Below are 57,671 nucleotides of genomic sequence, written 5' to 3' on the forward strand. Positions count from 1 at the left end.
CGCTTGTCGAGTTTTCCGTTGACCGTCAACGGGAGTGCGTCCAGCACCACCACCGCCGAGGGCACCATGTAGGCCGGCAAGCGCTCGGTAAGCGCACCTCGGGCCCACGCCGGATCCACGTTTCCGGTGACGTAACCGACGAGCCGCTTGTCTCCGGGCCGGTCCTCGCGCGCGACCACCACGGCTTGCCGAACCCCCTCGAGTTCGGCGAGCAGCGATTGCACCTCACCGAGTTCGATGCGATAGCCGCGGATCTTGATCTGTTCGTCGGCGCGCCCGGCATATCGCAACTGACCATCAGTGCCCCACGACACCAGGTCTCCGGTGCGATACATCCGAGCACCGGGCGACCCGTACGGGCATGGCACGAAACGGGATGCGGTCAGACCGGACCGCCGCACATAACCGACTCCGACACCCCGGCCGGCCACGTACAGCTCCCCCACCACTCCGGCCGGCACCTCACGCAGCCACCGGTCGAGGACGAACAACGCGGCGCCGGGCACCGGGTGCCCGATCGGCACGACATTCGGCCCATTGGCCGCCGCCTTCTGCAACGGAGCGCTGATCGTGGCATACACCGTCGTCTCCGTGGGACCGTAGCCGTTGATCATCACCCGGCCAGGTGCCCAGCGATCGACCACCTCGGGCGGGCACGGCTCCGCGGCGACCATCAGGCCGGTCACCGACTCCAGGGCCGCCAGTTGCAACATCCCTACCGCAGAAGGGGTTTGACTCAACACGCTGACCTGCTGGCCGACGAGCAGAGCATGCAGATCATCGGGCGACCTCGTCACCTCATCGGGCACCACGACGAGTCGACCACCGTGTAGCAATGCTCCCCAGATCTCCCACACCGAGTAATCGAAAGCCAGTGACGCACACTGTGCCCACACCTGCTCCGGGCCCATGGCCACGCCGACATCCAGGCCGTCGAAGAGCCGCGTCACGTTCTGGTGGGTGACCGCGACCCCCTTCGGAACTCCCGTCGTCCCCGACGTGTAGATGATGTGGGCGATATCGTCAGGAGCCGGCCCCGACAACGGTTCGGTGCACTGCTGCCTGATCCGCGGATCAGCCAAATCCAGGACGGGTACCTCTGTTTCGCCCAGACGATCGGCCAACCCATCGGAGGTCAGCACCAGGATCGGTGTGGCATCGGACAGCAGAAAGTCGATCCGTGCGTCGGGCACAGCCGGATCGATCGGCAAGTATGCTGCTCCGGATTTCAAGACTCCCAGTACGGCCACGATCGCGGCGGCTGAGCGGTTCACCAACAGCGCCACACATCGACCCGGGCCGGCGCCTTCGGCGGCGAGCGTACGTGCCAGTCGATTCGACGCCTCGTCGAGATCCCGATAGGACATCGACCGGCCGGCGTAAGTGACCGCAACTGCATCGGGTGTTCGGGTCACCAGTTGGGCAAACAATGCGGGAATCGAGTTCTCGCGCACCTGCTGCGTCAGTACCGCCCGGTGTCCGACCGTATTCAGCCGCACCCGCTCTGCCACATCAAGCATGTCTACCGTCGACAGTCGGACGGCGGGGTCTGCGGTCATCGCCGTCAACACGCGCTGCAGCCGATCCACCAGGGTTTGAACGGTGGAAGCATCGAACACGTCCGTCCGATACTCGACCAGGCCGGCGATACCCGCCGGCTCACCGGTGTCCGAGCTGTGTTCGGCCAGCGAGAACACCAAATCCGTCTTCGCCGTGTGGGTTTCGGCCTCCATAGGCGTCGCTTCGACGTCACCCAGAGCCAGCCCGGCCATCCGTCCGCTGCTGTTCCACGGTAGGTTCTGCCAAGTGACCATGACCTGCACGAGCGGGTGATGGGTCAGCGACCGAATCGGGTTGAGCCGCTCCACCAAAGCTTCGAAGGGCACTTCCTGATGCTCGAATGCAGCCAAACTGCGCGCGCGCACCTGCTCCAACAACTCGGACACGGTGGGATCACCGGCCACGTCGATCCGCAACACCAACGTGTTGACGAAAAAGCCGACGAGCTCGTCGAGCGCCTGATCCCCGCGACCCGCGATCGCGATGCCGATGGCGACATCGTCGCTGGAGCTCAACTCCGCCAGCAACACCGCCAACGCGGCCTGCACGACCATGAAGCTCGTGGCATTGTGCTCCCGTGCCACCCGGGCGACCTGCTGCTGCACCTCCGCCGGCCACTCCACGGCCACACTCGCCCCGCGATAATCCGCAACTGCCGGATACGGCCGATCGGTCGGCAGCTCCAGCCGTTCGGGCAATCCGGCAAGTGCCTGTTCCCAGTAATCGAGCTGAGTGGAGATCACACTGTCGGCGTCAGATGCGGATCCTAGCCAGTCTTGTTGCCACAGAGTGTAATCGGCATACTGCACGGGCAACGGCATCCAGTCCGGCGCCCGTCCGGCGATACGGCTGGTATAGGCGGCAGCCAGATCGGCTACCAGCGGGGCAACGGACCAGCCGTCTGCGGCGATGTGGTGTGCCACCGCCGTCAGAACGTGTTCATCGTCACCGACACGGAACAGCGCCGCCCGCAAGGGAATCTCCGTTGCCAGGTCGAAAGTGTGGTGGGCCACCGCCGTGATCGCCTCGTCCAATCGGTCCGCCGACCAATCGCGGGCATCGACGATCCGCCATCCGAAATCGGCTCGCTCGACCGGCACCACGACCTGCCCCGGCACTCCATCGACGGCGACGACGAGTGTACGCAGACTTTCCTGGCGGGACACCACATCAGCGAGCGCCTGACCAACTGCGTCGGCGTCCAGGCGCCCGTTCAATCGCAACGCCACCGCCATGTTGTAGATCGGTGACGGGCCCTGCAACTGTTCGAGGAACCAGAGCCGCTGCTGCCCGTAGGACAACGGCACCACAGCGGGCCTCGGCTGCGCCGTCAAGGCCGGCCGAGCCGCCTGGCCCTGATGCTGATCCAGGTATTCGGCCAGCTCTCCGACTGCGGGTGAATCAAACAGGCAACGCACCGGAACCTCACGGCCCAGCGCCGACTGCAGGCGGGCACACACCCGGATGGCGATCAGCGAATCTCCGCCCAAGGCAAAGAAATCGTCGTCGAGGCCGGCGCGGCCGAGGCCGAGCACCTCGGTGAACACCTCGGCAACCGTCTTCTCCGTCGGCGTCTGCGGGGCTCGGAAGGATGTCGCGACGAAGGTGGGCGCGGGCAGCGCCCGGCGGTCGATCTTGCCCGAGGAGGTCAGCGGTAGCTCGTCGAGCACCACAATCTGGGTTGGCACCATGTATTCAGGCAGTCGCTCGGACAACCACTGCCGAACCTCGCCGATCTTGGCGTTCGTTTGTGGGTCGTTCGCGTAGCCACCGCGCTGGCGGGCGTCCATCGGGGGCAAGTAGAGGTCCGTCAACGCTGGGGCAGGGCCGCCCACGCCGTCGGCCACGAATACCGCGTCCAGCGTTCCGGATTGCGCACCCCAGGTGACGGCGGCGCGGTACCCGGCCGCCTCCCCCAACCGGTACAACTCTTCCGGCGTGACACCGGCGTCGACAGCCACTGCGGCACCGGCCTGGGCCTCGGCCAACGGCAGTCCGGCGGCCAGCTCCCGTTCTATGAACACGTCCTTGATCACGCCGGCTCGCGGTATCGCGCCGACCCGCACGAGGGCAGGCCGTTGCGAGGCCAGCTCGGTCCGCAGGCCGTCGAGCCCAGCGCAGTCGTTCCACCACCAGGTGAGCGCACGAGCCAGGGAGCGCACCTGCTTTGGCGCCTTGTGGATCACGACGTCGTAGCGATAGCGGGTCAGCTCGTTGTCTGATTCGCCGCGTTTGACCTGTATGTCGATTCCACCGACGCTCGGGTGATCGGCGGCCCACGTGGTGAAAAACTCTGGGGATAGCAGTAATTCGTGTTCTCCGAGTACTGCGCGCTGTACGCGCTGACGGAACTCGACGGTATCGGCGTTTCCGGTTCCGTTGCGCGCCAGGGCGATACCTGTTTGGAATGCTCCCTGCAGGCTGTGGTTGCGTACATCACCGAGGAACAACCTGCCGCCGGGCGCCAACAACTCCATGGCTTTGTCGACGACCTCGGCCAGGTACTCCGCACTGGGAAAGTACTGGATGACCGAATTGACGATGATCGTGTCGAAGTGGCCGGGAGGCAGCCCATCGGTGAGGTGTGCCGGCCGTGTCAGCAGTCGGACCCGAGCGCCCCAGGGTTCGCCTGCCACTGCGGCGCTCAGTTTGGCGACCGTCGCCGCCGAGAAGTCCGTGCCCCAATATTCCTCGCATGCCGGGGCTACTTGGGAAAGCACCAGGCCTGACCCGACGCCGATCTCCAGCGCGTGCCGCGGTTGTAGCGCCAGGATCCGATCAACCGCCGCCGAACGCCATTCCCGCATCTGCTCCAGTGGAATCGGCTCACCGGTGTAGCTGCTGTTCCATCCCCGGAAATCGCTTCCGTATTCCGGTGTGTCGATCTCGGCATCGTAGAGTTCGTCGTAGATGTGCTGCCATTGATCCACGACCTCGGACTCATGGTGGGTGGGGTTGGAATGCGCCAGCGCGATGTAGCCGACCAGGTGGTCGATGCCGAGTTCGCTGTGGTGTACCGCGGCTGCCGCGCGACTGACCTGTGGGCAGGCCAGCAGGGTGTTCTCGATCTCGCCCAGCTCCAACCGCTGTCCGCGAAGCTTGACCTGCGCATCTGCGCGGCCGAGATACTCCAACGCACCGTGTGCGGTCCACCGCACCAGATCACCGGTGCGATACATCCGATCACCTGGGCTCCCAAACGGATTGGCCACGAATCGATCTGCTGTGAGGTCGGACCGGCCAACATATCCGCGCGCCAATCCCTGACCGGTCAGATACAGCTCACCTACAACCCCAACCGGCGCCGGGTGCACCCGGGCGTCGAGTACCAGAGCACAAGTTCCGTCGATCGGTGCGCCGATGCGGACCGGTTGTCCGGCCGCCAGTGCGCTCCAGGTGGCCCAGATGGAAACCTCGGTGGGGCCATAGGCGTTGTACATCGCCCGCCCGGGGGCCCAGGCGCCGACCAACTCCGGCGGACACGCTTCACCACCGGTGATCAGGGTTTGCAGCCCGTCGAGCCGCGATCGATCCAGGGTGGCCAACACTGTCGGTGTGATCAGTGCGGCACTGACCTGCTGGCGCTCGATCAGTTCGGTGAGCGCGGCCCCAGCATACGAATCCCGCGGTGCCACCACGAGCGTGGCTCGTGACGCGACCGCCCACAGCCATTCGAACACCGAGGCATCGAATGTCGGCGCAGCCACCATCAACACCCGGCCGTCCGGCCCGACCCGGAACAGGTCGCGATGTGCCGCGGCCACCCCCAGCAGTCCGGCATGGGTGACCGCCACGCCCTTGGGAGTGCCGGTGGAACCCGACGTGAAGATCACATAGGCGGCATCGTCGGTAGCCAAGGGCGCCAGGCGATCCCGGTCGGTGACCGGCTCCGCTCGGTACCCCGACAGGTCAAGGGCGTCGAGGCGAAGGACCGGACGCTCTCCGACACCGGGTACGTTGTCGCCGTCCCGGGTCAGGACACACACCGCGTCCACGATGTCCAACACACCGGCGATCCGCTCGTCCGGATTGGTTCGATCGACCGGCACGTATACTCCACCGGCCTTCAGGATCGCCCACCATGCTGTCACCAACTCGACCGATCGATCCATCGCCACTGCGACGGCACGCTCGGGTCCAATGCCCTGCTCGATCAACCTCCGCGCCAAGCGGTTCGATGCCTCGTCCAATTCGCGATATGACAGCTGTCGCGCCCCGTCGACCACCGCAACGGCGTCCTCGTCAGCCGCCACCGCGGCAGCCAGCAGTTGATCGGTCAACCCGGCCGGCGTCTGGGCTCCAGCTCCAGACCACTTGTGCAGCAGCAGTTCCCGCTCATCCTGGTCGAGCAGACCAATCTCGCCGACCACGGCCGACGGATCGGTCACCACCGCTTCGATCGTCCGTCCGAACCGGTTCACCAGACGCTCGATACTGGACTGTTCGAACAGATCCGTGGCGTAGGTGAGCATCCCGGTGGCCATCGGCCCACCGTCGCCGGGGACCTCCCGGATGTCGAAATCCAGGTCGAACTTCGCGGTGCGGGTGAACACCGACTCCTGCTCGACCTCCATCCCGTCGAGTGAGACCGTCGGCAGCACGTTGTTCTGGAATACCAGTGCCACCTGGAACAGCGGATGATGGGACGTCGACCGCGCCGGATTGAGCTGCTCCACCAACAACTCGAACGGCACATCCTGATTGGCGTAGGCATCCAACGCCTTCTGCTTCACCTGGTCGAGTACCTCGCTGAACCGCAGAGCAGGGTTCACCCCCACCCGCAGCACCCAGGTGTTGACGAAAAAGCCGACCAGGTCATCGAGCGCTTTGTCGGTTCGCCCGGCAATCGGAGACCCCAGAGCCACATCCACGCCGACACCTTCGCGGTGCAGAGCCACCGCCAGCGCGGCCTGCAAGATTATCGATGCTGTGGCGTGACGCTCGGCCGCCACCGACTTGAGCGCGGCCCACAGCGGTGGGCTGATGCAGAATTCGAACACCTCGCCGCGATAACTGGGCACCGGCGGACGTGGCCGATCCGTCGGCAGCGACACCAGCTCCGGAAGATCGGCCAACTCCTGGCGCCAGTAGGCCAACTGGCCGGCGATCACACTTGTCGGGTCAGATTCGTCGCCGAGCCGATCCTGCTGCCACAGCGTGTAATCGGCATACTGCACGGGCAACGGTGACCAGTCCGGCGCGCATCCCGTCGTCCGGCAGGCGTAGGCCAGGCCGACGTCACGCACCATCGGCGCCAGTGACCAACCATCAAATGCGATGTGGTGCACCACTATTCCCAGGACGAAGTGTTCGGGCCCCAGCTCATAGATACGGGCTCGAACCGGAATCTCGGCCGACAGGTCAAACCGGTAAGCGGCCAGGTCCGTCAGCTCGCCCGTGATATCACCTTTTGGCACGGTGGCCGCGCATTGCACCACCGACGGGCCGGCGCACCGCCACATCCCGGGCTCGGTTGGCAGCACCTGCTGGAACGGCACACCGTCGACGTCGACGAACACCGTGCGTAACGACTCGTGCCGGGCGATCACATCGTCCAGCGCGGCACCCAACGCCTCGACATCCAATGGTCCGTTGATCCGGAACGCCGTCGGCATGTTGTATGTCGCCACTCCGCCCTCGAACCGGTTCAGGAACCACAGCCGCTGCTGGGCGAACGACAACGGGATCAGTTCCGGCCGCTCTTGGCGCACCAGCGGAGCCCGACTGCCCGACCCGGCAGCAACCCGGGGCGCAAGCTCCGCGACGGTCGGCGCATCAAACAAGGTGCGGACCGTCAGGTCGGTGTCCAATGTCGTGTTGACATCGGCGATCACCCGCATTGCCGAGAGCGAATCGCCCCCGAGGTCGAAGAAGGAGTCGTCCACCCCGACCCGGTCCAAGCCCAGGACCTCGGCATAGATGGTGGTCAGAATCTCTTCGACCGGAGTGGCCGGGGCCCGGTAATGGTCGAGGTCGACGTATTCCGGTGCCGGCAGGGCACGCTTGTCGAGCTTTCCGTTGACCGTGAGCGGCAACCCGTCGAGCACCACGATCGCGGCAGGCACCATGTAGTTGGGCAACAGGTCCGCCAATGCCGCTCGAGCGCCGGCCGGATCGACGACACCGGTGGCGGTTTCGGTGACATAGCCGACGAGACGTTTGTCGCCCGGACGATCCTCCCGGGCGACCATGACCGCCTGCTCCACCCCGTCCAAATCTGCCAGAGCGGTTTGGATTTCGCCCAACTCGATGCGATACCCACGAATCTTGACCTGCTCGTCGGCGCGACCCGAATACCGCAGCTGCCCGTCAGCTCCCCATGACACCAGGTCCCCGGTGCGATACATGCGCTGACCCGGTACACCGAACGGGCATGCCACGAAACGGGATCCGGTCAACGAACTGCGGCGCCAATAGCCGACACCGACATTGCGACCGGCCACATACAACTCCCCCACCACCCCGTCGGGTACCGGTCGGAGCCACTGATCCAGCACGAACAGCGCCGCACCGGGCAGCGGCGATCCAATCGGCGGAACCCCCGTTCCGGCGGTCAAGGGTGCGCTCAGTGCCACCCACATGGTGGCCTCGGTCGGCCCGTACTGGTTGATCATCACGCGGCCCGGAGCCCAGCGGTCCACCACGTCCGCCGGGCAGGGCTCACCGCCGACCAGCAGGGCAACCGACTCCAAACCGGCCGGCGACAACGCGGCGACAGCGGTGGGCGTCAACCCCAGCACATTCACCTTTTCGGCGACCAACAAGTCGTGGAAGTCCTGCGGCGAACGGGCGATCTCTTCCGGGATCACCACCAACCGGGCACCGGTCAGGAGTGCGTTGAAGATCTCCCAGCCCGAGATGTCAAAGCTGTAGGAGTGCCATTGCGACCACACCTGCTCGGACAGTTGCAGATCCGGCTCGAGACAGCCGATCAGCTGGGTGACGTTGCCATGGGAGATCGCAACGCCTTTCGGGACACCTGTCGTCCCCGACGTATAGATGAGATAGGCGATGTCATCGCAGGCGGGTACCGGCAGCGCATGGCACGGGTAGGTGTCGGCACGCGGATCGTCGACGTCGACGAGTGTGACGGCGTAACCGGTCAGGCGATCGGCGAGATCCGCCGTGCTCACCACCGCCACGGGGTCGGCGTCGGAAATCATGAAATCTACTCGCCCCTGGGGGTGGGCCGGATCGATCGGCAGATACGCCGCCCCCGTCTTGAGCACCGCCATGATCGACACGAGCGCCTGGGCGCACTTGTTGAACAACAGCGCCACGCAGCGTCCCGGTCCGGCGCCCTGGTCGATCAGAAGGTGCGCCAACCGGTTCGACGCCTCATCCAATTCGCGATAGGTCAGGGTCCGGCCATCGCAACTGATCGCCACGGCCTCGGGCGCACGGTGGACCTGCGCCGCGAACACTGCCGGGATCGAACCCGCGGTCAGCGGCTGGGACAGCATTCCGAGATTGCCTACCTCGAACAACCGGTCGCGCTCGTCGTCATCTTGCACACCCACGGACACCAACGAGCGCGACGAGTCCGCCGTCATCGTCAGTAGCACCCGTTGTAGCCGATCCGCCAGTTCGCCGGGATCGAGGTCCGACAGCGGGTGTCCCACACCCGCGGTATTGACGAAGACCTGTTCCCCAGCGCTCGAGAAGAACAGTCCGAAGCCACCGACGACGCCAGCGTTGGCCAGCGAGGCCGTTGCGGATGCCCCACCGAAGTCCAGGGTGAAGCTGGACGGAAGGAAGTTGACACTCACCCGATTGGCGAGTTGACCGGCCGTACGGGCGTTGACCTTGCGCTCGAGCGCCTGGACCGGGAACCGTTGATGTTCAAGGGCTTCGCGGATTCGCAGATCGACATATCTGCAGAATTCCGTCACCGAAGTGGCGGGCGCGATCTGAAGCACCAGCGGCACCACACCCGCCAGCATCGCGGGAAGGGTTTTCGTGTCGGGCCCGACACGGCGGCTCACCGGAAAGTCCAGGACCACCTCGGAGCCTTCAGATTGCCAGCCGCGGACCACCAGAGCGCAGGCCGCGGTAAGAATCGAGGATCGTGGCAGGTCGAGCGACAACGCCAGAGCGTCCACCCGGTGCAGCACCTCGGAATCCAATTCGACTGGCGTAGAAGGCAGATATGACTGCGCCCGACCTTCATCGGGGAGCCATCGATACTGCGGCTCGCTCGCTGGCGGGAGATTCTCGGTCCAGTAAGCCCTGTCTCGCAGGTAGTCGTCCGAAGACTCGTAACCCGATTCGCAGTCGATCAGATCCGACAGCGATCCAAACAGTGACGGCGGAATCGGCGCCCCGGACACCACCGCGGAATACACCGAAGCCAGTCGCTGACCCACCATCGCGATACCGGTTCCATCCAGCACGATGTGGTGGCAGCACCCGACCAGGAAGAACTCGTCGGCACGAGTCTGGAACAACGCGAACCTGAACAACGGCCCGGCAAGTGACATCGGCGCACGTTGAATCGCGGCCGCAAGCTCACGGGCCTCGCCCACCGGGTCGGTCGAAGACCTCAGATCGTGGAACTCGGGTTCCACCTGGGGGTAGTCGATCGGACTCTGGAAAACCTCACCCCGGGCCTCGAAGAAGCCGGCTCTGACCGGTTCGGCTTCTTTGAGCACCCGACGGATCGCCCAGCCGAGGGCCTCCCGGTCCACCGAACCGGAAATCTTGACGAATAATCCGAGTTGCCATTCGGCACCGGTTTCCGCCAGATCATGCGCCAGCCATATGTCGAGCTGGGCACGGGTTACCGGCAGCGATTGTTCATCGAGCTGCATCGCGACTCTCCCACCCGCGAGATCTGATACTGGTGTCGGAGCCGCTAGCTGCTGGAGCCTCGGCCCTGTGCCGCCAACCGCTCGCGGAGACTCTTCGGCCGGATATCGGGCCAATTCTGTTCTATGTAGTCCAAGCAGGCAGCGCGGTCAGCTTCTCCGAACACCGCCGTCCAGCCGGCCGGAATGTCGGCGAAGGTCGGCCACAGACTGTGTTGCTCCTCGTCATTGATCAAGACGAGAAAAGTGCCATTGTCGTCGTCGAACGGGTTGATGCTCACGTGGTCCTCCCCACCTTTGAGTCGACCAGTGAAAATGCTCAACGATATGGACACAAGGTGGCATCCCCCGCACCTCGCCTCCGCGTTGTTTGTCTCCTGCGGTCGATTCCAGCTATGACTTGACTAGTTGCAGGGCGCCAGCATATCCACTCTTCTTAACGTGGGTGCAGAAATCGGAGATCCCAACGTAGTCTGTTGCTGTGTCGCGGTCATTCGGCTTCGCAATCGACTCAAGGGCTCAAGTTGAGCAAATATTGTCAGCGTTTGGTGAACGCGACTACTGGCTCGCCCGATTGTCGAGGTTCGGCGCGCTCGACACGCTGGATAGTTTGTCCGTCGAGTCCGACGGCACGGTGACGGCCGTAATGGTCAAAGATGCGCACCGCCGCGAGGAGCGGTCGCCGATCGCCAAGTACCTCCCTACGCAGTGGCGCGTCGCGCAAAAGGAACAGTGGCACCCCATCGGGGAGCGTCAGGTGCGGGGCAAGCTGAGTATCACGTCGTATGGAACTCCGGCTTATGCAGCGGGAACAGCGCTGCTGGCGCCGGCTGGGGCAGGTTCGCGGCTCGAGTGCGCCGCGACAGTCGAGTTCAAGGCTCCGCTGTTCGGCAAGCAGGTCGAGAAGGCCATGGGCCGGATACTGACCCAGAGCGTCACCGCCCTGCAGAACTTCACCGCCGACTGGATCGACGTTCACTCATGATCGACAAAAGCGCACCACATGCATGTGGTTTCATCCAGCGAAATGCGGGATGCGCGGGCCATCCCCGAGGCCTGGCTCGTCGCCGGGCAGAATCGGCCCACACCGCCGTACTCGGCAGATTCAGCAAATTCACAGTTGGCGCTCTGACCACTTCCAGTCCCGCGTTGCCAACATTTGTCCCTCCTGTTTGAGTTAGCCAGGAAGGACGATCGATTGGCGATTTCAAGATCGGTTGATCAGAATTTGCGGATGCAAGCAACGGCGAACTTTTGGATGCCAGCGACCGCACAGTGTTCTTGCATCGAGAACCAGTTTTTCCCAGCGCCGAAAAGGCTGATTGTTGACAAGTGAACTAAATAAGAACGCCGAAATACGGGTTCTCGTTCAGCCTCCGGAACCAATTCTGGAGTGCGTCTGAAAAGCTCAACTCACGCTTGCCAGAACGAATGGCAGCACCTCGGGCGCACCGCTCTCACGCAGCACTCGCGTGGCCATCGTCAGGGTCCAGCCGGTGTCGGTCATGTCATCGACCAACAGCACCGGCCCCTGCGGATCCAGTTGCGGACGTTCCCAGGCACCGTCCAGGGCCGCCACTCGATAGGCCGAATTCACCGCGGTGACCGGGCGGTGTTCTGGTGTGTAGTTCAAGATGCCGAGGTCGGTCAGTCGCCCGATCTGGGCCAGCCGCCGCACGGTCGAGGAGATCAGCAGCGGATGTGTCTGTGAGTCCAAGCCCATCACCGCGACGGGGCGTCGGTCCCAGTCCCAGGCCTTGAGTACCGCAATGGCTGCGGCCACCACATCGTCTGGCACCTCGCCATCGGGTTCGGCGAGCAGCCGGCGTAGTCGCGCTCCCCACCCCAGATCGGTGAGTCTGCCGATCGCCCGCCCCGGTGCCGCGCCCTCGGTGATCCGGCCGGACAGGGCCAGGCCCAGGCCGCTCAGCCCGGTCGGCCATTGCTTTCGTGGCGCCACCAGTACCCCGGGCCTCGACAGGCGTTGTGCGGTATCGGTCAGGATGTCGTCTGCCACCGCGGCCGGATAGTGGCGGCCCGTGCAGTTGTCACACCGCCCACACCGTGCGTCCGGTGTCAGCTCGGGATCGTCGAGCTGACTGCGCAGGAACACCATGCGGCAACCGTCCGTGGCCTGGTAAGCCAGCATGGCCTGCTGCTCCCGACGACGCGCCTCGTCCAACGCCCGGTACCGCGCCTCGTCATAACTCCACGGCACGCCGGTGCCGATCCAGCCGCCTTTCACCCGGCGGACAGCGCCGTCGACGTCGAGCACCTTGAGCACCATCTCCAGCCGGGACCGGTTGAGGTCGACCAACGGTTCCAGCGCCTGGGTGGATTGTGGGCGGTCGGTCTCCAGGGCACCGATGACGTTGCGCACCATAGGTTCTGACGGAAATGCCACCGACGCGAAGTACCGCCAGACGTCCTGGTCTTCGGTGCCGGGCAGCAGTATCACCTCGGCGTTGTCGGTGGCACGCCCGGCGCGGCCCACCTGCTGGTAGTAGGCAATCGGCGATGAGGGTGCGCCCAGATGCACCACGAAGCCCAAATCGGGTTTGTCGAAACCCATGCCCAATGCGGACGTCGCCACCAGAGCTTTGACCCGGTTCTCCAGCAGGTCGGCTTCCAGTTGTTCGCGCTCGGCAGTGTCGGTAGACCCGGTGTAGGCGGCCACCTTGTGCCCACGCTCGGCCAGAAGTGCGGCCACGTCATGTGCTTGCGACACCGTCAACGTGTAGATGATGCCCGAGCCCGGCAGGGCATCCAGGTGCGCCGCGATCCAGGCGGCGCGTTGCGCTGGGGTGCCCACCTCGACCACCGACAGCCGCAACGACTCACGGTCCAGCCCACCGCGGAGCACCAACGTATCGGACCCGCCGACGCCCAACTGTGCCGCCACATCACCGACCACTCGGTCATTGGCAGTTGCCGTCGTCGCGAGAACCGGTACCTGCGAACCCAATTCAGCGACCAAGGTCCGGATGCGGCGGTAGTCCGGCCGGAAGTCGTGTCCCCAGTCGGACACACAGTGTGCCTCGTCGACCACCACCAGACCCGCATCGGCAGCCAGCGCAGGCAGCACGTTGTCCCGGAAGTCGGGATTGTTGAGACGCTCGGGACTGACCAGCAGCACATCGAGCTCCCCACCGGCCACCTGGCTGTGGATCGCGTCCCACTCGGTGACATTGCCCGAGTTGATCGTCGCCGCGCGCACGCCGGCGCGCTCGGCCGCGGCGACCTGGTTGCGCATCAACGCCAGCAGCGGCGAGACGATGACCGTGGGACCGTGCCCCGACGCACGCAGCAGTTTGGCCGCGATGAAGTAGACCGCGGACTTGCCCCATCCGGTGCGTTGCACCACCAGGGCGCGGCGGCGCTGGACGACGAGGGCTTCGATGGCTGCCCATTGATCATCACGAAGCCGCGCCGCAGGGCCGGCCAACTGTTCGAGAATCGACTGGGCCTGCTCGCGGGTTGCCATGGCCCCATGATGCCGGGCACGAGTGACACCTCCACAAAACGCACTGGGCCCTCCGTTTCCGGAGGGCCCAGCGCCGTGGTGGTGCGAAAGTCAGGCCTTCGCCTTCTCGGCTTCCTGTTCGCGTTTGATCTCCAGTGCGATGTCGATCAGCTGGTCTTCCTGACCACCGATCAGCTTGCGCTGGCCGACACGGAGCAATAGCTCGTGGGCGGGCACCCCGTAACGTTCGCCCTGGCGCACCGCATGCTTGAGGAAGCTGGAGTACACCCCCGCGTAACCCATCACCAGGGCGTTGCGGTCCAGCAGGCACTCGGCCGGCATCGCCGGGGCGACAACCTCTTCGGCGGCGTCGGCGATGTCGAAGAAGTCGATGCCGGTCTTGACGCCGATCTTGTCGAACACCCCGACCAGCGCCTCGACCGGGGCGTTGCCCGCACCCGCGCCGAACCGGCGGCACGAGCCGTCGATCTGCTTGGCACCGGCGCGCACCGCCTCGACCGAGTTGGCCACGCCCAGGCCGAGGTTCTCGTGGCCGTGAAAACCGACCTGCGCATCGTTACCGAGTTCGGCAACCAGGGCCGACACCCGATCGGCGACGCCCTCGAGCACCAGCGCACCGGCGGAGTCGACGACGTAGACGCACTGGCAGCCGGCATCAGCCATGATCCGGGCCTGTTTGGCCAGCTTCTCCGGGCTGATGGTGTGGCTCATCATCAGGAACCCGACGGTCTCCAGGCCCAGTTCACGTGCCAGCCCGAAGTGCTGGATCGAGACGTCGGCCTCGGTGCAGTGGGTCGCGATCCGGCAGATCGAGCCACCGTTGTTCTGGGCTTCCTTGATGTCTTCCTTGGTGCCCACACCCGGCAGCATCAGGAAGGCGATCTTGGCTTCCTTGGCCGTCTCGGCGGCCAACTTGATCAGCTCCTGCTCCGGCGTTTTGGAGAACCCGTAGTTGAAGCTCGACCCGCCCAGGCCGTCGCCGTGGGTCACCTCGATGACCGGCACACCGGCGGCATCCAGCGCGGCGACGATCGCGCCGACCTCGTCCTTGGTGAACTGGTGCCGCTTGTGATGCGACCCGTCGCGCAGCGACGTGTCGGTCATCCGGACGTCCCAGGCGGAATTGAAGAAAATGTCGCTCATGCTTGGCCTCCTCCGGCCGGGGCGGCCAGGCGCTCTTTGGCGATCTCCTCGCCGACCTTGGTCGCCGCCGCGGTCATGATGTCCAGATTTCCAGCGTAGGGCGGCAGGTAGTCACCGGCACCCTCCACTTCCACGAATACCGTGACCAGGTGGTTTCCACCGTTTACCACCGACGGTTCGTCGAACTGCGGCTCGTTGAGCAGGCGGTAGCCGGGCACATAGGTCTGCACCTCGGCCACCACGTCTTTAATCGACTGCGTGATCGCGGCGTGGTCAGCATCTTCAGGGATCGCGCAGAAGATGGTGTCGCGCATGATCATCGGCGGCTCGGCGGGGTTCAGGATGATGATCGCCTTGCCGTTGGCCGCCCCACCGATGTTCTGCACACCGGCGCTGGTGGTCTTGGTGAACTCATCGATGTTGGCCCGGGTGCCCGGGCCGGCCGAGGCCGACGACACCGACGCCACGATCTCGGCGTAGGGCACGTCCACCACACGAGAAACCGCGTAGACCATAGGAATGGTTGCCTGGCCACCGCAGGTGACCATGTTGACGTTGGGCGCATCCAGGTGCGCGCGCAGGTTGGCCGGCGGGATCACGCCGGGCCCGACCGCCGCGGGGGTCAGGTCGATGGCCCGGATTCCGGCCTCTTCATAGCGCGGGGCGGCGTCCCGGTGCACGTAGGCGCTGGTGGCCTCGAACACCAGATCCGGCTTCTCGGCCTGGGCCAGCAGCCAATCCACGCCCTCGTGGGAGGTTTCCAGACCCAGCTTGCGGGCCCGGGCCAAGCCCTCGGACTCCGGATCGATGCCGATCATCCAACGCGGCTCGAGCCACTCCGAACGCAACAGCTTGTACAGCAGGTCGGTGCTGATGTTGCCCGACCCGACGATCGCGACAGACGCTTTGTCAGCCATAAATCGGCTCCTTATTCGAAACTCAGTCTTACTGAACCTAACCCGGCGAAGTCGGCGACGAAATCGCTGCCCGGGGGTGCATCTATCGCACGCGTGCACGAGCCCGGCAACACGATGTCCCCGGCCTTGAGCCGCACCCCGAAGCTCTCCACCTTGCGGGCCAACCAGGCCACCGCGGTCACCGGATTTCCCAGCACCGCATCGCTGCGTCCCTCGGCCACGACCTCACCGTTATTGGTCAGCACCGCGTCGATGTTGCAGATATCGATGTCCTTGGGCGAGACTCGCGCCTCGCCCAGCACCCAGCCGGCACTGGAAGCGTTGTCGGCGATGGTGTCGCACAACTTGATCTGCCAGTTGGTGATGCGGGTGTCGATCAACTCGATCGCCGGGACGAACGCGGCCGTCGCAGCCAACACGTCCTCCTCGGTGCAGCCCGCACCGGGCAGGTCATCGGCGAGGATGAACCCGACCTCGACCTCGACCCGCGGGTACAAAAATCGCCCGGCTTTGACCGGGACGTCTTGGAAGACCTCCATCTCGTCGAGGAGATGGCCGTAGTCCGGCTCGTCGACACCCATCATGTCCTGCATCGCCTTGCTGGACAGCCCGACCTTGTGGCCGACGATCTTGGCGCCCTCGGCCACCCGCTGGCGGATGTTGATCAGCTGGATCTCGTAGGCATCCACCACATCGATATCGGGATGGCCATCGGTCAACGGGGTCATCGGAACCCGGCTGCGCTCGGCCTGGGCCAGGTCGGCGGCCAGCTGGGCACGCACCTCGTCACTAAGCATTCTGGTGAAGTCCCCTCACTTCTTTGACCGGGGGTGTTGTTGTAACGCCGGCCAATTCTATAACGTGTTCTACATGACTGGACAGGAGTACGACGTCGTCGTGGTCGGGAGCGGCGCTGCCGGCATGGTCGCCGCCCTCACCGCTGCCCACCAGGGCCTCTCGACAGTAGTCGTAGAAAAGGCCCCGCACTATGGAGGTTCCACTGCGCGGTCAGGTGGCGGCGTGTGGATCCCGAACAACGAGATTCTCCAGCGCGACGGGGTCAAGGACACCCCCGATGCCGCCCGCACCTACCTGCACAAAATCATCGGTGACGTGGTGCCGGCGGAGAAGATCGACACCTACCTCGACCGCTCGCCGGAGATGCTGTCGTTCGTCCTGAAGCACTCCCCGCTCAAGCTGTGCTGGGTGCCCGGGTACTCCGACTACTACCCCGAGACGCCCGGCGGCAAGCCCACCGGCCGCTCGGTGGAACCCAAGCCGTTCAACGCCAAGAAGCTCGGCGTCGACGAGAAGGGCCTGGAGCCGCCGTACGGCAAGGTGCCGATGAACATGGTGGTGATGCAGCAGGACTACGTCCGGCTCAACCAGCTCAAGCGTCATCCCCGCGGCGTGCTGCGCAGCATCAAGGTCGGTGTCCGGTCGGTGTGGGCCAACGCCACCGGCAAGAACCTGGTCGGCATGGGCCGCGCGCTGATCGCGCCGCTGCGCATCGGCCTGCAGAAGGCTGGGGTTCCGGTCCTGCTGAACACCGCGCTGACCGATCTCCACGTCGAGGACGGCGTCGTGCGTGGCATCTACGTGGTCGATCCCCGCGACGGAAATGCCGAACCGCAACTGATCCGGGCACGTCGCGCGGTGATCCTGGGCTCCGGCGGATTCGAGCACAACGAGCAGATGCGGGTGAAGTACCAGCGCGCGCCCATCACCACCGAATGGACCGTCGGCGCGGTCGCCAACACCGGTGACGGCATCCTTGCCGCCGAAAAGCAAGGCGCCGCACTCGAATTCATGGAGGACTCGTGGTGGGGCCCGACGGTTCCCCTCGTCGACTCCCCGTGGTTCGCGCTCTCCGAGCGCAACTCCCCCGGCTCGATCATCGTCAACATGGCCGGCAAGCGGTTCATGAACGAGTCGATGCCGTATGTCGAGGCCTGCCACCACATGTACGGCGGCGAATACGGCCAGGGCCCCGGTCCCGGCGAGAACATCCCGGCCTGGCTGATCTTCGACCAGCAGTACCGCGACCGGTTCATCTTCGCGGGACTGCAACCCGGACAGCGCATTCCGAAGAAGTGGTTGGAATCCGGCGTCATCGTCAAGGCCGACACCCTCGAGGAGCTGGCCGCCAAGACCGGTCTGCCCGCCGACGCGTTCGCCGCGACCATCGACCGGTTCAACGGCTTCGCCCGCTCCGGGGTGGACGAAGATTTCCACCGCGGCGAGAGTGCTTACGACCGCTACTACGGCGACCCGACCAACAAGCCCAATCCCAACCTCGGCGAGATCAAGCACGGCCCGTTCTACGCGGCCAAGATGGTGCCCGGCGACCTGGGCACCAAGGGCGGCATCCGTACCGACGTGCGCGGCCGCGCACTGCGCGACGACAACTCCGTGATCGAGGGTCTCTATGCGGCAGGTAACGTCAGCTCACCGGTGATGGGTCACACCTATCCCGGCCCGGGCGGCACCATTGGTCCCGCCATGACGTTCGGGTACCTCGCAGCACTCGACATTGCAGGGAAGAAGTAGATGCCAATCGATCTCGACAAGGCGCTGGGCGCCGAGCTGGAACCCATCGAATTCTCCTGGACCAGCAGCGACATCCAGCTGTACCACCTGGGACTCGGCGCCGGCGCCGATCCGATGAGCGCGAGCGAGCTGAGCTACCTCGTCGACGGCACCCCGCAGGTGCTGCCGACGTTCGGCAACGTCGCCGCCAGCTTCCACATGACCGAGCCGCCCAAGGTGCAGTTCCCGGGCATCGACATCGAGCTGTCCAAGGTGCTGCACGCCAGCGAAGGGGTCAGCGTGCCCGGCCCGATCCCGACCAGCGGAACCGCCAAGTCGGTGCAACGCTTCACCGAGATCTGGGACAAGGGCAAGGCCGCCGTCATCGTCAGCGAGTCCACCGTGACCGACGAGTCCGGCAAGGTGCTGTGGACCACCAAGCGGTCGATCTTCGCCCGCGGTGAAGGGGGCTTCGGCGGCGAGCGCGGACCCGCGACGTCGGCTGAATTGCCCGACCGCGCACCGGATATCGAGATTTCCCTACCCACACTGCCGCAACAGGCACTGCTGTACCGGCTCTGTGGTGACCGCAATCCGCTGCACTCGGACCCGGCGTTCGCGGCAGCGGCGGGCTTCGACCGGCCGATCCTGCACGGGTTGTGCACCTACGGCATCGGCTGCAAGGCCATCGTCGACAACCTGCTCGACGGCGACGTGTCCCAGGTGGCGTCCTATGGAGCGCGCTTCGCCGGCGTCGTGATCCCCGGCGAGACCCTGCAGGCCAACATCTGGAAAGAAGACGGCAAGTTCATCGGCGTACTGACGGTGCCGTCGCGGGACAACGCCGTCGTGCTGTCGGGTGTGGAGCTCGTTCCGGCGTAGCCTCGTTCTTTTCTTTCTCCCCCTCGCTTTGTCACGCTTTCTTTGCCCCGCTTTGTCACGCTGGAGTGGCTGTCGACCTCGACGGCCACTCCAGCGTTGCATTGGAGGGCATTCCGGACGGCATGTCCTCGCCACTGTCACGCTGGAGTGGCCGTCGCCGCCCATAGCCACTCTGGCGTGACAAAGAGCGAAGGCCGTGACAAAGCCAAGGCCGTAGCACATCCGGTCGTCCCCGTCATCTGTCACGTCAGCGGGGCTGTGGACAACGAACGTCACACCAGCGTCTGTGGATAATCGAGGTGACGGATACGGCCTTGCGTTGCACACTCTCTCGTCATGGGGGAACCATTCGTCGGCAGTGAGGCCGTCGCCAACGGAGAGCTACGCAAGAGTGCTCTACGCACCAAATACACCAGGGTATTTCGGGACGTCTACGTCAGTCCGGGCACCGAGCTCACGCCGCTCGCCCGCGCCAAGGCCGGTTGGTTGTGGTCCCGACAGCGCGGCGTCGTCGCCGGTAATTCAGCCGCGGCGGTTCACGGCGCCAAGTGGGTGCCGGCCGATTCTCCGCTGGAGATGATCCATTCCAACCGCAATCCCCTTGCCGGGCTGCATGTTCGAACTGAGGCAATCGAAGACGACGAGATTGTCCGAATTGATGGTGTGCCGATCACCTCGGTAGCCCGTACCGCACTCGACATCGGCTGTTGGTATCCGCGAGACGACGCGGTCGCCGCGCTCGATGCACTCGCTCGCGCAACCGATCTCAAAGCCGCCGACGTCGAACTGCTGACTCAGCGATACGCCCGGCGCCGAGGCGTTCACCGGGCCCGGATTGCCTTGGACCTGATGGACGGCGGTGCACAGTCACGACAGGAAACCTGGCTTCGACTGGTACTGATCGACGGCGGTCTACCTCGACCGCAAACCCAGATCGCGGTTTTCGACGGGCCAGGCGACCCGTTCGCCTACCTCGATATGGGCTGGGAAGACATCCAAGTCGCCGCCGAGTACGACGGCGAGGATCATCGGGCCAGCAGCCGGCGGTACAACTGGGATCTCAGACGCGCCGAGCGGCTACAACGGCAGGGTTGGCTCAACGTCCGGGTGGCCGCCGGCGTCCGCAAGGGCGAAATTCTGCGGCGGGTGAATGCTGCCCGCGCCCAACGATCGTCACGCTAGCGCGGCATTCGACGGCGAGGGCCACTCTGGCGTGACAGTCACTGGCGGGCAGCAGACTCCCCCACGCCCAATGTCACGCTGGAGTGGCCGCCAAGTCCGACAGCCACTCTGGCGTGACAAAGCGACGACAAAGCGACGGGCAAGCAAGCGCGACAAGCAAGCGTGACAACGCGACGGCCGAAACCGCTTGGCCGCAGCTATATCCGCTTGGCCGCAGCTACATCCGCTTCCAGAGATCGTCTCCGCCGGAATGGCGTGGCGGCTCATGCGGGACCGGGGACACCGGGGCCGGCCCCGGAGCGGGCCGGCTGTCACTGGGCCCGGCCGCCGCTGGCGGCGCGGATGCAGGCGGAGCGGACGATACCGGAGGCGCCGAATGCGGAGCCGCCGACGCAGCCCCACCGGAGCGGTCGTTCAGCTGAGTCTCGCGAGCATCCAGCCCGGCCTCGCGCCGGTCCTGAGCCGTATCGCGGTCGTTCTGCTGTGTCTCGCGATCGTCTTGCTGCTTGTCCCGCTCGTTGAGCTTGGCCTCGCGCTCGTCTTGCTGTTGCTGTGGATTCGGACCGCCAGGGCCGCCCGGACCACCGGGCTGGCCGGCGCCGGGTGCACCGCCACCGTTCTCTCCGCCGCCCTTGGCGCCTTCCATGGCCTTCATCAACGGTTCCATCAGCGAGCCGAACTGCCCGCCCATCTGACCTGCCATCTGGGCGGGTTGACCGGCCATTTGGCCCATCTGGCCGAGCTGCCCCATCATCTGGCTGAGCTGACCGACACCCTGGCCGCCGGACTCGTCGGCCTTCTCGTAGGCGCCCTGGGCGTCGGAGAGCTTGCCGTTGAACATGTTCTCCTTGGCCGACAGCGCTGTCACATTCGTGGTCAGCGATGCGGCCAGCGTCGGCACGATTCCGGCGATCGTCATGCTCATCGCGTCCTCGCCGGGCTGAATCGACGGCAGGTCCGGAAGCTGTACCTCTGCGGCGCTCCAGTTGAGCGCACCGGGAGTTGTGAGCGGACTAGACACCGTTGCTACCTCTTTCTCGTAGAGACAGGTCACCAATCGTCATAATCATCATCGCCGTCGCCCATGTCGTGTTCCAACGGAGCCGGCACGGCCAGCCCGGTCGCGGTACCTCCACCGCCACCAGCGCGCTGACCGCCGCCCATCATGCCCATACCGCCGCCCATGCCACCGCCAGCCGAGTTGGCAGCGGCCACCGGCGCGACGCCACCGACCACGGCGGCACTGGCGCCGGGATCGACCGAGACCGGTGCGGTACTGCCGCCGCCGACCATCTTCGCCAACAAGGGAGTCTGCGGGCTGCCCCCGCCGGAGCCGCCGGGCAACCCGGCGGCCTTGACCATGCCGGCGCCGGTGCTCGGCCCAGACCCGCCGGCCAGCGGATGGTTCGAGAACGCCGAGAACGGGCTGGCGCCACCGCCGGTGCCCTTGCCGCCGGAACCCAGCATCGAGGTCAGCTGTTGTAAGGGCTGCGAGAGCTGTTGCAGAGGCTGCGACAGCTGCTGGGGGATCTGGCCGAACATCTGCGGAATCTGCCCCAGCATCTGCGGGAGCTGGCTGATCATCTGCATCATCTGATCAGCACCTTTTTGCGCCGCCTGCTGGGCCTGGGCGGTCGGTGGGGTGCCGACCTGCGGCAGGTTGGCGATGGTGCCCAGGCTGCTGGCCATCTCGGAGCTGGCCGCCGAAACCGTCGCGATGTTCTGCGACAGCCCCATCTTGATCCGGCTCTCGATCAGCTCCTGCTTGTTGCTGAACGGCAACGCTTGCAAAGCCATGACCTCTTGCTGAACCTCTTCGGCCGCCGCATTGAGCATGGTCTTGGTCTGCACCACGGCCGCAGCCATCGTGGTCAGCGCGGTGGCGATGGCCTCCGCCTGGGCGGCATTGGCCTCATGCCCGGCGATCATCGTGGTCGCCTCACCCGAGGCCGCCAGCGAGGCGCCACCCTGCCACTCACCGGTCAGCTTCGACAGTTGGTTGGTCTGCTGAGGAACGACATGGCCGCTGATCTTGGTCGCGACCTTGGTGTACGACGCCGCCGCCGCAGTCAGCTGATCCTCATCGATATTCGGCCAAGCCGGTCCTTGCAACGTCTGAGACCCGTACGGGCTGCTGTCGCGCGGCATCCCCATGCCACGGCCCCCTTCTACGCGTGATGCACATCCGGAGCAAACATTACCGTGCCGAGCCGGGGTGACAATGCACCTTTTATCCGAGGATCAGCCCGGAAGTCGGGACCCCGGTGCCCGCAGTGACCAGTACGTGCTCGACGCCGTCGACCTGGTTCACCGACGTGCCCCGCAACTGACGCACGCCTTCGGCGATGCCGTTCATGCCGTGGATGTAGGCCTCGCCGAGTTGACCACCATGGGTGTTGATCGGCAGCCGGCCGCCGATCTCGATGGCACCACCGGCGATGAAGTCCTTGGCCTCGCCCTTACCGCAGAAGCCGAGCTCCTCGAGCTGGATCAGCGTGTACGGGGTGAAGTGGTCGTAGAGGACCGCCGTTTGGATGTCGGCGGGCGACAGGCCGCTCTGCTGCCAGAGCTGACGTCCCACCAGGCCCATCTCGGGCAGGCCGAGCTCGTCACGGTAGTACGAGTACATCGTGAACTGGTCGGTGCCGGCACCCTGGGCGGCCGCCTCGATGATCGCCGGCCGGTGCTTGAGATCCTTCGCCCGCTCAGGGGTGGTCACCACGATGGCCACCCCGCCGTCGCTCTCCTGGCAGCAGTCCAGCAGCCGCAGCGGCTCGGCGATCCATCGGGAGTTCTGGTGATCCTCGATGGTGATCGGCTTGCCGTAGAAGAACGCCTTCGGGTTGGTGGCGGCGTGCTTGCGGTCGGCCACCGACACCGCGCCGAAATCCGCGCTGGTGGCGCCGTATTCGTGCATGTAGCGCTGGGCGATCATCGCCACCGACGCGGCCGGGGTGCTCAGCCCGTGCGGGTAGGACCAGCTGTACTCGACGCCACGCGAATCGGCGTTGACGGTCAGGCCGGTCATCACCTGGCCGAACCGGAACTCCGAGCGCTCGTTGAATGCCCGGTAGGCGACAACGACTTCCGCGACCCCGGTCGCGACCGCCAGCGCTGCCTGCTGGACGGTTGCCGCCGCGGCACCACCGCCGTAACCGATCTGGCTGAAGAACTTCAGATCCCCGATCCCGGTGGACCGCGCCACGGCGGTCTCCAAGTTGGAATCCATGGTGAACGTCACCAGACCGTCGACATCGGAGGGCTTCAGCCCAGCGTCGTCGAGCGCGTCGAGTACCGCCTCGGCGGCCAGACGCAGTTCACTGCGTCCGGAGTTCTTGGAGAAGTCGGTGGCGCCGATCCCGGCGATCGCCGCTTTTCCCGATAACCCGGCCTTGCCGGACAAGCCGCTCATGCCTGGTCTCCCAAAGTGAGTGTGGACGTGGCGATGACGTGGTTGCCAAGGCTGTTGCTGCCCACCACTTTCAGTGTCACCAGGTCGCCTTCGATCTCGGTGACCTCTCCGGTGAAGGTGATGGTGTCGTACGCGTACCAGGGCACTCCGAGGCGCAGCTTGATCGACTTGATCACCGCATTCGGACCGGCCCAGTCGGTGACGTAGCGCTGAACCAGTCCGGTGTCGGTGAGGATGTTGACGAAGATGTCCTTGGAACCCTTGGCCTGCGCCTTGTCCCGGTCGTGGTGGACGTCCTGGTAGTCGCGGGTGGCGATCGCCGTGGAGACGATGAACGTCGGGTCGCCGTAGATCTTGAGTTCGGGGAGTGTGGTGCCGACTCGAACGTCGGAGACGGTCAGGCTCATGCTTGCGGCTCCCATGCGTACAACGTCCAAGCCGGGCTGATCTCACTGTCCGGGAAGTCGATATAGGTTGCGGTGACGGGCATTCCGATCTTCACCTGATCGGCGTCGATCCCGCGCAGCTCACCCAGCATCCGGACCCCCTCTTCGAGTTCGACGAGGGCGATCACGAACGGCAGGCTCCGTCCGGGCACCTTCGGGGCGTGGTGCACCACGTAGCTGAAGACCGTGCCCCTGCCCGAGGACACGAGATAATCCGCCGGGGCGTCTTTGTCGGCCCACACCGCCGGCACCGGCGGGTGCTGCAGAGAACCATCCGGGCGCTTCTGGATCCGGAGTTCGTGGGCGTTGACGCCGTCCCAGAAGAACTTGGTGTCCCGCGAAGATGACGGCCGCATCAGCTTGTCCGGGTCGAGATCTTCTGGGATGGCAACGGTTTCCGAGGCTTCCGCGGCAGCCTGCTTGGCGGCGGGGAGGAACTTCATGATCCGCCAGTCCATGTCGGCGACTTCTTCGTCACCGACGTGCCAACGGATCTTCTGGTTGATGAAGTAGCCCTCACCCAGCGCGGTCTGCTTGGGGCCGACGATGCCGACGATTTCGGCGCTCATCACCACCTGCTCACCGGGCTGGATGTAGCGGTGATAGGTCTGGTCGCAGTTGGTGGCGACGACGCCGACATACCCGGCATCGTCGAACAACTTCATCGCCCTACCCAGCGGATCATCGTCAGACCGGGTGCGTCCCAGCCCCATCATGGTCCAGACCTGGATCATGGCAGGCGGGGCCACGATGCCCGGATGGCCGGCGGACTTGGCGGCGGCTTCGTCGACGTAGATCGGGTTCTTGTCTCCGATGGCGTCGACCCAGTGGTGAATCATGGGCTGATTCACCGGGTCTCGAGCCACCGTCGGCTTGCTCGTCCCGGACGCGATGATCTGGTCGATACCGGCCTGCAGATTCACGCTCACCTCAATCCCTCGCTGTTACCGCGGAACCCTCGGCACCTTGAGGCCCGACGCCGCGATCATCTCGCGCATCACCTCGTTGACGCCACCGCCGAACGTGATCACCAGGTTGCGCTTGGCCACCTTGTCCAGCCACACCAGCAGTTCGGCGGTCTCTGGATCAGCCGGGTTGCCGTACTTGCCGACGATTTCCTCGGCCAACCGGCCGACTTCCTGGATCCGTTCGGTGGAGAACACCTTGGTGGCGGCGGCGTCGGCGACCGCGATCGTCTCGCCGGCCGCGGCAACCTGCCAGTTGAGCAGCTCGTTGATCCGCCAGATCGACTTGATCTGTCCCAGTAGGCGTTTCACGTCGTCGTTCTCGATCGGGGTGACCCCGTCCGAACCGGGCTTGGAGGCCCAGGCGTGCACCTGGTCGTAGATGCCGGCGACGCGACCGGCCGGCCCCAGACCCACCCGCTCGTGGTTGAGCTGGGTGGTGATGAGCTTCCAGCCGCCGTTCTCCTCACCGACGAGCATGTCGGCGGGCACGTGCACGTCGTTGTAGTACGACGCGTTGGTGTGATGGGCGCCGTCGGACAGGATGATCGGCGTCCACGAGTAGCCGGGATCCTTGGTGTCGACGATCAGGATCGAGATGCCCTTGTGCTTGGCCGCGGTCGGGTCGGTGCGGCACGCCAGCCAGATGTAGTCGGCGTCGTGTGCGCCGGTGGTCCACATCTTCTGGCCGTTGACGATGTACTCGTCACCGTGCCGGACGGCCGTCGTCCGCAGCGAGGCCAGGTCGGTACCAGCATCGGGTTCTGAGTAACCGATGGCGAAATGCACGTCACCGGAAAGGATTCCGGGCAGGAACTTCTTCTTCTGCTCCTCGGTACCCAGTGCCTGCAGGGTCGGGCCCACGGTCTGCAGCGTGACCATCGGCAACGGGATGTCGGCACGGTTGGCCTCGTTGATGAAGATCTGCTGTTCCACCGGGCCGAAGCCCAGGCCGCCGTATTCCTTGGGCCAGCCGACACCGAGCTTGCCGTCGCTGCCCATCCGCTTGATCACCGTGCGGTAGGCCTCGTTGTGCCGGTCGGACTCCATCGCCTTGGCTTCATCGGGGGTGATGAGAGTCGAGAAGTATTCGCGCAGTTCGGCTTGCAGCGCGCGCTGCTCGGGTGTCAGATCGATGAACATTACGCTCCCACCAAGTCGAGGCGATGCGACGGACCACCGAGCAACCGGGTCAGGTCCTTGATCGAGGAGTAGTAGCGGTCCATCGGGTAGGTGATGTCCATACCCATACCGCCATGCAGGTGGTGGCACAGCCGCATGGCCGGTGCGGCCTGCGAGGTCAGCCAGTAACCCAGGATGCCGAGATCCTCGTCGGCATCGAGACCTTCGGACAGCCGCCACAGCGCCGAGGTCGACACCAAAGAGATTGTCCGCGAAGCGATGTAGACCTCCGACAACTGCGCGGCCACGGTCTGGAACGTCGACAGTGGACGGCCGAACTGCTCGCGGGTGGCCACATAGTCGGCAGTCAACCGCAGGGCGCCGGCAACCAGTCCGGCCGCGAACGCGCCGGTGACCGCCAGGGCCAACTCGTTGACCCGATGCGCAGTCGCGCCGTCGAGGACATCGGCGGCGTCGACCGCGACGTCGGCGAACGTCACGACGTACTCGTCCGAACCGTTGGCGGTCGGGGTCTTGGTGACCGTCACACCGTCAGCCGTGGGCGCCACCACGACGACCGCGCTGTCGGCGGTGACCACCAACCACTTCGCCGTCTCGGCATACGGCACGCCGACCTTGGTGCCGTTGAGCTTTCCGTCGGCGAAGTTCACGGTGGGCCGCTCGGGCAGCTGGCGACCCGGCTCGTTGAGCGCTGCGGACAGCACCGCACCGGTGGCAACTCCAGACAGATACCGGTCCTGCTGGGCGTCGGATGCCAGGTCGAGCAACGGCACCAGCCCGAGCCCGAGGGTGGCCAGCGCCGGGCTGATGGTGCCGTGCCGGCCGATCTCGGTGAGCGCGGTGGACAACTCGGGCAGGCCCAGCCCGTCACCCCCGAGGCGTTCCGGCACTCCCAGCGCCGCAACCCCACCGGAAACCAGTGCGTCCCAGGTGTTGTCGCGTTCCAGAACAGAGGTCACCACATCGGCGACAGCCTGCTGTTCCGGGTTCGGTGTGAAATCCACCCGAATCCTCCTCGTTTCGTCAGACGATCAATGGCTGACCGGGCACTTACCGGTGTAGTCCACCGGCCAGTGCTTGATGCCGTTGAGCCAGCCGGACTTCAGCCGCTCGGGATCGCCGATCGGCTTGAGGTCGGGCATGTGGTCGGCGACGGCGTTGAAGATCAGGTTGATCGTCAGGCGGGCCAGGTTGGCGCCGATGCAGTAGTGCGCACCGGTGCCGCCGAAGCCCACGTGCGGGTTCGGGTCGCGCAGGATGTTGAACGTGAACGGATCCTCGAACACGGTCTCGTCGAAGTTGGCCGAGCGGTAGGACATCACGACCCGCTCGCCGGCCTTGATCTTGACGCCGGAGATCTCGGTGTCCTCGCTGGCTGTGCGCTGGAACGCCGAAACCGGGGTGGCCCAACGGATGATCTCGTCGACGGCGGTCTTGGGCCGTTCCTTCTTGAACAGCTCCCACTGATCGGGGTTCTGTGAGAAGGCGATCATGCCGTGGGTGATCGAGTTGCGGCTGGTCTCGTTGCCCGCCACGGCCAGCATGATCACGAAGAAGCCGAACTCGTCGTCCGACAGCTTCTCGCCGTCGATGTCGGCCTGGATCAGCTTGGTGACGATGTCGTCGGTCGGGTTCTTGCCCCGCTCCTCGGCCATCTTCATGGCGTAGGTGATGACCTCGAACGAGGACATGGCGGGATCGACGTCGGCGTATTCGGGGTCGTCGCCGGCGGTCATCTCGTTGGACCAGCGGAACAGCTTGTCGCGATCGTCCTGCGGGACGCCGAGCAGCTCGGCGATGGCCTGCAGCGGCAGCTCGCAGGACACCTGCTCGACGAAGTCACCGGAGTTCGACGCCGCGGCATTCTTGGCGATCTGCTGCGCGCGGTTGTTCAGCTCGTCCTCGAGACGCGACAGCGCACGCGGGGTGAAACCGCGGGAGATGATCTTGCGCAGCCGGGTGTGGTGCGGGGCGTCCATGTTGAGCAGGACGGCGCGCTGCAGATCGACCGCTTCGCGGGTCATCTCCTGCGGCCAGACCGGGATCGCCCCGTTCATCGCGCTGGAGAACACGTCGCTGCGCAGCGAGACGTCCTTGACGTCCTCGTGCCGGGTGACCAACCAGTAGCCCTTGTCACCGAAGCCTCCGGTGCCGCCGGGCACGTCGACCCAGCGAACCGGTTCGGCCTTGCGCAACTCGGCAAGCTCCTCGACCGGCAGGCCCTTGAGGTTGAGCTCAGAATCGAGGAAGTCGAAGTCCTTGGGGATGTTCGGGCAGCCCATGTCTCTACTCCTTGGGTTTGTAGCAAGCCGTGCGCGTAGCCAGCAATGCTTGAAACAACGTGGTCTAGTACCGATTGAGACCATTGAAACACGGCTTGACCGCAGATCAAAGGTAGTGATGCATCCGCGCTTGTCAGAGTAATGAAACGTGTTCTAGCCTGGCTCCATGGGTAACCCTGTCATCGTCGAAGCCACCCGCAGCCCCATCGGTAAGCGCAACGGCTGGTTGTCCGGCCTGCACGCCACCGAGCTGCTCGGCGCCGTCCAGAAGGCCCTCATCGAGAAGGCCGGCATCGACCCCGGCAGCGTCGAGCAGGTTATCGGTGGCTGTGTCACGCAGTATGGCGAACAGGCCAACAACGTCACCCGGCAGTCCTGGTTGATCGCCGGCCTGCCCGAGCATGTCGGCGCCACCAGCATCGACTGCCAGTGCGGCAGCGCCCAGCAGGCCAACCACCTCGTCGCCGGATTGATCGCCGCCGGCGCCATCGACGTCGGCATCGCCTGCGGTATCGAGGCGATGAGCCGGGTGGGCCTCGGCGCCAACGGTGGCGGCGCCCGCGCTGCCTCGTGGGACATCGATCTGCCCAACCAGTTCGAGGCCGCCGAGCGGATCGCCAAGCGTCGCGGCCTGACCCGTGCCGACGTCGACGCACTCGGTCTGGCCTCGCAGACCCGGGCCAAGCAGGCCTGGGCCGAGGGCCGGTTCGACCGGGAGATCTCCCCGATCGTCGCGCCGGTGATCGACGAGAACAAGCAGCCGACCGCCGAGCTGAACACCGTCAGCCGCGACCAGGGCCTGCGCGACACCACCGCCGAAGGTCTGGCCTCGCTCAAGCCGGTGATGGACGGCGGCATCCATACCGCGGGCACGTCGTCGCAGATTTCCGACGGCGCGGCTGCCGTGCTGTGGATGGACGAAGACAAAGCCAGGGCGCTGGGCCTCAAGCCGCGCGCCCGGATCATCGCGCAGGCCAACGTCGGCGCCGAGACCTACTACCACCTCGACGGCCCCGTGCAGTCCACCGCCAAGGTGCTGGAGAAGGCCGGCATGAAGCTCGGCGACATCGACCTGGTCGAGATCAACGAAGCGTTCGCGTCCGTCGTGCTGTCGTGGGCGCAGGTGCACGGCGCCGACATGGACAAGGTCAACGTCAACGGCGGCGCCATCGCCCTGGGTCACCCCGTGGGGTCGACCGGGTCGCGGCTGATCACCACGGCGCTGCACGAGTTGGAGCGCACCGGCAAGAGCACCGCGCTGATCACCATGTGCGCCGGCGGAGCGCTGTCCACCGGAACGATCATCGAGCGCATCTAGTGGCCTTCAGTGAAGCTCAACGCATCGCGGCCGCACAGGCCTACATCGATGCGCTCGCAAGCCACGATGCCAGTGCGGTGCCGTTCGCACCGCACTGCACCCGCACCGAGATCGGCTTGAAGACCGGGTTTTCCGGTAAGCAGATGCGCCGCGATCTCAATCGCGGCCCGCAGTACCGGGTGATCAAGTCGATCTCGACGCCGGAGTTCACCGTGTCCGGCGACGAGATCCGGGCCCGGTTCGAACTGCTGACCAAGCCCACACTGGCGGGACGACGCGTCGGCGCCCGCATCGACGAGACGTTCGTGATCCCGGAATCCGACGGTCAGATCCATCGGATCACGGCCAGCATCCGGCCCTTCATTGCACGTTAAGGTCCACTCATGCCTGAGACTCCCCGCCCCCTGACCCCCAAACAGGTCGAACGCCTCAACGCGAACTCGACTGGCACCGCGATCAAATGGATGTCGCGGGCCCAGACCTGGATCTTCAAGAAGACCGGCGGGCGCTTCGGCGACAAGTTCCTGCGCGGTGCCCAGGTCGGCATCTTGACCACCATCGGGCGCAAGTCGGGCGAGGAGCGCGACAGCCCGCTGCTGTATCTGCAGGAGGGCAAGCGCATCGTGCTGGTCGCCTCGCAGGGCGGCCGGGCCACCAATCCGATGTGGTACCTGAACCTGGTGGCCAACCCCAAGGTGAAGTTCCAGACCAAGCGCGAGACGCTCGAGCTCGTCGCACGCGACGCCAGCGACCCCGAACGAGACGAGTACTGGCCCAAGCTGGACGCCATGTACGCCGACTTCGCGAACTACCGGTCCTACACCGACCGCAAGATTCCGATCGTCATCTGCGATCCGGCCTGATCGGGCATCAAACAGCAGCCCCCGACCTTGAGGTCGGGGGCGTTTTTGTAGGGCAAGGCATCGGACGACCAGGGCAATTACGCAACTCCGAGTAGCACAATTGACGGGTGAACAGATCTCGGATTATGTTCTGTGAGCCCGCCCACAGTGAACGGCACATGAGTGACAGCCCACATTTTCATGAACCGATGGAGAGCCTATGCATCACCTCAGACGGCGCCGCACCGCCGGAGCCGCCGCCACCGCTCTGACCGCGTGCTCCCTGTTCGCCGCGGCGACGCTGCCCGCTGCCGCGATGACCGTGACGTTCGTGCGGCATGCGGAGTCGCAGGGCAACGCCTCGGGATACATCGACACCAGCACGCCCGGGCCGCACCTGACCAATGACCAGGTGAACCAGAACGAGGGCCCGACCGGTGAGCAACAGGCCCAGGCCTGGGCCGATGGCCAGTCCGCCGCTGCATTCGACGCGCTCTACGCCTCGACCATGATTCGCACCCAAGAGACTGCGGCACCGTTCGCCAAAAAGAGCGGGTTGCCGGTGACGATCTTGGGCGCATACGACCCGAAGAATCCGACGCGGAATTCCGGCGTGCAGGAAATCAGTGCCGGCATCTTCGAGGGCTTGCCCGAAGGCGAAGGCATCGGGCGCGTCGGATACATCCTGGCTCCGCTGGCCTGGACCCTGGGCCTGCAGTTCATCTCGGTGCCCGGTGGAGAGAGCGGCCTGGAGTTCAACGAACGGGTGACGAACGCCCTTGCCGACGTCGAAGCGGGCACCTCAGACACCAACGGCGACAACCAAATAGACGCCGCGGTGTTCTCCCACGGCGCCACCATCATGATGTGGACGATGATGAACGTCGACAACCCGAACTTGTTGTTGATCGTGCAGCATCCCTTGAACAACACCGACACCGTGGTGGTGGAGAAGAACGCAGACGGCAGCTGGACGTTGAAGAGCTGGGCCGGCACGGAAGTGGCCGAGGCCGATTATGCGACGAAGATGCTCGTCAATGTTCGCGACCTGATCGTGGCGCCACAGAAGGCGATCTACGACATGCGTCTGCCGGTCCTGTCGTTGGACCCCGAGACGATTGTGAACGCCGGCGCCAAAGGTCTCGAAGACGTCGGCGCAGCGACGGTCAAGTTCGTCAAGGATTCGGTGACCGACACCGTCGAGGCGATCGTCGGTATCCCCGGCTCGCTGAACAAGTCGACATCGCAGGTCTCGAAGGTCAGCATTCAGAGCACCGCCGCCCAGGCCGAGCCCGAGGCCAAGGTCGAGACTGACGCCGACGAGAATCTCGCCCAGGGTGCCGAGCCTTCGGTAGAGAAGGCCGACGACAGTACCGCGAAGGTCACCGAGAATGTCACCGAGAAGGCCGCTGCGCGAACGACATTGGCGCAAACCAGGATCTCGGCCAGCCGCGCCGTCAACGGTGCGACCAAGCTGACCGCGGGCAACAAGGTGGAGCCGGGCAAGGCACTGTCCGCGGTGCGCGACCGAACCGAACGCGTTTCAGACGAGGTGCGCAGCGGGATCGAATCCTCGATCCAGAACGCCCGCCAGACCGTCAAGAAGCTCACCGGTGCCGACAAGGCGAACAACGACAAAGAGAAGAAGGACGGCAAGGTGAGGAGCGCCGGCAAGGACGCCGCCTGACCTGCCGAGCAGTCCCCCGCAAGCGGGAGGGGCCCCGGTAAACCGGTACCAGATCGTTTGAACTGGTACCGGTTTGCGTCTGTTCGCGAGGAGAAAACTAAGCGCCGTAGACGGGCACCGCGGGGCGCGCCTTGGCCAGCAGGTCGTTGACGACCGGACCCAGCTCGGCCGGATCCCACTTGGCGCCCTTGTCGATCTCGGGACCGTGCGCCCAACCCTCGGCGACGCGGATCTTGCCGCCTTCGACTTCGAACACCTTGCCCGTCACGTCGCGGGACTCGGTGCTGCCCAGCCACACCAACAGCGGAGAGACGTTCTCCGGCGCCATGGCATCGAAGGCCTGGTCCTGGGTGGCCATCATGTCGGCGAACACGGTCTCGGTCATCCGGGTACGGGCCGAGGGCGCGATGGCGTTGACGCTGACGCCGTACCGGCCCATCTCGGCGGCGGCCACCAGGGTCAGCGCGGCGATGCCGGCCTTGGCGGCGCTGTAGTTCGCCTGTCCCACACTGCCTTGCAGGCCCGCGCCGGAGCTGGTGTTGATGATCCGGGCGTCGACGGTGTTGCCGGCCTTGGACTGCGCACGCCAGTACGCGGCGGCGTGCTTCATCGTGGCGAAATGCCCCTTAAGATGCACGGCGGTGACGGCGTCGAACTCTTCTTCGGAGGTGTTGGCGAACATCCGGTCGCGCACGATGCCGGCGTTGTTGACCAGGACGTCGAGGCCGCCGAAGGAATCGACCGCAGTCTGGATGAGCGCCTCGGCCTGGCCCCAGTCGGCGACGTTGGAGCCGTTGGCAACGGCTTCGCCTCCGGCGGCGACGATCTCGTCGACGACGGCCTGGGCGGCGCTACCGCCGCCGGCCGGTGAACCGTCCAGGCCCACCCCGATGTCGTTGACCACGACGCGTGCACCTTCGGCCGCGAAGGCCAGCGCGTGCGCGCGTCCGAGGCCGCCGCCGGCGCCCGTCACGATGACCACCCGGCCGTCCAGAAGTCCCATGTGAATGTGTCTCCTTCTATTTGATGTCTGCTGTAGTGGTCGACAGGTAATGCGGCGGCTCCCCGCCGCCGTGCACCTCCAGCGTGGCGCCGCTGATGTAGGACGCCGCCGCTGAGGACAAAAACGCCGTGGCCCAGCCGATGTCGGCCGGTTTGGCGAGCCGTCCCAGCGGTACGTTCCGTGAGATGGCCGCGATGGAGTCGGCGTCGCCGTAGAACAGTTCGGACTGTTCGGTTTCGACCATGCCGACCACCACCGAGTTCACCCGGACCTTGGGCGCCCATTCCACGGCCAGGGTGGAGGTGAGGTTGTCGATGCCGGCCTTCGCCGCACCGTACGCGGCGGTTCCCGGCGTCGGCCGGTGTCCGCTGACGCTGGAGATGTTGACGATGGAGCCGCCTGAGTCCTGGCTCTGCATCACGGCATTGGCGTGCGTGGACACCGCCAGCGCGCCGATCAGGTTGAGCTCAATGATCTTGGTGCTGAACTTCACCGATGCGTCGGCGGCGAGCACATACGGCGAGCCGCCGGCGTTGTTGACGACGACATCGAGGCGGCCGTGCTTTTCGACGACGGCGTCGACCAGCGCCTTCACCGAGTCGTCATCCCGGATGTCGCAGCTGTGGAACTCGTAGGGCAGTCCCTCAACCGGACGACGTGCGCAGGTCACCACGGTGGCGCCCTGACCGGCGAAAACCGCGCTGATACCAGCGCCAACCCCTCGCACTCCGCCGGTTACCAGGACCACCTTGCCGGCCAAATCCAAATTGATTGCACCGGCTTCTGGCGTATCGGTCACTGTGCTAGCGTACCAAGCAAGTGCTTGCTTAGGTAGCGACCCCTTCAGGAAGTGGATTGATGACGATCACCACCAAGACAGTCGAACCGGGCATCGTCTCGGTCACCGTCAACTACCCGCCGGTCAACGCCATCCCGTCGGCCGGCTGGTTCGAACTCGGCGATGCCATCACCGCCGCCGGCCGCGACCGCAGCACCCACGTGGTGATCCTGCGAGCCGAGGGCCGCGGCTTCAACGCCGGCGTCGACATCAAGGAAATGCAGAACACCGAGGGCTTCACCGCGCTGATCGACGCCAACCGCGGCTGCTACCACGCGTTCAAGGCCGTGTACGAGTGCGAGGTCCCAGTGGTGGCCGCCGTCAACGGCTTCTGTGTCGGCGGCGGTATCGGCCTGGTCGGCAACGCCGACGTGATCGTGGCCTCCGACGACGCCAAGTTCGGTCTGCCCGAGGTGGAACGCGGCGCGCTCGGTGCCGCCACCCATCTGTCGCGTCTGGTGCCTCAGCACCTGATGCGCCGGCTGTTCTTCACCGCCGCCACCGTGCCTGCCGAGACCCTGCACCACTTCGGTTCGGTGCACGAGGTCGTGCCACGCGAGGAGCTCGACGAGGCCGCGCTGCGCGTCGCCCGCGACATCGCGAGCAAGGACACCCGGGTGATCCGAGCGGCCAAGGAGGCGCTGAACTTCATCGACGTCCAGCCCGTCAACGCGCGGTACCGCATGGAGCAGGGCTTCACCTTCGAACTCAACCTGTCCGGTGTGTCCGACGAGCACCGCGACGCCTTCGCCGGAACTGACAAGGGGTCGAAATAACATGGCAGACAAGAGAACAACCCTCGACGAGGCCGTCGCCTCGATCGAGAGCGGCATGACCATCGGCATCGGTGGCTGGGGCTCGCGGCGCAAGCCGATGGCCTTCGTACGAGCGCTGCTGCGCACCGACGTCAAGGACCTGACCGTGGTCACCTACGGCGGGCCCGACCTCGGCCTGCTGTGCTCGGCCGGCAAGGTCAAGCGCGTCTACTACGGCTTCGTGTCGCTGGACTCGCCGCCGTTCTACGACCCGTGGTTCGCCAAGGCCCGCACCACCGGCGCGATCGAGGCCCGGGAGATGGACGAAGGCATGCTGCGTTGTGGCCTGCAGGCCGCCGCGCAGCGGCTGCCGTTCCTGCCGATCCGCGCCGGCCTCGGCAGCGACGTCCGCACGTTCTGGGGTGACGAACTCAAGACCGTGACGTCGCCGTATCAGACCGACGGGGCTTATGAGGAGCTCATCGCGATGCCCGCGCTGAACCTCGACGCGGCGTTCGTGCACATGAACCTCGGTGACGCGCAGGGTAATGCGGCCTACACCGGGATCGACCCGTACTTCGATGACTTGTTCTTGATGTCGGCGCAGCGCCGTTTTCTGTCAGTCGAGCGGGTGGTGTCCACCGAGGAACTGGTCAAGGCCGTTCCCACGCAGGCTCTTCTGATCAACCGGATGATGGTCGACTCGGTCGTCGAGGCGCCCAACGGCTCACACTTCACCACCAACGAGCCCGACTACCGGCGCGACGAGAAGTTCCAGCGCCACTACGCAGAGGCCGCCGGCTCCGACGAGACGTGGGCCGAGTTCGTCAAGACGTACCTGTCCGGCAGTGAGGACGATTACCAGGCTGCGGTGCGTAAGTTCGCCGAGGCCCAGAAAGAAGGTGCCAAGTGAGTGACGTGACCCGCGCCGAGGTATGCGCCGTCGCCTGCGCCGAATTGTTCCGCGACGCCGGCGAGATCATGGCCAGCCCGATGACCACCGTCGTCCAGATCGGTGCCCGGTTGGCCCGGCTGACCTTCTCCCCCGACATCGTGCTGACCGACGGTGAGGCCCGGATCATGGCCGACACCCCGGCGATCGGCGGCGCCTTCACCGTCGAGGGCTGGATGCCGTTCAACCGGGTCTTCGAGACCCTCGCATGGGGCAAGCGCCATGTGGTCATGGGCGCCAACCAGATCGACCGCTACGGCAATCAGAACCTGTCGGCGTTCGGCCCGATCCAGCACCCGACCCGGCAGATGTTCGGCGTCCGCGGCGCGCCCGGCAACAGCATCAACCACGCCACCAGCTACTTCGTCGGCAACCACTCCAAGCGGGTGTTCTGCGAGTCGGTGGACATCGTGTCCGGAATCGGCTGGGACAAGGTTGATCCCGCCAACCCGGCCTACCGGTTCGCCAACATCTACCGGGTGGTGTCCAACCTGGGCGTGTTCGACTTCAACGGTCCCGATCACCAGATGCGGGCGGTGTCCATTCACCCCGGCGTGGAGGCTCAGCAGGTGGCCGACAACACCTCTTTCGAGGTGCACGGACTCGACGAGGCCGAAACCACCCGGCTGGCCACCGACGAAGAGCTCAAGCTGCTGCGTGAGGTCATCGATCCGAAGTCGTTGCGCGACAAGGAAGTGAAAGTAGTCGAGGCGAAATAGTGGGCAAGCTCAAGACTCCGCTGACCGAACTGGTCGGTATCGAGCATCCGGTCGTGCAGACCGGGATGGGCTGGGTGGCCGGAGCCCGTCTGGTCGCCGCCACCTCCAATGCCGGCGGGCTCGGCATCCTGGCCTCGGCGACGATGACGCTCGAGGAACTGCAGACCGCCGTGACCAAGGTCAAGGCCGCCACCGACAATCCCTTCGGCATCAACATGCGTGCCGACGCGGGCGATGCCGGTGCGCGCGTCGACCTCCTGATCCGCGAAGGAGTCAAAGTCGCCTCCTTCGCTCTGGCTCCCAAGCCCGAGCTGATCGCCAAGCTGAAAGACGCCGGCGTGGTGGTGATCCCGTCGGTCGGCGCGGCCAAGCACGCCAAGAAGGTGGCCGGCTGGGGTGCCGACGCGGTGATCGTGCAGGGCGGTGAGGGTGGTGGCCACACGGGCCCGGTCGCCACCACGCTGCTGCTGCCCTCGGTGCTCGATGCGGTCAAGGACACCGGCATGCCGGTGATCGCTGCGGGTGGCTTCTTCGACGGACGCGGCCTGGCCGCTGCCCTGTCCTACGGGGCGGCGGGCGTGGCCATGGGCACGCGGTTCCTGCTGACCTCGGATTCCACCGTGCCCGACGCGGTCAAACAGCGCTACCTGCAGGCCGCACTCGACGGCACCGTGGTGTCCACCCGCGTGGACGGCATGCCGCACCGGGTGCTGCGCACCGGTCTGGTGGAGAAGCTCGAGAGCGGTTCGCGGGCCCGGGGTTTCACCGCCGCCGTCGGCAACGCCCAGAAGTTCAAGAAGCTCTCGGGTATGACGTGGCTGTCGATGATCAAGGACGGCATGGCCATGCGCCACGGCAAAGAACTCACCTGGTCGCAGGTGGTGATGGCGGCCAACACCCCGATGTTGCTCAAAGCCGGTCTGGTGGAAGGTAATACCGACGCCGGTGTGCTGGCGTCGGGACAGGTCGCCGGAATCATCAACGATCTGCCGTCGTGCGCCGAGCTGGTCGAGAGCATCGTCGACGACGCTGTCGCGCACCTGCAGTCGGCCTCGGCGTTCGTCGTCGAGTAACCGGTCTGCACGGCGCGCGGGCTGTCGGGCAACCCGTCTGGTGTGTCGCGCGGCAGGCGTGTCGCTGCAGCAGAACCAGGTGTCGACGTGCCCGCCTATTAGCGACTTTTCAGCGACAATCGCCTCACGGACCTATTTTCGTCTCATCTGCCCCAGCGACGATCATTACTTGCGTCACTCCAGGGTCAATTGGCCTCACGCATAACAGATTTCAGATTGCCCGACTATCAGCGACTCAGTCGCTCGCATGCGGGCATTGGACTGCTGAGACGTACGGGACCGATGTTGCCAGAGCGGCGAGATCGGCCAGCGACAATGGGGTTGAAGAGGCCCAGGATGCTGATCTGGCGATTGTCGCTGAGTTGTCGCGCGTAGGCGGGCACAACGGCCATCGTCCCGAAATCCGGGACGGCTGTGACCAATGTGACTGAACGACCAGCCTGACCAAGACGGCACAGTGGAGACATGGACATCCGTCGCGTCGAACATCCATTGGTCAGGCGGGCTGCCGAGGTACTGCACCACTTCAACAGCAGGCATCCGTGGAGTCACAACGACCACTTCCACGGCTGGATTCTGGCGAACCTGCCCAGGCAGCGCCGGACCGCGATCGATATCGGCTGCGGGCAGGGCGAACTGGTGGCTCAATTGGCCTCCCGTTTCAGGTATGCCCACGGCACCGACCTCGACGCGGACATGCGTCGCGCGGCGGCCCGGCGTTGCTCCAGGCTGACCAACGTCACCGTCGATGACGCCCAACTCAGCGAGCTCGCCGGGCCCGCGGACCTCATCACCATGGTGGCGGTGCTGCACCATCTCGACGCGGAAAAGGCACTCGTCGACGTCAAACGACTGCTCTCCCCGGGCGGGAGATTCTTGGCCGTCGGCCTGGCCGTACCGGGTTCGCTTCGCGACACCGCCTGGGATCTGGCGTCGGCGGTGACCAACCCGGCCATCGGCCTCATCAAACATCCCCGGCCGGTGCGCGGGGGTCCGACGCCTCCACCGTTTCCGGTACGCGATCCGCAACTCAGCTTCGATCAGCTGCACGAGATCGTCGGCACAGTACTTCCCGGCGCAGTGATGCGCCACCGGCTGGCGTTCCGGCACACCATCGCCTGGACCAAACCCGCCTGACCGTGGCTCAGCAGCCTGTCCACAACGTGTTACCGCGGTGATAATTCCTGGACGCCCGCGCTACCGTGCGCGAGCCTGCCGCAGGCCGTGTGCCCCCTGCCCGATTCCAACCGAATCAAGGCGTTATCTGCAGGTAGATGACGTAAAACCCAGTTCTCCCGCCGGCCGCCCCGTGACCAGCATGTTCCTGTGGAATGACTGCCGGGTTACCGCGATTTCACAGCGCCCGATCCCCGTGAGTGCGTTCTTTTGAGACGCTGAAAACCGCCCTTACGCTCGTGCTTCAACAGCGTGGAGGGACAGATCTTGGTTGATTCACCCGCGGGCAGTCAGACACCTGCCGATGCGTTGCTGCGACTGGGCAAGTACTTCCACCGCGGCGAGATCTCGGACGATCAGCGGACCCTGCACAAGATCGGGGGCCGCTCCGCCGACGACTTCTACCGCGACCGCTGGGCCCACGACAAAGTGGTGCGCTCGACTCATGGCGTGAACTGCACGGGGTCCTGCTCGTGGAAGATCTACGTCAAGGACGGCGTGATCACCTGGGAGTCGCAACAAACCGACTATCCGTCCGTCGGTGCCGACAAGCCCGAGTACGAGCCACGCGGCTGCCCGCGCGGTGCCTCGTTCTCGTGGTACACGTATTCGCCTGCCCGCGTTCGTTATCCGTATGTCCGCGGGGTGCTGCTGGAGTATTACCGAGAGGCCAAGGAGCGGCTCAAGGATCCCGTGCTCGCCTGGGCCGACATCGTCGAGGATCCGGAGAAGTCCAAGCGATACAAGGCCGCCCGCGGTAAGGGCGGCTTTGTGCGGGCCGAATGGTGGGAGGCGGCCGAGATCGCCGCGGCCGCCCACGTCCACACGATCAAGAAGTACGGCCCGGATCGCGTGGCCGGCTTCTCGCCGATCCCGGCGATGTCGATGGTCAGCCATGCCGTCGGCGCCCGGTTCATCTCGCTGCTCGGTGGGTCGATGCTGTCGTTCTACGACTGGTACGCCGACCTGCCGGTGGCCTCGCCCCAGGTGTTCGGCGACCAGACTGACGTGCCCGAATCGGCCGACTGGTTCGACGCGGGCTACCTGATCATGTGGGGCTCCAACGTCCCCGTCACCCGAACCCCGGACGCGCACTACATGACCGAGGCTCGCTACCGCGGCCAGAAGGTGGTCGTGGTGTCCCCGGACTATGCCGACAACACCAAATTCGCCGACGAATGGCTGCCGGCCCGGCCCGGCACCGACGCCGCCCTCGCGATGGCGATGGGCCACGTCATCCTCAAGGAGTTCTTCGTCGAGAAGCAGACCCCCTACTTCACCGACTACGTCAAGAAGTACACCGACCTACCGTTCCTGGTCACCCTCACCGAACGCGACGGCCGGGTGCTGCCCGGAAAGTTCCTCACCGCAGCCGATCTCGGGGACACCGGTGAGGGTGCGGAGTCCAAGACGGTCCTTCTGGACCAGGCCGGGCGGCCCGTGGTGCCGAACGGCTCGCTGGGACACCGGTTCACCGCGTCCGGCGAAGGCCACTGGAACCTGGACCTGCAGGGCGTGCACCCACTGCTGACACTGTTCGACAGCGAGGCCGGGACGGCCACGGTGTCTCTTCCCCGGTTCGACGGCGACCAGCCCGACGTGCTGGAACGTGGCGTGCCGACCAGAATCGTTGCCGGACAGCGGGTGACGACGGTGTTCGATCTGATGCTGGCGCAGTACGGAGTGGGTCGCGACGGGCTGCCCGGGCAGTGGCCGTCGGGATATGACGACGCCTCCGAGCCCTACACGCCGGCCTGGCAGGAAAAGATCACCGGCGTGCCCGCCGCGGCCGCCGAACGCATCGCACGCGAATTCGCCGACAACGCCGAACGTTCCAAGGGCCGGTCGATGATCCTGATGGGGGCCGGGACCAATCACTGGTTCCATTCCGACCAGATCTACCGGTCGTTCCTCACCCTGGTCATGCTCACCGGCTGCCAGGGCGTCAACGGCGGTGGCTGGGCCCACTACGTCGGTCAGGAGAAGTGCCGGCCCGTCACGGGTTGGGCCACCCTGGCGTTCGGTTTGGACTGGCAGCGACCGCCGCGGCAGATGCAGGGCACCGTGTTCTGGTATCTGGCGACGGATCAGTGGCGCTACGACCCGTTCACCTCGGAGGTGATGGCCTCACCGCTGGCCGAGGGCAAGTTCGCGGGCCGTACCGCCGCCGACAACATCGCCCTGGCCAGCCGGCTCGGCTGGATGCCGAGTTACCCGACGTTCAACCGTAACCCCCTGGATCTGGCCGACGAGGCTGACCGCCTCGGCAAGGACGCCGCCGAATACGTTGTGGACGGGCTGAAGTCGGGTCATCTGCAGTTCGCGTGCGAAGATCCCGACGCCCCGGAGAACTTCCCGCGCTGCCTGACAGTGTGGCGGTCGAATCTGCTCGGCTCGTCGGCCAAGGGCAACGAGTACTTCCTCAAACACCTGCTCGGCACCGACTCCGCGGTCGCCGCCCGCGACGAGGACGGTATCCGGCCACAAGAGGTGCGGTGGCGCGACGAGGCCCCGGTGGGCAAGCTGGACCTGCTGCTGTCGCTGGATTTCCGCAACACCAGCACGACGCTGTTCTCCGACATCGTGCTGCCCGCGGCCACCTGGTACGAGAAGCACGACCTGTCCAGTACCGACATGCACCCGTTCGTGCACGCGTTTTCACCGGCCATCTCACCGCCGTGGGAGACCAAGACGGACTTCGATGCGTTCCACCGCATCGCCCGCGGATTCTCCTGGCTGGCCGAGAAACATCTCGGCAAGCGCAAGGACATCGTGGCCATGCCGCTGCAGCACGACAGCGCCGATGCCACCGCGCAGCCCGGCGGCCGGGTGCTGGACTGGAAAGCCGGTGAGTGCGAACCGATCCCCGGCAAGACCATGCCCCGGCTGGTCATGGTGGACCGTGACTACCCTGCAGTCGCCGAGAAGATGGCGGCGCTGGGACCGATGGTGGAAACCGTCGGTCTGACCACCAAAGGCGTAACCACTCACCCCGAGGCCGAGGTCGAATACCTGCGTGGCGTCAACGGCGCCGTGGTCAGCGGCGTCGCGGTCGGACGACCGTCGCTGGCCAAGGACACTCACGCCGCCGAGGCCATCCTGGCACTGTCGGGCACCACCAACGGGCGTCTGGCCGTCGAGGGCTTCGAGGCCCTGGAGCGTCGTACCGGAACCGAACTGGTCGACCTGGCCAAGGAAAGCGAAGGCAAGCGGATCACGTTCGCCGACACCCAAGCCCGGCCGGTACCCGTCAACACCTCACCGGAATGGTCCGGCTCCGAGACGGGTGGACGGCGCTATTCACCGTTCACCATCAACACCGAGCGGCTCAAGCCGTGGCACACACTGACCGGTCGCCAGCATTTCTATCTTGACCACGACTGGATGAGTGAGCTCGGCGAACAACTGCCGCTCTACCGGCCGCCGCTGGACATGACGGCGCTGTTCAACGAGCCCGCAGTGGGGGATACCAGCGGCGGCATCACGGTGCGATACCTGACGCCGCATTCCAAGTGGTCGATTCACTCTGCCTACCAGGACAACTTGTACATGCTCACGCTATCCCGCGGCGGACAGTGCATCTGGATGTCCGAGGTGGACGCCGCCAAGATCGGGGTCAAGGACAACGACTGGATCGAGTGCACCAACCGCAACGGCGTGGTGAACGCCAGGGCCATCGTCAGCCACCGCATGCCCGAGGGTCTGGTGTTCATGTACCACGCCCAGGACAAGGCCGTCGACGTGCCGCGCACCGAGAAGAACGGTAAACGCGGCGGTATCCACAATGCGCTGACCCGGATCATGATCAAACCCACGCATCTGATCGGCGGGTACGCGCAGCAGTCCTTCGCCCTGAACTATCACGGGCCCACCGGAAATCAACGCGATGAGGTCACCACGATTCGTCGTCGCTCGCAGGAAGTGGAGTACTAGACGATGACCGGACACGAAGCTTGCGGAGTGAACCAATGAGGATAATGGCGCAGCTCGCGATGGTGATGAACCTCGACAAGTGCATCGGCTGCCACACCTGCAGCGTCACCTGCAAGCAGGCGTGGACCAACCGCAGCGGTGTGGAGTACGTGTGGTTCAACAACGTGGAAACTCGTCCAGGACAAGGCTATCCGCGTCAGTACCAGGATCAGGAGAAGTGGAAGGGCGGCTGGACGCTGAACAAGCGCGGCAAGCTGACCCTCAAATCCGGCTCCCGATTCAAGCGGCTGCTCAACATCTTCGCCAACCCTGACTTGCCCACGGTGTCGGATTACTACGATCCCTGGACCTACGACTACGAGAACCTGCTGTCGGCACCGGCCATGGACACCACGCCCGTGGCGCGGCCGAAGTCGCTGATCACCGGGCGCGACACCAAGGTCACCTGGGGCGCCAACTGGGACGACGACCTCGGTGGCGGACCGGAGCAGGTCAGTCGAGACCCGTTGTTGGGCAAACTTGAAGACAAGGTCAAGCTCGAGTTCGAGCAGACCTTCATGTTCTACCTGCCGCGGATCTGCGAGCACTGCCTCAACCCGGCCTGCGCGGCGTCCTGCCCGTCGGGAGCCATCTACAAGCGCTCCGAGGACGGCATCGTGTTGGTGGATCAGGACAAGTGCCGTGGCTGGCGCCAATGCGTCACTGGATGTCCGTACAAGAAGATCTACTTCAACCACAAGACCGGCAAGGCAGAGAAGTGCACGTTCTGCTATCCGCGCGTCGAGGTCGGAATCCCCACCGTGTGCTCGGAGACCTGTGTCGGGCGGCTGCGCTACATCGGCGTGATGCTCTACGACGCGGATGCGGTGTTGGAGGCCGCGTCGGTCACCGACGACAAGGACCTCTACTCGTCACAACTCGGTGTCTTCCTCAACCCGCACGATCCACGCGTCGTCGCCGAGGCCGAACGGGCCGGCATCTCACCCGAATGGATTGAGGCGGCGCAGAACTCACCGGTATACCGGCTGATCGTCGATTATCAGGTGGCGCTGCCGCTGCATCCGGAATACCGGACCATGCCCATGGTCTGGTACGTGCCGCCACTGTCACCGGTGGTGGACATCCTGAAAGAGACCGGCCACGACGGCGAGAACAAGAACAACCTGTTCGGCGCCATCGACACATTGCGCATTCCGGTCGAATACCTCGCCGAGTTGTTCACCGCGGGTGAGGTGGGCCCGGTCCGGGCCTCGCTGCAGAGGTTGGCGGCGATGCGTGCCTACATGCGGGCGGCGAACCTCGGCGAGGAGTTCGACGAGACCATCCCGGATTCGGTGCGGTTGAGCGGCGACGAGATCGAGGCGATGTACCGACTGTTGGCCATCGCCAAGTATCAGGACCGCTACGTCATCCCGACCGGAGCGGGATCGGACGCCCACCGCCTCGATGCCCTGGCCACCGGCTGCAGTCTGGACGGCGACGGCGGACCGGGCATGACCGCATACGACACGATGGTGGACAAGTTTCACCTCACCCACACCAACGATGCTGTTCCGCAGGGTGATCCGAGCCGGGTCAACCTGCTCAACTGGGACGGCCGGAGCACAGACGGGTTGTTGCCGACCACATGAAGCTACTCACCCGGGCTCGTAGAACTGGTACGGGCACTTCCCTCTCCGAACGCCAGCAACGTCTGGTGTGGCGCATCGCGGCCCTGTTGCTCGATTACCCGACGGACGAAACTGCCGAGATCGCCGGCCAACTGGACACCATCGCCGAGGAATTGCCGGAATCGGCGCGGGCGCCGCTCGCCGAGTTCGCGCGTGCGTTCAGAGCGGCAGGTGCCATGCAGCGGGCATCGAACTACGTCACGACGTTCGACATGCAGCGACGCAGCAGCCTGCACCTCACCTACTACGCCTACGGCGATACCCGCAAGCGCGGAATGGCGCTGTTGCGGTTCAAGCACGCCTATCGCCAGGCCGGCTTGGAGGTCGGTGAACTGGAGAATTCGGAGCTACCGGACTACCTGCCGATGGTGCTCGAGTTCGCCGCGACCGTCGACCATGCCCAGGGTGAACGGCTGCTGGCCGAGCACGTCCCGGTGCTCGAACTACTGCGACTCTCGCTGCAGGACAACGAGTCCTATTACTCAGGCCTGTTGGCTGCGATCCTTTCCACCATGCCCCCGGTGAACAGCGCCGACCGGCGCCGCATCGCACAGCTGGCTGCGGAGGGCCCGCCGGACGAGGATGTCGGCCTAGACCCGTTTGCGATGGATCCCATGGCATCTGGAGGAGTGAAATGAGCAACATCCTGTGGCTGACCCTGCCCTATATCGCGCTCACCTCGTTCGTGCTCGGCCACATCTGGCGCTACAAGGTCGACCAGTTCGGTTGGACCACACGGTCTTCGCAGATCTACGAAAGCAGACTGCTGCGACTGGGCAGTCCGCTGTTTCACTTCGGCATTCTCGGGGTGTTGGCCGGACACGTTGTCGGACTCCTGATCCCTCAGTCCTGGACTTCGGCCGTCGGTGTGTCCGAACACGTCTATCACCTGATGTCGGTGAGCATGGGGTCGATCGCCGGGTTGGCCGTCGTCACCGGGGTGGGAATCCTGCTGTACCGGCGAGTGACGGTACCGGAGGTGCGCACCGCCACCACGGTCAACGACAAGGCGATGTATCTGTTGCTGGTCGGCGCTCTGGCCACGGGCATGCTCAACACCATGACCAACGTGTTCTCGACCTACAACTATCGAGAAACGGTGTCGCCGTGGTTCCGCAGCCTGTTCACGTGGCATCCTGCGCCGCAGTTGATGGCCGAAACCCCGTGGACATTCCAGGCACATGTGCTGATAGTGCTTGCCCTGCTCGGTTTTTGGCCATACACACGGCTGGTGCACATGTTCAGCGCACCGATCGGCTACCTGGTGCGGCCCTTCGTGATCTACCGGAGCCGCGATCCGCAGCGCGCGGGGAAGAACCGTTACGCCAAGGCGTGGGTGACGCCGCAGGCGCCACCCGCCCGCAGCCGCTGGGTGTGACGACAGCGGCGAATCAGCCGTACCAGTCGGGTAACGGGTCCGGTCGCAGCACGGTCGGATCCCCCGGTCGGGTCAGGGTGAGGACCGCGCGCACGATCTCGGGGCGGCTCTGCAGGCCATCGGCAATGGCGTTGAGCCGGGTGGCGACGTCGGATTCCGCGGCATCACCGGTGAGGTCGACGGCAGCAACCAGATAAATGCGGTCCGCGCCAACCCATTCCATATGCAGGTAGCTGACCCGCTCGATATCAGTGTGGTCGAGCAGTTGTTGCAGGACGCTGTTGCGGGCCAGCGGGGTGGCGGCCTCACCGGTCAGAAAATCCATGTTGCGTCCGATGAGGAACAATGCGACGCCACCCAGCAGCACACCGACCAGGATCGAGCCGATCGCATCCCACACCGCGTTTCCGGTGAGCTGGTGCGCCAGGATGCCGAGCGCCGCGATCACCAGACCGATCAGCGCCGAGAGGTCTTCGGCGAACACCGCTCGCAGCATCGGATTCGACGTCACCCGGATATAGCGCAGCGGGTGGATGCGTCGTTGCACCGCACCCGATCTGGTTTGGTGCAGGGCTTGTGCGAACGAGGTGCCCTCCAGCACGAACGCGATGCCGAGCACCGCGTACGCCCAGCCGTACGACGTCGCCTCGCCTTCGCCGCCCAGCGAGGAGATCCCGTGCCAGATCGACACCACCGCGCCCACGGTGAACAACCCGAAGGCGGCAAACATCGACCAGATGTAGCCGGCCCGGCCGTAACCCAAGCGGTGTTGTGCGTCGGCCGGTTTCATCGACTTGCGGGTGCCGATCAACAGGAAAACCTCGTTGCCGGTGTCCGCCCACGAGTGCGCGGCCTCGGCCAGCATGGACGCCGAACCGGTGATGCCGGCGACCACGGTTTTGGCCACGGCGATCAAGGCGTTGGCACCGAGTGCGACGGCGACGGTCAGCGCACTCTCGTTGTGTGTGGTGTCTCCGTCCGTGGTCATGACCCCACAGTTACCCGTTGACGGGCAGACGCAAAAGTCCCCCGAAACCGGTGGTTTCGGCGGACTCTTGTGGGTGTTCGGCAGAACTTTAGAGGCGCTCGATGATCGTGACGTTGGCGGTGCCGCCGCCCTCGCACATGGTCTGCAGGCCATAGCGGCCACCGGTGCGCTCCAGGGTGTTGAGCATGGTGGCGAACAGCTTGGCGCCGGTGGCGCCCAGCGGGTGGCCCAGGGCGATAGCGCCGCCGCTCGGGTTGACCTTCTCCGGATCAGCCTTGGTCTCCTTGAGCCAGGCCAGTACGACCGGCGCGAAGGCCTCGTTGATCTCGACGGTGTCGATGTCATCGATCGTCAGGCCGGTCTTCTCCAGCGCGTACTGGGTGGCCGGGATCGGGCCGGTCAGCATCATCACCGGATCGTCGCCGCGGGCGCTGATGTGGTGGATGCGGGCGCGGGGCTTGAGATTGTGCTTGTTGACGGCCTCTTCCGAGGCGAGCAGCACCGCCGAGGCGCCGTCCGAGATCTGGCTGGCCAGCGCGGCGGTCAGCCGGCCGCCTTCGACCAGGGGCTGCAGCGAGGCCATCTTCTCCAGCGTGGTCTCACGCGGGCCCTCGTCGACACCGAAGTCGCCGACCGGGACGATCTCGTTGTCGAAGTGCCCGGCCCGGATTGCCGCGAAGGCGCGCTGATGGCTGGTGTAGGCGAACTGCTCCATTTCCTCGCGCGAGATGTCCCATTTCTCGGCGATCAGCTCCGAGCCACGGAACTGCGAGATCTCCTGATCGCCGTAGCGATGCAGCCAATTCTTGGATTCGTTTGTGGGCGAGGTGAATCCGAGCTCCTTGCCGACCACCATGGCCGACGAGATCGGGATCCAGCTCATGTTCTGCATACCGCCGGCCAGGATCAGATCTGCGGTACCCGACATGATGGCCTGGGCACCGAAGGAGATGGCCTGCTGGCTGGAGCCGCACTGCCGGTCGACGGTGACGCCGGGGACGGCCTCGGGATAGCCGGCGGCCAGCCAGGTCAGGCGGCCGATGTTGCCGGCCTGTCCACCGATGGCGTCGACACAGCCGACGATGACGTCGTCGACCGCGCCCGGATCGACATCGTTGCGATCGAAGATGGCGCGGAACGCGTGCACGCCGAGATCGATCGGGTGCACCTGCGCGAGCGCGCCGTTCTTCTTGCCGACCGGCGTACGCACGGCGTCGACGATGTAAGCCTCACGCATGGTTGTCTCCTTTGACAGTGTCGTTATCCGCGACGATGCCGCCGAGGACGATGGCGAGGTATTGCCGGCCCACCTGCTCGGCCGTGAGCGGACCGCCCGGTTGATACCAGCGGACCGAGACCCAAGTGGTGTCGCGGATGAACCGGTAGACCAGGTCGACGTCGAGGTCGGGCCGAAACGATCCATCGGCGACGCCCTGGTGCAGGATGTCGATCCACATCTTGCGCTGCTCTTTGTTGCGCTCGTCGACGAACCCGAACTGCGGGATCGCCGACAGCCGCTTGGCCTCGTCCTGGTAGATCACCACCTGCGCGTGCCGGTGCTCGATCGCCTCGAAGGAGGCCATGAACAGGCCGGTGAGCCGGCCGAGCGGGCTGGACTCCTCCTCGAGGATCTGCTCGTACCGCGCGAACAGCCAATCGAGGAAGTCCTTGAGGACTTCCTCGACCATCTGCTCTTTGGACTTGAAGTGGTGATACAGACTTCCCGAGAGAATTCCGGCGGAATCGGCGATATCGCGGACGGTCGTCGCCTTCAGGCCGCGTTCGGCGAACATGGTCGCGGCAAGGTCGAGGAGCTCGTCGCGTCTGCTAGCCGGTTGGCTGGGCGTATCCGGCGCCATTGCCCCAGCATAGCAACCAAGCGCTTGCTAGGTCACCTCTAGGGCGCGAGGCAGTCGGATCATGCGGGCTGCGGTACCTCTTCGGCGAGCACGACCGGGAGCTCGGATGCCGCCGCCGGTAGTACCGGCAGGGCCTGCGCCCCGGCGCTGCGTCGAGACAGCGGCACGGCCAGCAGACCGGCCAGCAGCGACACCACCAGCGCACCCCAACCAGCCGGCGCCGAGGTGGACCACACCCCGTTGAGCAGCAGGATCGCCGAGACCGTGCAGGTGGGGATTCCCAGCAAGACGAGGAACCATCCGGTGAAATGCCCTAGATCGATCTGCCCCGCCTTGGTCAGGCCGAGCCCCAACAGGACGAAGAACAGCGACCACATGATGGCCCAGGTCGCCCAGATGACGGCGAACACCGGATCGGTGCCGACGCTCTTTATGGCGTAGTAAGCCGCGATCACCGCGACGAACAAGCTGTACCAACCGAAGCCGCGGGTATCGATGTCGAAGATCTGGATGAACGCGAACCAGAGGTAGGTGAACCCGAACAGATAACTCGGCCAGGTCGCGTTGACGATTCCCGGGTCGCCGTCCGAGCCGACGAGTACGAGCGTGGGCAGGACAACCTGGGTGACTCCGACGAAGAGGTTCAGCGGGGCAGCTCCTTTGGCCTCGACGATGCCGACCGAGACCAAGCCATTGACGAACAGCGCCACACCGACGAGCAGCAACCCGACGTTTCCCATCAGCGGCCGATCCAGTCCACGAACTGATCCGACGTGATCACCGGTGCGAAGAAATTATTGATCCGTTGGAACGCGGCACGCTCCTGCTCGGGATCGGCCGCGCCCGTCGCGTCGCCGATCACGATGGGCAGCAACCCGTGATCGCGTGCCGCACGGGCATTGCCTTCCACGCACCAATCGAGATGAATCCCGGTGAGCACCAACACCTCGACGCGTTGCCGGCTCAACGCGCCGGGCAGATCCGTTCCCACGAATGCGGTCTGCAGGGCCTTCTCGTACAACTCGTTGTCACCGGGTTCGACCAGCTCGCGCAGCTCACCCACGAGCTCGTTGTCCCAGGCGATCTGCTCGGGCGTGGCATCGATATGGCCGGTCCAGCCGTCGTACTGAACCCGATCGAAATCCGTCTTGGGGTAATCGTCACGGAACACCGAGAACCCGATCCAATTGAACGACACGAAATTCGGGGCCAACCGCGCCGCCTTCGCCGCCTTCACGGTCGCCTCAAGGCTGCCGCGATACGCGTGGCCCTCGGCGTATTGCACACCGCCGGGCTTGTACAGCGAGTTGGACTGACTGATCGACAGGAACGCCGCAGGCCTGGAGAGGATCTCGCGGAAGTCGAGCGCCTGCCACTGCTTGGCGAGCAGTGGGATGGCAGCGCGGTTGTCGGTCGGATACCCCAGCGCCTGCGGGTCGAGCTCGATCGGTTCCTGCGGAGTGGTTCGAGAAGATGCCTCGACGGAGAGTGCGGTCACATGGCATACCTTCGGCCGACAGCAGCCGAGTCGACAGGCTTTGAATCGGCACGATTCTGGGCGACTACCAGCGATGGGCGTCGCTTCTGAGTCACATGGACCCCATTGGCAACCGGCTCTGGCGTCGGGTGCCGCATTGCCCGACTAATAGCGACAACTCAGCGACAATCGCAACACGGGTATCGTCAGTATCGCCAGTCACGCGCTCGATCAATACTTATGTCCCGGCAGGCGCATTGGCCTCGTGCGCAACAGATTTGACGTGCCCGGCTATCAGCGACAGAGTCGCTATAAGCCGGGCACTGGACTGCTGAGACTCATGGTGTCAGTGGTGCTGCACCGACAAAAGTGACCAGCGACAATGGGTCTGGTGTGGCCAGCGATTTACACGAGGCGATTGTCGCTGAATTGTCGCTATTAGTCGGGCGCATCGCCTATCCCGCCGAAACAGTTGGCGTCAGGCCCGCTGACTCGACACCGAGATGACCTCGCCGGTGAGGTAGCTCGAGTAGTCGCTGGCCAGGTAGGCGATGGTGGTGGCGATCTCCCACGGTTCGGCCGCGCGGCCGAACGCCTCGTCCGAGGACAGCCGGTCCAGCAAGGCGGCATCGGCCGACTTCTCCAGGAACTTATGCCGCGCGATGCTCGGCGAGACCGCATTGATCCGCACGCCGTACTCGACGGCCTCGATCGCGCTGCACCTGGTCAACGCCATCACACCGGCCTTGGCGGCGGCATAGTGCGACTGGGAGTGCTGAGCACGCCAGCCGAGAACACTGGCGTTGTTGACGATGACGCCGCCATGCTCGACGCCCCGGAAGTAGCGCAGTGCGGCGCGGGTGGCCCGCATGACCGAGTTCAAGGTGACGTTGAGAACGCGGTCCCACTCGTCGTCGGTCATGTCGACCAGCGGGGTCTCACCGCCGAGGCCGGCGTTGTTGACCAAAACGTCCAAGCGGCCCATCTTTTCGACCGCCGAGGTGATCAGCGCGTCGACTGCTTCGGTGGAGGTGACGTCGCAGACCACCGCTTCGACCCGACCCAGGCCGAGCTCGGCCAGCTGATCGCGGGTCTCGTTCAACCGGCGTTCGTGGTAATCGGACACCACGACGTCGGCGCCCTCGAGCAGCGCACGACGCGCGGTAGACGAGCCGATGCCGGTACCGGCCGCGGCAGTGACGAGAACGACCTTGCCCTTGAGCAGACCGTGGCCCTCGACCTCGTTGGGGGCTACTGAAAGGTCACTCATCCCTTTGCCTCTCGGGGTAGACCGAGCACGCGCTCGGCGATGATGTTGCGCTGAATTTCGTTCGATCCGCCGTAGATGGTGTCCGAACGCGAGAACAGGTAGAGCCGCTGCCACTCGTCGAACTCACCGTCGGGCAGTGTCAACCCGGCCACACCCTGCACGTCCATGGCGATCTCGCCAAGCTCGCGATGCCAATTGGCCCACAACAGCTTCGAGACATTGTCTTGCCCCGGCTGTTCGACATCCATGGTGGCCAGCGCATACGACCGCATCGCCTGCAGGCCGGTCCAGGACTCGGTCAGCCGCCGGCGGATCAGCGGATCGTCGGCCGCACCGGTGCGCTTGGCGAGCTCGACCAGGTTGGAATGTTCACGCGCGTAACGGATCTGCTGCCCCAGCGTGGAAACCCCACGCTCGAAAGTCAAGGTGCCCATGGCCACCCGCCAGCCATCACCAGGCTGACCGACCACCAGCGAGGCCTCGGTGCGGGCGTCGTCGAAGAACACCTCGTTGAACTCGGAGTCCCCGGTCAGCTGGATGATCGGACGGATTTCGACGCCCGGCTGATCCAGCGGCACCAGCAGGTAAGACAGGCCGGCGTGCCGCTTGGAGCCCTTCTCGGTGCGCGCCACGACGAAGCACCACTGCGCCCAGTGGGCCAGTGACGTCCAAACCTTCTGACCATTGATCCGCCACTCGTCGCCGTCCAGCTCGGCCGTCGTCGCCACGTTGGCCAGGTCACTGCCGGCGTTGGGCTCGGAGTAACCCTGGCTCCATAGCTCGGTGACGTCGAGGATCTTGGGCAGGAACCGCTGCTGCTGTTCGGGGGTGCCGTACTCGATCAGCGTCGGCCCGAGCAGCTCCTCGCCCAGGTGGTTGACCTTGTCCGGCGCATTGGCGCGGGCGTACTCCTCGTAGAAGGCGACGCGGTGCGCGACCGACAGCCCGCGGCCGCCGTGCTCGACGGGCCAGCCGAGGCAGGTCAATCCCGCAGCGGCGAGATGCTGATTCCACGCCCGCCGCTCTTCGAAGGCTTCGTGCTCACGCCCCGGTCCACCAAGGCCCTTGAGCGCCGCGAATTCGCCTACGAGATTGTCTGCGAGCCACTGGCGGACCTCGGCCCGGAACTCCTGGACCTCTATCACCCCTGTAGGCTAACCTACCAAGCACTTGCTTTGTTAAGGGAGCATCGATGACGAGCGATCGCCGCACCGTTCCAGCGGTGCTGGACAAGGTTGCCGTGCAGTTTTCGGACCATGAAGCGCTGGTCAGCGACGATAAGCGCCTCACCTATTCGGAGCTGCGCGCGCACGTACGCCAAGCCGCGGCGGCGATGATCGATTTCGGCGTCCAGCCCGGCGATCGGGTGGCGATCTGGTCCCCCAACACCTGGCATTGGGTAGTGGCCTGCCTGGCCACGCACTACGCCGGCGCGCAGATGGTGCCGCTCAACACCCGCTACACCGCCAGCGAGGCCGCCGACATCCTGGCCCGCACCGAGGCTCCGCTGCTGATCGCCGCCGGCGAGTTCCTCGGCGTCGACAAGACCGCCGAACTGGATCGCGCCGCCCTGCCCGCGCTGCGCCACATCGTGCGGGTGCCAATCGAGAAGCCGGACGGAACCTGGGATGAGTTCGTGGCCCGGGGGGACAAAGACGGCGCCCTGGAAGCCGTAGACGCCCGTGCGGCGGCGGTAGAACCTGACGACGTATCCGACATCCTGTTCACCTCCGGCACCACCGGACGCAGCAAGGGCGTGCGGTGTGCGCACCGTCAGTCGCTCGACGGATCGGCCGCGTGGGCGGCGTGCGGTCAGGTCACCAGCACCGACCGGTACCTGTGCATCAACCCGTTCTTCCACAATTTCGGCTATAAGGCCGGCATCCTGGCCTGTCTGCAGACCGGCGCCACGCTGTATCCGATGCTCACCTTCGACGCCGAGCAGACCCTCAAAACCATTGCCGAACAGCGCATCACGGTGCTCCCCGGGCCTCCGACCATTTTCCAGACCCTGCTGGACCATCCGAAGCGCGCGGACTACGACCTGTCGTCCCTGCGCTTCTCGGTGACCGGTGCGGCCGTCGTGCCGGTGGTGCTGATCGAGCGGATGCAATCCGAACTCGACATCGACATCGTGCTGACCGCTTACGGGCTGACCGAGGCAGCCGGGTTCGGCACCATGTGCCGGGCCGACGACGACGCCATCACCGTCGCCACCACATGTGGCCGGCCGATCGCCGATTTCGAGTTGCGGCTGGATGATTCGGGTGAGGTGCTCCTGCGTGGACCGAACGTCATGCTCGGTTACCTCGACGACGCGGAGGCCACCGCAGCCGCTGTGGACGCCGAGGGGTGGTTGCACACCGGTGACATCGGCAAGCTCGACGAGCGCGGCAATCTGACCATCACCGACCGCCTCAAGGACATGTACATCTGCGGCGGGTTCAATGTGTACCCGGCCGAGATCGAGCAGGTGCTGGCCCGGCTGGACGGGGTGGCCGAGACCGCGGTGGTCGGCGTACCCGACGAACGTCTCGGCGAGGTTGGCAAGGCATTCGTGGTGCTCAAGCCCGGCGTGACGCTGGACGAGACCGCCGTGATCGCCCACAGCCGTGAGCATCTGGCCAACTTCAAGGTGCCGCGGTCGGTGGAGTTCCTCGACGTGCTGCCGCGAAATCCCGGCGGCAAAGTGATCAAACCGGTGTTGCGCAGCAAAGGGACCCGAGAAGGGGTGCAATGGACCTGATAATTGACGAGGCCACACGGGAGTTTCAAGCCGAGGTCCGCGACTTCCTCACGGCCAACCGGGAACATTTCCCGACGAAGTCGTACGACACTCTTGAGGGTTTCGAGCAGCACCGTCGTTGGGACAAGGTACTTTTCGACGCCGGACTGTCGGTGATCGCGTGGCCCAAGGAATACGGCGGCCGCGACGCCACCCTGCTGCAATGGGTGGTGTTCGAGGAGGAGTACTTCCAGGCCGGCGCTCCCGGCCGCGCCAGCGCCAACGGCACCGCGATGCTGGCCCCGACCCTGTTCGCCCACGGCACCGAAGAACAACTGCAGCGGGTCCTGCCGAAAATGGCCAGCGGCGAGGAGATCTGGGCCCAGGCGTGGTCCGAACCCGAGTCAGGCAGCGACCTGGCCTCGTTGCGTTCGACGGCCACGAAGGTCGACGGCGGCTGGAAGCTCAACGGGCAGAAGATCTGGAGCTCGCGCGCCCCGTTCGGTGAGCGCGGTTTCGGACTGTTCCGTTCCGACCCCGAGGCGCAGCGCCACAAGGGCCTGACCTACTTCATGTTCGATCTCAAGGCTCCTGGCATCACCGTGCGTCCGATCGCCCAGCTGGGCGGCGACACGGGTTTCGGCGAGATCTTCCTCGACGACGTGTTCGTTCCCGACAACGACGTGATCGGCGGCGTGCACGAGGGCTGGCGCGCGGCGATGAGCACGTCGAGCAACGAGCGCGGCATGTCGCTGCGCAGCCCGGCCCGGTTCCTGGCACCGGCCGAGCGCCTGGTGTCGCTGTGGAAGGAAAACCCCGACCCGGTGTTCACCGATCGGGTCGCCGACGCCTGGATCAAGGCTCAGGCGTACCGGCTGCACACCTTCGGCACCGTGACCCGCCTGGCCAACGGTGGCGAGCTCGGCGCCGAGTCCTCGGTGACCAAGGTGTTCTGGTCCGACCTGGACGTCGCCCTGCATCAGACCGCACTCGATATGCAGGGTCCGGACGCCGAGCTGACGGACCACTGGACCGAAGGGCTGCTGTTTGCTCTTGGCGGCCCGATCTACGCCGGCACCAACGAGATTCAACGCAACATCATTGCGGAAAGACTGCTCGGCCTACCGCGCGAATCTGGGGGGAAACCCAAGTGAACTTCGAGATTGACGAACAGCAGCGGGACTTCGCGGCCAGCATCGATGCGGCGCTGAGCGCTGCCGATGTCCCGGCCGCAGTACGAGCCTGGGGCGACGGTGACACCGGACCGGGCCGCAAGGTGTGGGCACAGCTGACCGACCTGGGGGTCACCGCGCTGCTGGTGCCGGAAAAGTACGACGGCATCGACGCCAGCCCCGTCGACCTCGTCGTCGCCCTGGAGCGGTTGGGCTACTGGACAGTCCCGGGTCCGGTGACCGAGTCGATCGCCGTCGCACCGATCCTGCTCTCAGATGACGAACGCTCGGGAGCGCTGGCCTCCGGCGAGCTCATCGCCACGGTCGCCATGCCGCCGCAGGCACCACGCGCCGTCAACGCCGATTTCGCCGGGCTGACCTTGCTGGCCGCCGACGGCAAGGTCAGCGACGCCAGCATTGATGTTCAGGTCGGGGCGGCTCACGATTCCGTCGACCCGGCGCGAAAGCTGTTCGACGTCAGCGCATCCGGTGACAGCCAACCTGCCGACACGGCACGAGCCTACGAGTTCGGTGTGCTGGCCACCGCAGCACAGCTGGTGGGCGCCGGCCAGGCGATGCTCGATCAGTCCGTCGAATACGCCAAGCAGCGCGCCCAGTTCGGCCGAATCATCGGCTCCTACCAAGCCATCAAGCACAAGTTGGCCGACGTGCTCATCGCCGTCGAGCTGGCCCGGCCGCTGGTCTACGGCGCGGCTCTGTCACTGGCCGAAGGCTCGCCGGACACCGCCCGCGACGTGAGCGCCGCCAAGGTCGCTGCCGCCGACGCCGCCCTGCTGGCCGCCCGCTCGGCGCTGCAGACCCACGGCGCCATCGGATTCACCCAGGAACACGATTTGTCCCTGTCTCTGCTGCGCGTGCAGGCGTTGCGCAGTGCCTGGGGCGATCCGGCTTTGCACCGCCGACGCGTGTTGGCGGACTTGTGATGATGTATCTGTGCATAATTAACCGGGGGGTAAATCATGAGTGAAGAACGACAGCTGCTGCGCGAAACCGTCGCCGCCCTGGTCGACAAGCACGCCTCACCGGAGGCGGTCCGCACGGCGATGGAATCCGAACGCGGCTACGACGAGAAACTGTGGAGCCTGCTGTGTGAGCAGGTCGGTGCGGCCGCCCTGGTGGTGCCCGAAGAGCTCGGCGGTGCCGGTGGCGAACTCGCCGATGCCGCAGTGGTTCTCGAAGAGCTCGGCAAGGCCCTGGTGCCCACCCCACTGCTGGGCACCACGCTCGCCGAGTTCGCCCTGCTCGCCGTCGACGACCACGAGCCACTCGAAGGACTGGCCGAAGGCACATCGATCGGCACCGTGGCCTTCGACCCCGAGTACGTGATCAACGGTGACGTGGCCGATGTGGTCATCGGCGCTGACGGGGAGAACCTGACGCGTTGGACCACATTCACCGCCACGCCCAAGACCACCATGGATCTGACCCGTCGGCTGTCCGCGGTGATCCCCGGCGACACCGTCGTCCTCGGCGCCGACCCCGGCCTGGCCGACACCGCGGCCCTGCTGATGGCCGCCGAACAGATCGGTGCCGCATCACGCTGCCTGGACCTGACCGTGGCCTACACCAAGGACCGGGTGCAGTTCGGCCGTGCCATCGGTAGCTTCCAGGCGCTCAAGCACCGGATGGCCGACCTGTACGTCAAGGTGTCCGCGGCGCGCGCCGTCATCAACGACGCCATCGCCGCCCCGTCACCGGCCACGGCATCGCTGGCCCGCTACTTCGCCAGCGAGGCCCTGTCCGCGGTGACCGCCGAAGCCATCCAGATGCACGGCGGCATCGCGATCACCTGGGAAAGCGACATCCAGCTGTATTTCAAGCGTGCCCACGGCAGTGCCCAACTGCTGGGACCGCCGCGTGAGCACCTGCGCCGGCTCGAAGCCGAAGTGTTCTAGGCGGCTCGCCGCCGAAGTGTTCTAGGCGGCTCGCCGCCGATGTGTTCTAACCTGGCTGGGATGGACGTGTCCCTGCGAGCCGGAATCCCGCCGTTTCACGTCATGGATGTCTGGCTGGCCGCGGCCGAACGCCAACGCACGCACGGCGACCTGGTCAATCTGTCGGCG

45 protein-coding genes (2 of these 45 cut by a window edge) are annotated in these 57,671 nt (G+C 65.4%); 22 read left to right on the forward strand and 23 right to left on the reverse strand.

What is annotated here, in order from left to right; translation table 11 throughout:
- A protein-coding gene (locus A5740_RS29230; protein WP_076197771.1) for a non-ribosomal peptide synthetase crosses the window boundary here: on the reverse strand, window positions 1-10,370 show its 5' portion. Its footprint begins 9,187 nt before the window's first position; the window shows 10,370 of its 19,557 coding nt (coding positions 1-10,370); it begins with the start codon at window positions 10,368-10,370; the stop codon falls past the left edge of the window.
- A gap of 44 nt (window positions 10,371-10,414) precedes the next feature.
- The gene (locus A5740_RS22595; RefSeq protein ID WP_076197773.1) at window positions 10,415-10,648 is read right to left on the reverse strand and encodes an MbtH family protein; all 234 of its coding nucleotides are present in this window, start codon (window positions 10,646-10,648) and stop codon (window positions 10,415-10,417) included.
- A gap of 200 nt (window positions 10,649-10,848) precedes the next feature.
- On the opposite strand from A5740_RS22595, the gene A5740_RS22600 reads away from it, so the two are divergent.
- Window positions 10,849-11,352 carry a DUF2505 domain-containing protein gene (locus A5740_RS22600; RefSeq protein ID WP_076197775.1) on the forward strand — a complete coding sequence of 168 codons (504 nt, stop codon included), beginning with the start codon at window positions 10,849-10,851 and terminating at the stop codon, window positions 11,350-11,352.
- A 423-nt stretch (window positions 11,353-11,775) separates the two neighbouring features.
- On the opposite strand, the gene A5740_RS22605 is transcribed toward A5740_RS22600, so the two are convergent.
- The 4 genes from A5740_RS22605 to A5740_RS22620 all read right to left on the reverse strand — a co-directional run bounded on the left by A5740_RS22605 (window position 11,776) and on the right by A5740_RS22620 (window position 16,708).
- Entirely contained in the window at window positions 11,776-13,851 is a 2,076-nt protein-coding gene (locus A5740_RS22605; protein WP_076197777.1) for a RecQ family ATP-dependent DNA helicase, read from the reverse strand.
- 90 nt (window positions 13,852-13,941) lie between these two features.
- Window positions 13,942-14,994, reverse strand: a complete 1,053-nt coding sequence (dmpG, locus tag A5740_RS22610; RefSeq protein ID WP_055117808.1) for a 4-hydroxy-2-oxovalerate aldolase — start codon at window positions 14,992-14,994, stop codon at window positions 13,942-13,944.
- Window positions 14,991-15,911, reverse strand: a complete 921-nt coding sequence (locus tag A5740_RS22615; RefSeq protein ID WP_076197779.1) for an acetaldehyde dehydrogenase (acetylating) — start codon at window positions 15,909-15,911, stop codon at window positions 14,991-14,993. The genes dmpG and A5740_RS22615 overlap by 4 nt, the downstream gene beginning before the upstream one ends.
- 11 nt (window positions 15,912-15,922) lie before the next feature.
- Complete coding sequence (locus tag A5740_RS22620; RefSeq protein WP_076197781.1) at window positions 15,923-16,708, reverse strand: 2-keto-4-pentenoate hydratase; 786 nt, start codon at window positions 16,706-16,708, stop codon at window positions 15,923-15,925.
- 73 nt (window positions 16,709-16,781) lie between these two features.
- Here A5740_RS22620 and kstD point away from each other — a divergent pair, with 73 nt between their 5' ends.
- The 3 genes from kstD to A5740_RS22635 all read left to right on the forward strand — a co-directional run bounded on the left by kstD (window position 16,782) and on the right by A5740_RS22635 (window position 20,504).
- Window positions 16,782-18,461, forward strand: a complete 1,680-nt coding sequence (gene kstD / locus A5740_RS22625) for a 3-oxosteroid 1-dehydrogenase (protein WP_076197893.1) — start codon at window positions 16,782-16,784, stop codon at window positions 18,459-18,461.
- Window positions 18,462-19,322, forward strand: coding sequence for a MaoC family dehydratase (locus A5740_RS22630; protein ID WP_076197783.1), 861 nt, complete (start codon window positions 18,462-18,464; stop codon window positions 19,320-19,322).
- A gap of 336 nt (window positions 19,323-19,658) precedes the next feature.
- On the forward strand, window positions 19,659-20,504 hold the full coding sequence (locus A5740_RS22635; protein WP_076197785.1) for a hypothetical protein: 846 nt from the start codon (window positions 19,659-19,661) through the stop codon (window positions 20,502-20,504).
- A gap of 217 nt (window positions 20,505-20,721) precedes the next feature.
- Here A5740_RS22635 and A5740_RS22640 read toward each other — a convergent pair whose 3' ends face one another.
- The 8 genes from A5740_RS22640 to A5740_RS22675 all read right to left on the reverse strand — a co-directional run bounded on the left by A5740_RS22640 (window position 20,722) and on the right by A5740_RS22675 (window position 28,752).
- Window positions 20,722-21,525: a hypothetical protein gene (locus A5740_RS22640; RefSeq protein ID WP_076197787.1), complete on the reverse strand. Its 804-nt coding sequence runs from the start codon at window positions 21,523-21,525 to the stop codon at window positions 20,722-20,724.
- 29 nt (window positions 21,526-21,554) lie between these two features.
- The gene (locus A5740_RS22645; protein ID WP_076197789.1) at window positions 21,555-22,658 is read right to left on the reverse strand and encodes a hypothetical protein; all 1,104 of its coding nucleotides are present in this window, start codon (window positions 22,656-22,658) and stop codon (window positions 21,555-21,557) included.
- Window positions 22,659-22,734: 76 nt separating this feature from the next.
- A complete protein-coding gene (locus A5740_RS22650) occupies window positions 22,735-23,916 on the reverse strand; it encodes a lipid-transfer protein (protein ID WP_076197791.1) in 1,182 nt (393 codons plus the stop codon).
- Window positions 23,913-24,323: a MaoC family dehydratase gene (locus tag A5740_RS22655; RefSeq protein ID WP_175616331.1), complete on the reverse strand. Its 411-nt coding sequence runs from the start codon at window positions 24,321-24,323 to the stop codon at window positions 23,913-23,915. Before A5740_RS22655 ends, A5740_RS22650 begins: the two co-directional genes overlap by 4 nt.
- On the reverse strand, window positions 24,320-25,291 hold the full coding sequence (locus A5740_RS22660; protein ID WP_076197793.1) for a bifunctional MaoC family dehydratase N-terminal/OB-fold nucleic acid binding domain-containing protein: 972 nt from the start codon (window positions 25,289-25,291) through the stop codon (window positions 24,320-24,322). Before A5740_RS22660 ends, A5740_RS22655 begins: the two co-directional genes overlap by 4 nt.
- A gap of 15 nt (window positions 25,292-25,306) precedes the next feature.
- The gene (gene fadE29 / locus A5740_RS22665; protein WP_076197795.1) at window positions 25,307-26,470 is read right to left on the reverse strand and encodes an acyl-CoA dehydrogenase FadE29; all 1,164 of its coding nucleotides are present in this window, start codon (window positions 26,468-26,470) and stop codon (window positions 25,307-25,309) included.
- Window positions 26,470-27,474 (reverse strand): acyl-CoA dehydrogenase family protein, encoded by a 1,005-nt coding sequence (locus A5740_RS22670; protein ID WP_076197797.1) that lies wholly within the window; start codon window positions 27,472-27,474, stop codon window positions 26,470-26,472. Before A5740_RS22670 ends, fadE29 begins: the two co-directional genes overlap by 1 nt.
- 27 nt (window positions 27,475-27,501) lie before the next feature.
- On the reverse strand, window positions 27,502-28,752 hold the full coding sequence (locus A5740_RS22675; RefSeq protein ID WP_076197799.1) for a cytochrome P450: 1,251 nt from the start codon (window positions 28,750-28,752) through the stop codon (window positions 27,502-27,504).
- Between the two features lie 166 nt (window positions 28,753-28,918).
- On the opposite strand from A5740_RS22675, the gene A5740_RS22680 reads away from it, so the two are divergent.
- The 4 genes from A5740_RS22680 to A5740_RS22695 all read left to right on the forward strand — a co-directional run bounded on the left by A5740_RS22680 (window position 28,919) and on the right by A5740_RS22695 (window position 32,599).
- Complete coding sequence (locus A5740_RS22680) at window positions 28,919-30,070, forward strand: steroid 3-ketoacyl-CoA thiolase (RefSeq protein ID WP_076197801.1); 1,152 nt, start codon at window positions 28,919-28,921, stop codon at window positions 30,068-30,070.
- A complete protein-coding gene (locus tag A5740_RS22685) occupies window positions 30,070-30,444 on the forward strand; it encodes a hypothetical protein (RefSeq protein WP_076197803.1) in 375 nt (124 codons plus the stop codon). Before A5740_RS22680 ends, A5740_RS22685 begins: the two co-directional genes overlap by 1 nt.
- Before the next feature lie 9 nt (window positions 30,445-30,453).
- Window positions 30,454-30,933 carry a nitroreductase family deazaflavin-dependent oxidoreductase gene (locus A5740_RS22690; RefSeq protein ID WP_076197805.1) on the forward strand — a complete coding sequence of 160 codons (480 nt, stop codon included), beginning with the start codon at window positions 30,454-30,456 and terminating at the stop codon, window positions 30,931-30,933.
- A 199-nt stretch (window positions 30,934-31,132) separates the two neighbouring features.
- Window positions 31,133-32,599: a histidine phosphatase family protein gene (locus A5740_RS22695; protein WP_076197807.1), complete on the forward strand. Its 1,467-nt coding sequence runs from the start codon at window positions 31,133-31,135 to the stop codon at window positions 32,597-32,599.
- A 97-nt stretch (window positions 32,600-32,696) separates the two neighbouring features.
- Here the strand turns inward: A5740_RS22695 and A5740_RS22700 are convergent, their stop codons facing one another.
- On the reverse strand, window positions 32,697-33,602 hold the full coding sequence (locus A5740_RS22700; protein WP_076197809.1) for an SDR family oxidoreductase: 906 nt from the start codon (window positions 33,600-33,602) through the stop codon (window positions 32,697-32,699).
- 16 nt (window positions 33,603-33,618) lie between these two features.
- Window positions 33,619-34,401 (reverse strand): SDR family oxidoreductase, encoded by a 783-nt coding sequence (locus A5740_RS22705; protein WP_076197811.1) that lies wholly within the window; start codon window positions 34,399-34,401, stop codon window positions 33,619-33,621.
- Window positions 34,402-34,460: 59 nt separating this feature from the next.
- Here A5740_RS22705 and echA20 point away from each other — a divergent pair, with 59 nt between their 5' ends.
- From echA20 to narI, 9 genes are all read left to right on the forward strand, one after another.
- A complete protein-coding gene (gene echA20 / locus A5740_RS22710; protein ID WP_003883018.1) occupies window positions 34,461-35,216 on the forward strand; it encodes a (7aS)-7a-methyl-1,5-dioxo-2,3,5,6,7,7a-hexahydro-1H-indene-carboxyl-CoA hydrolase in 756 nt (251 codons plus the stop codon).
- Between the two features lies 1 nt (window position 35,217).
- Complete coding sequence (ipdA, locus tag A5740_RS22715) at window positions 35,218-36,108, forward strand: cholesterol ring-cleaving hydrolase subunit IpdA (RefSeq protein WP_076197813.1); 891 nt, start codon at window positions 35,218-35,220, stop codon at window positions 36,106-36,108.
- Window positions 36,105-36,866: a cholesterol ring-cleaving hydrolase subunit IpdB gene (gene ipdB / locus A5740_RS22720; protein ID WP_076197815.1), complete on the forward strand. Its 762-nt coding sequence runs from the start codon at window positions 36,105-36,107 to the stop codon at window positions 36,864-36,866. The genes ipdA and ipdB overlap by 4 nt, the downstream gene beginning before the upstream one ends.
- Window positions 36,866-37,939, forward strand: coding sequence for a (3aS,4S,5R,7aS)-5-hydroxy-7a-methyl-1-oxo-octahydro-1H-indene-4-carboxyl-CoA dehydrogenase (gene ipdC / locus A5740_RS22725; protein WP_076197817.1), 1,074 nt, complete (start codon window positions 36,866-36,868; stop codon window positions 37,937-37,939). Before ipdB ends, ipdC begins: the two co-directional genes overlap by 1 nt.
- Window positions 37,940-38,404: 465 nt before the next feature.
- Window positions 38,405-39,076: a bifunctional 2-polyprenyl-6-hydroxyphenol methylase/3-demethylubiquinol 3-O-methyltransferase UbiG gene (locus tag A5740_RS22730; protein WP_076197819.1), complete on the forward strand. Its 672-nt coding sequence runs from the start codon at window positions 38,405-38,407 to the stop codon at window positions 39,074-39,076.
- Between the two features lie 306 nt (window positions 39,077-39,382).
- Window positions 39,383-43,048 carry a nitrate reductase subunit alpha gene (locus A5740_RS22735; RefSeq protein ID WP_175616332.1) on the forward strand — a complete coding sequence of 1,222 codons (3,666 nt, stop codon included), beginning with the start codon at window positions 39,383-39,385 and terminating at the stop codon, window positions 43,046-43,048.
- A 44-nt stretch (window positions 43,049-43,092) separates the two neighbouring features.
- Complete coding sequence (gene narH, locus A5740_RS22740; RefSeq protein ID WP_076197823.1) at window positions 43,093-44,679, forward strand: nitrate reductase subunit beta; 1,587 nt, start codon at window positions 43,093-43,095, stop codon at window positions 44,677-44,679.
- Complete coding sequence (gene narJ, locus A5740_RS22745; protein WP_076197825.1) at window positions 44,676-45,356, forward strand: nitrate reductase molybdenum cofactor assembly chaperone; 681 nt, start codon at window positions 44,676-44,678, stop codon at window positions 45,354-45,356. The genes narH and narJ overlap by 4 nt, the downstream gene beginning before the upstream one ends.
- Complete coding sequence (narI, locus tag A5740_RS22750; RefSeq protein ID WP_076197827.1) at window positions 45,353-46,096, forward strand: respiratory nitrate reductase subunit gamma; 744 nt, start codon at window positions 45,353-45,355, stop codon at window positions 46,094-46,096. The genes narJ and narI overlap by 4 nt, the downstream gene beginning before the upstream one ends.
- A 13-nt stretch (window positions 46,097-46,109) precedes the next feature.
- Here the strand turns inward: narI and A5740_RS22755 are convergent, their stop codons facing one another.
- From A5740_RS22755 to ipdE1, 7 genes are all read right to left on the reverse strand, one after another.
- The gene (locus tag A5740_RS22755; RefSeq protein WP_076197829.1) at window positions 46,110-47,084 is read right to left on the reverse strand and encodes a cation diffusion facilitator family transporter; all 975 of its coding nucleotides are present in this window, start codon (window positions 47,082-47,084) and stop codon (window positions 46,110-46,112) included.
- Between the two features lie 88 nt (window positions 47,085-47,172).
- A complete protein-coding gene (gene fadA6, locus A5740_RS22760) occupies window positions 47,173-48,321 on the reverse strand; it encodes a steroid 3-ketoacyl-CoA thiolase FadA6 (RefSeq protein ID WP_076197831.1) in 1,149 nt (382 codons plus the stop codon).
- Window positions 48,314-48,943, reverse strand: coding sequence for a TetR family transcriptional regulator KstR2 (gene kstR2 / locus A5740_RS22765; protein ID WP_076197833.1), 630 nt, complete (start codon window positions 48,941-48,943; stop codon window positions 48,314-48,316). Before kstR2 ends, fadA6 begins: the two co-directional genes overlap by 8 nt.
- Before the next feature lie 59 nt (window positions 48,944-49,002).
- A complete protein-coding gene (locus A5740_RS22770) occupies window positions 49,003-49,683 on the reverse strand; it encodes an AmiS/UreI family transporter (RefSeq protein WP_076197835.1) in 681 nt (226 codons plus the stop codon).
- The gene (locus A5740_RS22775) at window positions 49,683-50,441 is read right to left on the reverse strand and encodes a cysteine hydrolase (protein ID WP_076197837.1); all 759 of its coding nucleotides are present in this window, start codon (window positions 50,439-50,441) and stop codon (window positions 49,683-49,685) included. The genes A5740_RS22770 and A5740_RS22775 overlap by 1 nt, the downstream gene beginning before the upstream one ends.
- A gap of 457 nt (window positions 50,442-50,898) precedes the next feature.
- Window positions 50,899-51,690 (reverse strand): (5R,7aS)-5-hydroxy-7a-methyl-1-oxo-2,3,5,6,7,7a-hexahydro-1H-indene-carboxyl-CoA reductase, encoded by a 792-nt coding sequence (gene ipdF, locus A5740_RS22780; RefSeq protein ID WP_076197839.1) that lies wholly within the window; start codon window positions 51,688-51,690, stop codon window positions 50,899-50,901.
- Window positions 51,687-52,835, reverse strand: a complete 1,149-nt coding sequence (gene ipdE1, locus A5740_RS22785) for an acyl-CoA dehydrogenase IpdE1 (protein ID WP_076197841.1) — start codon at window positions 52,833-52,835, stop codon at window positions 51,687-51,689. Before ipdE1 ends, ipdF begins: the two co-directional genes overlap by 4 nt.
- Before the next feature lie 47 nt (window positions 52,836-52,882).
- Here ipdE1 and fadD3 point away from each other — a divergent pair, with 47 nt between their 5' ends.
- The 5 genes in view from fadD3 to A5740_RS22810 are tightly spaced (at most 60 nt apart) and all read left to right on the forward strand, a layout consistent with a single transcriptional unit that may run on beyond the window.
- On the forward strand, window positions 52,883-54,436 hold the full coding sequence (gene fadD3, locus A5740_RS22790) for a 3-((3aS,4S,7aS)-7a-methyl-1,5-dioxo-octahydro-1H-inden-4-yl)propanoate--CoA ligase FadD3 (RefSeq protein WP_076197843.1): 1,554 nt from the start codon (window positions 52,883-52,885) through the stop codon (window positions 54,434-54,436).
- Window positions 54,427-55,569, forward strand: a complete 1,143-nt coding sequence (locus tag A5740_RS22795; protein WP_076197845.1) for an acyl-CoA dehydrogenase family protein — start codon at window positions 54,427-54,429, stop codon at window positions 55,567-55,569. Before fadD3 ends, A5740_RS22795 begins: the two co-directional genes overlap by 10 nt.
- Window positions 55,566-56,531: an acyl-CoA dehydrogenase family protein gene (locus A5740_RS22800; RefSeq protein WP_076197847.1), complete on the forward strand. Its 966-nt coding sequence runs from the start codon at window positions 55,566-55,568 to the stop codon at window positions 56,529-56,531. The genes A5740_RS22795 and A5740_RS22800 overlap by 4 nt, the downstream gene beginning before the upstream one ends.
- Before the next feature lie 36 nt (window positions 56,532-56,567).
- Window positions 56,568-57,503, forward strand: coding sequence for an acyl-CoA dehydrogenase family protein (locus A5740_RS22805; protein ID WP_076197849.1), 936 nt, complete (start codon window positions 56,568-56,570; stop codon window positions 57,501-57,503).
- Between the two features lie 60 nt (window positions 57,504-57,563).
- Window positions 57,564-57,671, forward strand: partial view of a pyridoxal phosphate-dependent aminotransferase gene (locus A5740_RS22810; protein ID WP_076197851.1) — the 5' end (the start) only. It continues 1,059 nt past the right edge of the window; 108 of the gene's 1,167 nt are visible here — the first part of the coding sequence; the start codon lies at window positions 57,564-57,566; its stop codon lies off the right edge, out of view.

This window comes from Mycobacterium sp. GA-1841 (assembly GCF_001954135.1).
In the GTDB taxonomy this organism is placed as follows: Bacteria; Actinomycetota; Actinomycetes; order Mycobacteriales; family Mycobacteriaceae; genus Mycobacterium.

What these genes read in the sequence shown, in the direction of transcription:
- A5740_RS22605 (WP_076197777.1), bottom strand. Translation starts at nt 13,851, where the DNA reads ATGGCAACCCGCGAGCAGGCCCAGTCGATTCTCGAACAGTTGGCCGGC.
- dmpG (WP_055117808.1), bottom strand. Translation starts at nt 14,994, where the DNA reads ATGAGCGACATTTTCTTCAATTCCGCCTGGGACGTCCGGATGACCGAC.
- A5740_RS22615 (WP_076197779.1), bottom strand. Translation starts at nt 15,911, where the DNA reads ATGGCTGACAAAGCGTCTGTCGCGATCGTCGGGTCGGGCAACATCAGC.
- A5740_RS22620 (WP_076197781.1), bottom strand. Translation starts at nt 16,708, where the DNA reads ATGCTTAGTGACGAGGTGCGTGCCCAGCTGGCCGCCGACCTGGCCCAG.
- kstD (WP_076197893.1), top strand. Translation starts at nt 16,782, where the DNA reads ATGACTGGACAGGAGTACGACGTCGTCGTGGTCGGGAGCGGCGCTGCC.
- A5740_RS22630 (WP_076197783.1), top strand. Translation starts at nt 18,462, where the DNA reads ATGCCAATCGATCTCGACAAGGCGCTGGGCGCCGAGCTGGAACCCATC.
- A5740_RS22635 (WP_076197785.1), top strand. Translation starts at nt 19,659, where the DNA reads ATGGGGGAACCATTCGTCGGCAGTGAGGCCGTCGCCAACGGAGAGCTA.
- A5740_RS22645 (WP_076197789.1), bottom strand. Translation starts at nt 22,658, where the DNA reads ATGGGGATGCCGCGCGACAGCAGCCCGTACGGGTCTCAGACGTTGCAA.
- A5740_RS22650 (WP_076197791.1), bottom strand. Translation starts at nt 23,916, where the DNA reads ATGAGCGGCTTGTCCGGCAAGGCCGGGTTATCGGGAAAAGCGGCGATC.
- A5740_RS22655 (WP_175616331.1), bottom strand. Translation starts at nt 24,323, where the DNA reads ATGAGCCTGACCGTCTCCGACGTTCGAGTCGGCACCACACTCCCCGAA.
- fadE29 (WP_076197795.1), bottom strand. Translation starts at nt 26,470, where the DNA reads ATGTTCATCGATCTGACACCCGAGCAGCGCGCGCTGCAAGCCGAACTG.
- A5740_RS22675 (WP_076197799.1), bottom strand. Translation starts at nt 28,752, where the DNA reads ATGGGCTGCCCGAACATCCCCAAGGACTTCGACTTCCTCGATTCTGAG.
- A5740_RS22680 (WP_076197801.1), top strand. Translation starts at nt 28,919, where the DNA reads ATGGGTAACCCTGTCATCGTCGAAGCCACCCGCAGCCCCATCGGTAAG.
- A5740_RS22690 (WP_076197805.1), top strand. Translation starts at nt 30,454, where the DNA reads ATGCCTGAGACTCCCCGCCCCCTGACCCCCAAACAGGTCGAACGCCTC.
- A5740_RS22695 (WP_076197807.1), top strand. Translation starts at nt 31,133, where the DNA reads ATGCATCACCTCAGACGGCGCCGCACCGCCGGAGCCGCCGCCACCGCT.
- A5740_RS22700 (WP_076197809.1), bottom strand. Translation starts at nt 33,602, where the DNA reads ATGGGACTTCTGGACGGCCGGGTGGTCATCGTGACGGGCGCCGGCGGC.
- echA20 (WP_003883018.1), top strand. Translation starts at nt 34,461, where the DNA reads ATGACGATCACCACCAAGACAGTCGAACCGGGCATCGTCTCGGTCACC.
- ipdA (WP_076197813.1), top strand. Translation starts at nt 35,218, where the DNA reads ATGGCAGACAAGAGAACAACCCTCGACGAGGCCGTCGCCTCGATCGAG.
- A5740_RS22730 (WP_076197819.1), top strand. Translation starts at nt 38,405, where the DNA reads ATGGACATCCGTCGCGTCGAACATCCATTGGTCAGGCGGGCTGCCGAG.
- narH (WP_076197823.1), top strand. Translation starts at nt 43,093, where the DNA reads ATGGCGCAGCTCGCGATGGTGATGAACCTCGACAAGTGCATCGGCTGC.
- narJ (WP_076197825.1), top strand. Translation starts at nt 44,676, where the DNA reads ATGAAGCTACTCACCCGGGCTCGTAGAACTGGTACGGGCACTTCCCTC.
- narI (WP_076197827.1), top strand. Translation starts at nt 45,353, where the DNA reads ATGAGCAACATCCTGTGGCTGACCCTGCCCTATATCGCGCTCACCTCG.
- A5740_RS22755 (WP_076197829.1), bottom strand. Translation starts at nt 47,084, where the DNA reads ATGACCACGGACGGAGACACCACACACAACGAGAGTGCGCTGACCGTC.
- fadA6 (WP_076197831.1), bottom strand. Translation starts at nt 48,321, where the DNA reads ATGCGTGAGGCTTACATCGTCGACGCCGTGCGTACGCCGGTCGGCAAG.
- kstR2 (WP_076197833.1), bottom strand. Translation starts at nt 48,943, where the DNA reads ATGGCGCCGGATACGCCCAGCCAACCGGCTAGCAGACGCGACGAGCTC.
- A5740_RS22770 (WP_076197835.1), bottom strand. Translation starts at nt 49,683, where the DNA reads ATGGGAAACGTCGGGTTGCTGCTCGTCGGTGTGGCGCTGTTCGTCAAT.
- ipdF (WP_076197839.1), bottom strand. Translation starts at nt 51,690, where the DNA reads ATGAGTGACCTTTCAGTAGCCCCCAACGAGGTCGAGGGCCACGGTCTG.
- fadD3 (WP_076197843.1), top strand. Translation starts at nt 52,883, where the DNA reads ATGACGAGCGATCGCCGCACCGTTCCAGCGGTGCTGGACAAGGTTGCC.
- A5740_RS22795 (WP_076197845.1), top strand. Translation starts at nt 54,427, where the DNA reads ATGGACCTGATAATTGACGAGGCCACACGGGAGTTTCAAGCCGAGGTC.
- A5740_RS22805 (WP_076197849.1), top strand. Translation starts at nt 56,568, where the DNA reads ATGAGTGAAGAACGACAGCTGCTGCGCGAAACCGTCGCCGCCCTGGTC.